At 62.7% G+C, this 57,671-nt stretch carries 51 protein-coding genes, 1 tRNA gene and 2 riboswitches (2 of these 54 only partly in view); of the genes, 30 read left to right on the forward strand and 22 right to left on the reverse strand.

Annotation, left to right across the window (positions count from 1 at the left end):
• A protein-coding gene (locus CSC67_RS12980; RefSeq protein WP_118994943.1) for a PepSY domain-containing protein crosses the window boundary here: on the forward strand, nucleotides 1-880 show its 3' portion. The gene continues 758 nt to the left of window position 1, outside the view; 880 of the gene's 1,638 nt are visible here — the last part of the coding sequence; the start codon falls outside the window, past its left edge; its stop codon occupies nucleotides 878-880.
• 42 nt (nucleotides 881-922) lie between these two features.
• Here the strand turns inward: CSC67_RS12980 and CSC67_RS12985 are convergent, their stop codons facing one another.
• Entirely contained in the window at nucleotides 923-1,540 is a 618-nt protein-coding gene (locus tag CSC67_RS12985) for a trimeric intracellular cation channel family protein (protein WP_118994944.1), read from the reverse strand.
• 231 nt (nucleotides 1,541-1,771) lie between these two features.
• Between CSC67_RS12985 and CSC67_RS12990 the strand changes: the two genes are divergently transcribed.
• The 4 genes from CSC67_RS12990 to CSC67_RS13005 all read left to right on the forward strand — a co-directional run bounded on the left by CSC67_RS12990 (nucleotide 1,772) and on the right by CSC67_RS13005 (nucleotide 10,259).
• On the forward strand, nucleotides 1,772-2,701 hold the full coding sequence (locus tag CSC67_RS12990) for a pirin family protein (RefSeq protein WP_118994945.1): 930 nt from the start codon (nucleotides 1,772-1,774) through the stop codon (nucleotides 2,699-2,701).
• Between the two features lie 116 nt (nucleotides 2,702-2,817).
• A complete protein-coding gene (locus CSC67_RS12995; protein WP_118994946.1) occupies nucleotides 2,818-9,309 on the forward strand; it encodes an autotransporter outer membrane beta-barrel domain-containing protein in 6,492 nt (2,163 codons plus the stop codon).
• Between the two features lie 356 nt (nucleotides 9,310-9,665).
• The gene (locus tag CSC67_RS13000) at nucleotides 9,666-9,899 is read left to right on the forward strand and encodes a type II toxin-antitoxin system RelE/ParE family toxin (protein WP_342447676.1); all 234 of its coding nucleotides are present in this window, start codon (nucleotides 9,666-9,668) and stop codon (nucleotides 9,897-9,899) included.
• Between the two features lie 66 nt (nucleotides 9,900-9,965).
• Nucleotides 9,966-10,259 (forward strand): addiction module antidote protein, encoded by a 294-nt coding sequence (locus CSC67_RS13005; RefSeq protein WP_118994947.1) that lies wholly within the window; start codon nucleotides 9,966-9,968, stop codon nucleotides 10,257-10,259.
• Nucleotides 10,260-10,665: 406 nt separating this feature from the next.
• On the opposite strand, the gene CSC67_RS13010 is transcribed toward CSC67_RS13005, so the two are convergent.
• Nucleotides 10,666-10,740, reverse strand: a tRNA-Arg gene (locus CSC67_RS13010).
• A gap of 281 nt (nucleotides 10,741-11,021) precedes the next feature.
• Here CSC67_RS13010 and CSC67_RS13015 point away from each other — a divergent pair.
• The gene (locus CSC67_RS13015) at nucleotides 11,022-11,990 is read left to right on the forward strand and encodes a c-type cytochrome (protein ID WP_118994948.1); all 969 of its coding nucleotides are present in this window, start codon (nucleotides 11,022-11,024) and stop codon (nucleotides 11,988-11,990) included.
• 164 nt (nucleotides 11,991-12,154) lie between these two features.
• Here CSC67_RS13015 and CSC67_RS13020 read toward each other — a convergent pair whose 3' ends face one another.
• Nucleotides 12,155-13,690 carry a 3-hydroxyacyl-CoA dehydrogenase gene (locus CSC67_RS13020; RefSeq protein ID WP_118994949.1) on the reverse strand — a complete coding sequence of 512 codons (1,536 nt, stop codon included), beginning with the start codon at nucleotides 13,688-13,690 and terminating at the stop codon, nucleotides 12,155-12,157.
• A gap of 217 nt (nucleotides 13,691-13,907) precedes the next feature.
• On the opposite strand from CSC67_RS13020, the gene CSC67_RS13025 reads away from it, so the two are divergent.
• The 20 genes from CSC67_RS13025 (at nucleotide 13,908) to CSC67_RS13120 (ending at nucleotide 34,490) form a co-directional block, all read left to right on the forward strand.
• Nucleotides 13,908-14,126 (forward strand): hypothetical protein, encoded by a 219-nt coding sequence (locus CSC67_RS13025; protein ID WP_118994950.1) that lies wholly within the window; start codon nucleotides 13,908-13,910, stop codon nucleotides 14,124-14,126.
• 183 nt (nucleotides 14,127-14,309) lie between these two features.
• Nucleotides 14,310-14,395, forward strand: a riboswitch (glycine riboswitch).
• A 16-nt stretch (nucleotides 14,396-14,411) separates the two neighbouring features.
• Nucleotides 14,412-14,509: riboswitch (glycine riboswitch) on the forward strand.
• A 16-nt stretch (nucleotides 14,510-14,525) separates the two neighbouring features.
• On the forward strand, nucleotides 14,526-15,695 hold the full coding sequence (gcvT, locus tag CSC67_RS13030) for a glycine cleavage system aminomethyltransferase GcvT (protein ID WP_245220226.1): 1,170 nt from the start codon (nucleotides 14,526-14,528) through the stop codon (nucleotides 15,693-15,695).
• Nucleotides 15,696-15,770: 75 nt separating this feature from the next.
• Nucleotides 15,771-16,151, forward strand: coding sequence for a glycine cleavage system protein GcvH (gene gcvH, locus CSC67_RS13035; RefSeq protein ID WP_118994951.1), 381 nt, complete (start codon nucleotides 15,771-15,773; stop codon nucleotides 16,149-16,151).
• Between the two features lie 36 nt (nucleotides 16,152-16,187).
• Nucleotides 16,188-19,112, forward strand: a complete 2,925-nt coding sequence (gene gcvP / locus CSC67_RS13040) for an aminomethyl-transferring glycine dehydrogenase (RefSeq protein ID WP_118994952.1) — start codon at nucleotides 16,188-16,190, stop codon at nucleotides 19,110-19,112.
• Nucleotides 19,113-20,414 carry a serine hydroxymethyltransferase gene (gene glyA / locus CSC67_RS13045; RefSeq protein WP_118994953.1) on the forward strand — a complete coding sequence of 434 codons (1,302 nt, stop codon included), beginning with the start codon at nucleotides 19,113-19,115 and terminating at the stop codon, nucleotides 20,412-20,414.
• Nucleotides 20,415-20,416: 2 nt separating this feature from the next.
• Nucleotides 20,417-21,796, forward strand: a complete 1,380-nt coding sequence (locus tag CSC67_RS13050; RefSeq protein WP_118994954.1) for an L-serine ammonia-lyase — start codon at nucleotides 20,417-20,419, stop codon at nucleotides 21,794-21,796.
• A 203-nt stretch (nucleotides 21,797-21,999) separates the two neighbouring features.
• Nucleotides 22,000-22,587, forward strand: a complete 588-nt coding sequence (locus CSC67_RS13055) for a cupin domain-containing protein (RefSeq protein ID WP_245220227.1) — start codon at nucleotides 22,000-22,002, stop codon at nucleotides 22,585-22,587.
• A 128-nt stretch (nucleotides 22,588-22,715) separates the two neighbouring features.
• Entirely contained in the window at nucleotides 22,716-23,162 is a 447-nt protein-coding gene (locus CSC67_RS13060) for an SRPBCC family protein (RefSeq protein WP_118994956.1), read from the forward strand.
• Nucleotides 23,163-23,374: 212 nt separating this feature from the next.
• On the forward strand, nucleotides 23,375-24,793 hold the full coding sequence (locus CSC67_RS13065) for a purine-cytosine permease family protein (protein ID WP_167752889.1): 1,419 nt from the start codon (nucleotides 23,375-23,377) through the stop codon (nucleotides 24,791-24,793).
• A 234-nt stretch (nucleotides 24,794-25,027) separates the two neighbouring features.
• The gene (locus tag CSC67_RS13070; RefSeq protein ID WP_118994958.1) at nucleotides 25,028-26,509 is read left to right on the forward strand and encodes a ferritin family protein; all 1,482 of its coding nucleotides are present in this window, start codon (nucleotides 25,028-25,030) and stop codon (nucleotides 26,507-26,509) included.
• Nucleotides 26,510-26,536: 27 nt separating this feature from the next.
• Nucleotides 26,537-26,812, forward strand: a complete 276-nt coding sequence (locus tag CSC67_RS13075) for a toluene-4-monooxygenase system B family protein (protein WP_118994959.1) — start codon at nucleotides 26,537-26,539, stop codon at nucleotides 26,810-26,812.
• Between the two features lie 19 nt (nucleotides 26,813-26,831).
• Complete coding sequence (locus CSC67_RS13080; protein ID WP_118994960.1) at nucleotides 26,832-27,161, forward strand: Rieske 2Fe-2S domain-containing protein; 330 nt, start codon at nucleotides 26,832-26,834, stop codon at nucleotides 27,159-27,161.
• A 33-nt stretch (nucleotides 27,162-27,194) separates the two neighbouring features.
• Nucleotides 27,195-27,491, forward strand: coding sequence for an MmoB/DmpM family protein (locus tag CSC67_RS13085; protein ID WP_118994961.1), 297 nt, complete (start codon nucleotides 27,195-27,197; stop codon nucleotides 27,489-27,491).
• Between the two features lie 9 nt (nucleotides 27,492-27,500).
• Nucleotides 27,501-28,481: a ferritin family protein gene (locus CSC67_RS13090; RefSeq protein ID WP_118994962.1), complete on the forward strand. Its 981-nt coding sequence runs from the start codon at nucleotides 27,501-27,503 to the stop codon at nucleotides 28,479-28,481.
• 26 nt (nucleotides 28,482-28,507) lie between these two features.
• On the forward strand, nucleotides 28,508-29,557 hold the full coding sequence (locus CSC67_RS13095) for a 2Fe-2S iron-sulfur cluster-binding protein (protein WP_118994963.1): 1,050 nt from the start codon (nucleotides 28,508-28,510) through the stop codon (nucleotides 29,555-29,557).
• A gap of 31 nt (nucleotides 29,558-29,588) precedes the next feature.
• Nucleotides 29,589-30,785, forward strand: coding sequence for a RidA family protein (locus tag CSC67_RS13100; RefSeq protein ID WP_118994964.1), 1,197 nt, complete (start codon nucleotides 29,589-29,591; stop codon nucleotides 30,783-30,785).
• Nucleotides 30,786-30,841: 56 nt separating this feature from the next.
• Nucleotides 30,842-31,762 (forward strand): polysaccharide deacetylase family protein, encoded by a 921-nt coding sequence (locus CSC67_RS13105; RefSeq protein ID WP_209304324.1) that lies wholly within the window; start codon nucleotides 30,842-30,844, stop codon nucleotides 31,760-31,762.
• A gap of 142 nt (nucleotides 31,763-31,904) precedes the next feature.
• Complete coding sequence (locus tag CSC67_RS13110) at nucleotides 31,905-32,135, forward strand: hypothetical protein (protein WP_135227468.1); 231 nt, start codon at nucleotides 31,905-31,907, stop codon at nucleotides 32,133-32,135.
• On the forward strand, nucleotides 32,128-33,231 hold the full coding sequence (locus CSC67_RS13115; protein ID WP_118994966.1) for a CobW family GTP-binding protein: 1,104 nt from the start codon (nucleotides 32,128-32,130) through the stop codon (nucleotides 33,229-33,231). Before CSC67_RS13110 ends, CSC67_RS13115 begins: the two co-directional genes overlap by 8 nt.
• Nucleotides 33,232-33,371: 140 nt before the next feature.
• Nucleotides 33,372-34,490, forward strand: a complete 1,119-nt coding sequence (locus CSC67_RS13120) for a M20 family metallopeptidase (RefSeq protein ID WP_209304325.1) — start codon at nucleotides 33,372-33,374, stop codon at nucleotides 34,488-34,490.
• A gap of 73 nt (nucleotides 34,491-34,563) precedes the next feature.
• Here the strand turns inward: CSC67_RS13120 and CSC67_RS13125 are convergent, their stop codons facing one another.
• From CSC67_RS13125 to CSC67_RS13190, 14 genes are all read right to left on the reverse strand, one after another.
• On the reverse strand, nucleotides 34,564-36,645 hold the full coding sequence (locus CSC67_RS13125; protein ID WP_425337651.1) for a UvrD-helicase domain-containing protein: 2,082 nt from the start codon (nucleotides 36,643-36,645) through the stop codon (nucleotides 34,564-34,566).
• Nucleotides 36,645-38,756: a primosomal protein N' gene (locus CSC67_RS13130; protein ID WP_118994968.1), complete on the reverse strand. Its 2,112-nt coding sequence runs from the start codon at nucleotides 38,754-38,756 to the stop codon at nucleotides 36,645-36,647. Before CSC67_RS13130 ends, CSC67_RS13125 begins: the two co-directional genes overlap by 1 nt.
• Nucleotides 38,757-39,074: 318 nt before the next feature.
• Entirely contained in the window at nucleotides 39,075-40,145 is a 1,071-nt protein-coding gene (gene hemE, locus CSC67_RS13135; protein WP_118994969.1) for a uroporphyrinogen decarboxylase, read from the reverse strand.
• 30 nt (nucleotides 40,146-40,175) lie between these two features.
• Nucleotides 40,176-40,991: a response regulator gene (locus CSC67_RS13140; protein ID WP_245220228.1), complete on the reverse strand. Its 816-nt coding sequence runs from the start codon at nucleotides 40,989-40,991 to the stop codon at nucleotides 40,176-40,178.
• A 262-nt stretch (nucleotides 40,992-41,253) separates the two neighbouring features.
• Nucleotides 41,254-41,676 (reverse strand): F0F1 ATP synthase subunit epsilon, encoded by a 423-nt coding sequence (locus CSC67_RS13145; protein ID WP_118994970.1) that lies wholly within the window; start codon nucleotides 41,674-41,676, stop codon nucleotides 41,254-41,256.
• Nucleotides 41,677-41,688: 12 nt separating this feature from the next.
• Nucleotides 41,689-43,107: a F0F1 ATP synthase subunit beta gene (gene atpD / locus CSC67_RS13150; RefSeq protein WP_118994971.1), complete on the reverse strand. Its 1,419-nt coding sequence runs from the start codon at nucleotides 43,105-43,107 to the stop codon at nucleotides 41,689-41,691.
• A gap of 49 nt (nucleotides 43,108-43,156) precedes the next feature.
• Nucleotides 43,157-44,068 carry a F0F1 ATP synthase subunit gamma gene (gene atpG / locus CSC67_RS13155; protein WP_118994972.1) on the reverse strand — a complete coding sequence of 304 codons (912 nt, stop codon included), beginning with the start codon at nucleotides 44,066-44,068 and terminating at the stop codon, nucleotides 43,157-43,159.
• Between the two features lie 102 nt (nucleotides 44,069-44,170).
• Complete coding sequence (gene atpA / locus CSC67_RS13160) at nucleotides 44,171-45,712, reverse strand: F0F1 ATP synthase subunit alpha (RefSeq protein WP_118994973.1); 1,542 nt, start codon at nucleotides 45,710-45,712, stop codon at nucleotides 44,171-44,173.
• Between the two features lie 35 nt (nucleotides 45,713-45,747).
• Nucleotides 45,748-46,287, reverse strand: coding sequence for a F0F1 ATP synthase subunit delta (locus CSC67_RS13165; RefSeq protein ID WP_118994974.1), 540 nt, complete (start codon nucleotides 46,285-46,287; stop codon nucleotides 45,748-45,750).
• Nucleotides 46,288-46,302: 15 nt separating this feature from the next.
• Nucleotides 46,303-46,773 carry a F0F1 ATP synthase subunit B gene (locus CSC67_RS13170; protein WP_118994975.1) on the reverse strand — a complete coding sequence of 157 codons (471 nt, stop codon included), beginning with the start codon at nucleotides 46,771-46,773 and terminating at the stop codon, nucleotides 46,303-46,305.
• A gap of 131 nt (nucleotides 46,774-46,904) precedes the next feature.
• On the reverse strand, nucleotides 46,905-47,147 hold the full coding sequence (gene atpE / locus CSC67_RS13175) for a F0F1 ATP synthase subunit C (RefSeq protein ID WP_017523626.1): 243 nt from the start codon (nucleotides 47,145-47,147) through the stop codon (nucleotides 46,905-46,907).
• A gap of 111 nt (nucleotides 47,148-47,258) precedes the next feature.
• Nucleotides 47,259-48,143, reverse strand: a complete 885-nt coding sequence (gene atpB, locus CSC67_RS13180) for a F0F1 ATP synthase subunit A (protein ID WP_118994976.1) — start codon at nucleotides 48,141-48,143, stop codon at nucleotides 47,259-47,261.
• Between the two features lie 80 nt (nucleotides 48,144-48,223).
• Nucleotides 48,224-48,691, reverse strand: coding sequence for an ATP synthase subunit I (locus CSC67_RS13185; RefSeq protein ID WP_118994977.1), 468 nt, complete (start codon nucleotides 48,689-48,691; stop codon nucleotides 48,224-48,226).
• A gap of 260 nt (nucleotides 48,692-48,951) precedes the next feature.
• Nucleotides 48,952-49,728, reverse strand: coding sequence for an enoyl-CoA hydratase (locus CSC67_RS13190; protein ID WP_118994978.1), 777 nt, complete (start codon nucleotides 49,726-49,728; stop codon nucleotides 48,952-48,954).
• A 31-nt stretch (nucleotides 49,729-49,759) separates the two neighbouring features.
• On the opposite strand from CSC67_RS13190, the gene CSC67_RS13195 reads away from it, so the two are divergent.
• Nucleotides 49,760-51,526, forward strand: a complete 1,767-nt coding sequence (locus CSC67_RS13195) for a M61 family metallopeptidase (RefSeq protein WP_118994979.1) — start codon at nucleotides 49,760-49,762, stop codon at nucleotides 51,524-51,526.
• A 198-nt stretch (nucleotides 51,527-51,724) separates the two neighbouring features.
• Complete coding sequence (locus tag CSC67_RS13200) at nucleotides 51,725-52,876, forward strand: Fic family protein (protein WP_118994980.1); 1,152 nt, start codon at nucleotides 51,725-51,727, stop codon at nucleotides 52,874-52,876.
• Nucleotides 52,877-52,929: 53 nt separating this feature from the next.
• Here the strand turns inward: CSC67_RS13200 and CSC67_RS13205 are convergent, their stop codons facing one another.
• On the reverse strand, nucleotides 52,930-53,856 hold the full coding sequence (locus CSC67_RS13205) for an NAD(P)/FAD-dependent oxidoreductase (RefSeq protein ID WP_245220229.1): 927 nt from the start codon (nucleotides 53,854-53,856) through the stop codon (nucleotides 52,930-52,932).
• 103 nt (nucleotides 53,857-53,959) lie between these two features.
• On the opposite strand from CSC67_RS13205, the gene folB reads away from it, so the two are divergent.
• Nucleotides 53,960-54,319, forward strand: coding sequence for a dihydroneopterin aldolase (gene folB / locus CSC67_RS13210; RefSeq protein WP_118995066.1), 360 nt, complete (start codon nucleotides 53,960-53,962; stop codon nucleotides 54,317-54,319).
• Nucleotides 54,320-54,363: 44 nt separating this feature from the next.
• Entirely contained in the window at nucleotides 54,364-55,413 is a 1,050-nt protein-coding gene (gene ttcA / locus CSC67_RS13215; RefSeq protein ID WP_245220230.1) for a tRNA 2-thiocytidine(32) synthetase TtcA, read from the forward strand.
• A 30-nt stretch (nucleotides 55,414-55,443) separates the two neighbouring features.
• Here the strand turns inward: ttcA and CSC67_RS13220 are convergent, their stop codons facing one another.
• The 4 genes from CSC67_RS13220 to prfA all read right to left on the reverse strand — a co-directional run.
• Nucleotides 55,444-56,025: a UbiX family flavin prenyltransferase gene (locus CSC67_RS13220; protein ID WP_118994983.1), complete on the reverse strand. Its 582-nt coding sequence runs from the start codon at nucleotides 56,023-56,025 to the stop codon at nucleotides 55,444-55,446.
• A gap of 111 nt (nucleotides 56,026-56,136) precedes the next feature.
• Entirely contained in the window at nucleotides 56,137-56,469 is a 333-nt protein-coding gene (grxD, locus tag CSC67_RS13225) for a Grx4 family monothiol glutaredoxin (protein ID WP_118994984.1), read from the reverse strand.
• 98 nt (nucleotides 56,470-56,567) lie between these two features.
• A complete protein-coding gene (gene prmC / locus CSC67_RS13230; protein ID WP_280813471.1) occupies nucleotides 56,568-57,437 on the reverse strand; it encodes a peptide chain release factor N(5)-glutamine methyltransferase in 870 nt (289 codons plus the stop codon).
• 40 nt (nucleotides 57,438-57,477) lie between these two features.
• On the reverse strand, nucleotides 57,478-57,671 hold the final stretch of the coding sequence (prfA, locus tag CSC67_RS13235; protein ID WP_118994986.1) for a peptide chain release factor 1. Its footprint extends 886 nt past the window's final position; only the last 194 of its 1,080 coding nucleotides appear in the window; its start codon lies beyond the right edge, outside the window; its stop codon occupies nucleotides 57,478-57,480.

The raw sequence follows: 57,671 nt of genomic DNA on the forward strand, positions 1-57,671 counted from the left end.
GTCGTGGACGGTCATCGTCCTGTCTCTGGTGGGCACGCTGTCCGCATTGAGCGGGGTCTGCGTCGGCATCTGGCGCTGGCGCTTCACCCGCCGATACAAATCGGGATCGCGCTCGCCCTATCGCGAACCCTGGATGAAGTGGCATCACGTGGCCGGCTTGCTGTTCGGCGGCTTCGTCTGCACCTGGATATTCAGCGGCCTGATGTCGATGAACCCCATGGAAGTCTTCTCGCCCCGACACGGCCCCGACCTGCAAGCCTATGCGGGCGATACGCACGCGCCGCCGGGGCCCCTGGCCGATCCCGCGCGCGTCATTGCAGCGCTGCAGGGCCAGGGTTTTCGTCCCGTCGAACTGGCGTGGCAGCGTCTGGACGGCCATGCCTACGTGCTGGCTTACGACAAGCTGGCCCGCACCCGCATCGTCAAGATGCTGGGCGACGACATCATGGTGCTGCGAGCCCTGACGGCCGCCGAGGTGGAGCCCGCGGCGCGCAAACTGTTTCCCGCGCCGCTGCTGCGAGCCACACTCGTCACAAAGCACGACACCTACTACTATCAGCGACACTCCGAGGCCATGAACGGCGCCCTCGTGCGCGGCCTGCCCGCCCTGCGCCTCGACTTCGACGACCCTGAGCAAACACGGGTCTACCTGGATCTGACCACCGGCCAAGTCGGCATGAGCCTGTCGCGCTCGCAGCGCATCGGCCGCTGGCTGTTCTATTTTCTGCATAGCTGGGACACGCCGGCCCTGCTGGACACGCATGCGCTGCGCGATGCGGTCCTGATCGCGCTGAGCCTGGGCGGCATCGTGGTGTCGGCCGCCGGCACGGTGCTGGGCTGGCGCCGGCTGCGGCGGCGCCAGCGGGCCGTTCCGACGTAGGCGGTGCCCCGCCGGGACGCCGCCTTTGCGGGGGCATCGACCTCAGCGCCATTCGTCCCGATAGACGAACTTGGGCATCTGCCAGCCGTAGCGCAGCGCCAGAAGACGCATGGCCAGCCCGACTATCATGGCGATGAGCATGGCGGCGTTCATGTGCATCTCCAGCGCCTGCGCGGCCATGAAGACTCCTCCGGTCAATCCCGATACGCTGGCGTAGAGCTCCTTGCGAAACAAAAGGGGGATGTCGTTGCACAGGACGTCGCGCAGTACGCCGCCGGCGCAGCCGGTGATCATGCCGCTGACGAGGACGATGGTGATGGGCAGTTGCATTTCCTGGGCGATGCGGCAGCCGATCACCGTGAACACCACCAGGCCCAGGGCGTCCAGTATCAGGAAAAGGCTATGCAGGCGGCGCATGACGGGCGCGATGAGGGCGGTCAATATCGCCGCGCCGGCGGTGATCCACAGGTATTCGGGATGCCGGACCCAGGTCAGGGGATAGTGCCCCAGCAATACGTCGCGCACCGAGCCGCCGCCCAGGGCGGTTACGCAGGCAATGATGCACACCCCCACCCAATCCATGTCGCGCCGGCCCGCCGACAGCGCGGCCGTCATCGCTTCGGCGGTGATGGCGACGAGATAAAGCGCAAGCAATATCATTGCAGCTCCGTTCGTGGTGCATGAGTCGGCGGCGCCGATAGGCCGCCCCGCCGGCCGCCTGGTCTTGCGGGATTTTACGCCAGCGGAACAAGTCATGGCGGCCTTCGGCGAACTCATTCAAGCCGAGACGACGGCCGCCGCAATCTGGCGTAATCTAGCATTGGAGCGCTATGCCGGCGCTTCGCGCCTTTCCGCGCCGTCGGGCGCGTCATCTATATCAACGAGGCCGCCATGAGCACAGACAATACACAGCCGTCTTCATCCCTGGACTGTCCACCGGGCTCCAGCGCCATCCAGCGCGTCGCCTCGCGGCCCGCCGAGGTCGGCGGCATCCCCATCCACCGCGTGCTGCCCTCGCGGCACCGGCGCACCATCGGGGCCTGGTGCTTTCTGGACCATGCCGGCCCCTCCACCTTCGCGCCCGGCCGCGGCATGCGGGTCGGGCCCCACCCCCATATCGGCCTGCAGACTTTCACCTGGATGATCGAGGGCGAAGTCCTGCACCGGGACAGCCTGGGCAACGAGCAGGTGATCCGGCCCGGCCAGGTGAACCTGATGACGGCGGGCCGCGGCATTTCGCATACCGAAGAATCGCGCGACCAGGAAGAAAAGCTGCACGCGGCCCAGTTGTGGATCGCGCTGCCGCCCGAAGCCAGCGACTGCGATCCCGCCTTCGACCATCATCCCGACCTGCCCCGCTGGAGCGAAGCGGGCTGCGAGTTCACCCTGCTGGCCGGCAGCCATCAGGGCCATACCGCGGCCGCCAGGCTGTATTCCCCGCTGGTCGGAATGGACGTGTACAGCGCGTCGGGCGGCGCCACAACCCTGTCGCTGGACCCCTCGTTCGAATATGGCGTGCTGCCTCTCGAAGGCGAAGCCCATGTCGAAGAAGAAGCATTCGCCGTCAACGAGCTGGCCTATCTTGGCCATGGGCGCCGCGAACTGCGGCTGCGCCTGGCCCCGGGCAGCCGAGCCATACTGTTGGGCGGCGAACCCTGTGACAGCGAGATTCTGATCTGGTGGAATTTCGTCGGCCACGACAAGGCTGAAATCGCCCGGGCCCAGCGCGATTGGGAGGCCGGCAACGGCCGCTTCGGCCAGGTGCACGGATTCGACGGCCCCCCGCTGACCGCGCCCCCGTTGCCCTGGCCAGGCTATTGATTCTGCAACGATTATTTTTTATCGACAGTGTGGTTTGTACGCACAGATACCCTCTGCGTCATATATTTTTACGATAATATTGTCAAATGTAATCAAAAGGCCCATGCCAATCTATCGTGAAACAGCCTGACGCAGGACAAATCAAAGAATCTCGCTACTGCGAATTTTCCCTCAACAGGCTGTCCATCGCGCTCTTGCGCAGCGTTGGCCTCACCGTCGCACTGGCCTCATTAGGCGCCGTCGCGGCGGGGCCGGCGCGGGCCGATGGCAACATCTATCAGGTCAAACGAGGGGCCGACGGCAGGGACGGCGAGACAGCATTCACCTGGAAAGCCGCCACCCGGGGCGAGAACGCCCCGCCCGTATTCTGGACCCAATATGGGTCCATTCTTAATACGACATCGTCTGCGATCGAAATCGGCTCCGTCGGCGGCGCCGGGGGCTCCGTCTACACCAAGGGCGTCTTCCATAACGAGCCGGCCAAGCGCGGCGGAAACGGAGACACCGCCTCGCTCACCGTGGCGAAGTCCGCCGACATCTCGGGAACCCTGAAGTACGCGTTGAAGCCCTCCGAGCAATCCAGCCCGCTGATCACTGTCTATTCGATCGGCGGTACAGGCGGCTTGGGCTATACCTCCTGGACCGAGAGCGAGGGCGGCATAGGCCGCGGCGGCGACGGCGGACGGGTCGTCCTGAACATCGCTTCGCGCGTCACCGCTGCAAGCGGGCCCAATCCCCGCAATGTGGCGCTGCCGGCCATCAAGGCCTTGTCCCAGGGCGGGGCGGCCGGCGTCAGCAAAGTCGACGGGCGGCAATCTAACGACGGCACGTACGAAAGCAGGGTCGACACCGACCGCGGCGGCAGCGGCGGAACAGTCAGCGTCACCTTTCAAGAAAGCGCCAACGTCAGCGTGACCGGCGCGCTGGCCCCGGCGGTATCCGCCAGCTCCCTGGGCGGGAACGGCGGTCGCGCCACCAACAGCGGCGGTTATCCCTCCAACGCCGGAGACGGCGGAGACGTCGACTTCACCAACTGGGGAACGATCACCTCGAACGGAAGCAACTCCACGGCGGTCATCGTGCAAAGCGCCGGCGGTGCGGGCGGCAACGGCGCCAACGGCGCTTTCACTTCGGGCACGCCGGGCAGCAGAGGCGGCGCGGGCGGCATTGTCCGCGCGACGAATGGCGGTACGATCGGCACGCAAGGCGCGTACAGCTTCGGCATCATGGCGCAGTCGGTCGGCGGTGTCGGCGGAAGCGGCGGCGGAGCCGCATTCGTGTCCGGCGGCGACGGCGGCGGCGCGGGCCTGGGGCGGCTGGTATCGATCACCAACTACGGAACCATTAAGACCACGGGCGCCGGCGCCAGCGCCATCATGGCGCAGAGCATCGGCGGCGGCAGCGCCCTGGACGCCTTTCACGCCGCCAAGCCGGCCGTGAGCAGCGGCGGCGGATCGGGCGGCAACAGCGGCATACTGCCCTTCACCAGCGGCGGCACCGGCGGCCTGGGCGGCGTGGGCGGCGACGTAAAAGTCGAACACCGCGGCAACATCAGCACAGCCGGCGATTCGGCCTATGGCGTACTGCTGCAAAGCATTGGCGGAGGCGGCGGCACCGGCGGCGCGGCGTCGAGCTCCACAGCCTTTCTCGCGGTGGCGCTCGGCGGAGCCGGAGGCGGCGGCGGCATCGGCGGCGAAGTGACGTTCACCAGTCAGCTGGGGCGCATCGAGACAGTGGGCAAGCAGGCGACGGCGGTGCTGGCCCAATCCATAGGCGGCGGCGGGGGAACGGGCGGCTACGCCACCTCCCGTTCGGTCAGCCCCGGCCTGTCGGCCTCGTCCGCGACAGGCGGCTCGGGCGGCAAGGGCGGCAAAGGCGGCAAGGTCAAGATCGACAACACCTCCACGATCCGGACCCAGGGCGAAGCCGCCATCGGGCTTCAGGCCTCCAGCATCGGCGGCGGCGGCGGCACGGGCGGTGGCGCCTCGGCATTCGCCGTCGCATTGCCCATTGTCACTCCGTCAGGCAAACCCCTGCCTTCCATCGCCCTCACGAACGCCATCGGCGGTTCCGGGGGTGACGGAGGCCAAGGCTCGGCGGTCGACGTCTTCAACAAGAACGCCGGCATCGAGACGTATGGCGTCGGCGCCACCGGCATCTTGTCGCAAAGCATCGGCGGCGGCGGCGGCAACGCGGGCAATGCATTCGCCTACGGCCTGGCCATCGCCGCCCCCGGCGCCTCGGCATTCAATGTCAGCAATACCATCGGCGGCAGCGGAGGGGGCGGCGGCACCAGCGAGTACGCCAAGGCCTACAACGACGGCAGCGTGCTCACCCACGGCGATGGAGCCATAGGCATACACGTCCAGAGCATCGGTGGAGGCGGCGGCGCGGCCGGTTCGGCGTCCGCATCGGCGGACGCGCTCAGCCTCTACCGGACGATCGAGTTCGGGCAGACCATAGGCGGCACCAACAGCAAGGGCGGCGGCAAGGGCGGCACGGCCCACGTCGAGAACCATGGCCTGGTCGAAACCCGGGGCACCGGCGCGACCGGCATTCTCCTTCAGAGCATCGGCGGCGGCGGAGGCAGCGGCGGCGCGGTCAACGCTTCCGCCTCCTCCGGCCTGTCGTTCGACAAGACGCTCAACAGCCTCGTCCAGAAACTGCCCCTGGCCGACTCGGTCGTCGCTGTCAATGCCCTTGGCGGCAACGGGGGCAACGGCGGCGATGGCGGCATCGTCACCGCCACGCTGGCCTCTTCCAGCTTGATACGCACCCGCGGAGCCCAGGCCGACGGCCTGCTGGCGCAGAGCATCGGCGGAGGCGGCGGCACGGGCGGCGGCGGCTCCGCCGTGGCGGACGGCACACTCGCGCTTACCTTGTCCATGGGCGGCAAGGGCGGTGCCGGCGGTTCGGGGAAAACGGTCGAAATTTCCAACGCCGGCAAGATCGAAACGTACGGCGACGCCTCCCATGGGATGTTCGCCCAATCGATCGGCGGAGGCGGCGGCAACGGCGGCAACCTGACGGCGGCAGGGGACGACGCGCCGGACACGGTGGGCGAGATCTGGGCCACCCTGAAGAAGGCGGTCGGCGTGGAGGCCTATCAGAAATGGGCAGCCGACAAGAAAAACGCCGAGACCAAAGAAAACCTCGACGCCTTCATCAAGGACATCCAGAACACCGACACCTACAAGTCGCTTGCCGATGCTTTCAAGAAGTCCGACTTCTACAAGGAGATGCAGGCTTCGGGCAAGAAGATCACCGACTATCTCGACAAGCAGTCCAAGGGCGCAGTGAAACGCCCCGACGTCTCGCTGACCGCCTCCCTGGGAGGCAACGGCGGGCAAGGCAACCAGGGCGGCGCCGTCAAGCTTTCGCATACCGGAAACATCCTGACGGCCGGACACTTCTCGCATGGGATCCTGGCCCAGTCGATCGGCGGCGGAGGCGGCCAGGGCGGCGTCGCCTATGCCTCCGGCACCAACAAGACCAACCTTAGCGCGACCCTGGGCGGCAAAGGCGGCGGCGGGAACACCGGCGGCTACGTCGAAGTCAAGCACGCCGGCACGATCCAGACCTACGGCGAGGGCTCTTACGGCGTGTTCGCCCAATCGATCGGGGGCGGCGGCGGCAACGGCGTCGGCGCGCTCAGCAGCGACAACAAGAACCTTGTCCTGAACTTCACGGCCGGCGGCAATGGGGGCACCGGCGCCGACGGTGGATACGTACAGGTATTCAGTTACGGGAAAACCCAGACGCACGGAGACGAGGCGCACGCCATCGTGGCGCAGAGCGTAGGCGCCGGCGGGGGCGCTTTCATGATGAGCTCCCCTAGCGGCAAAACAGACGCACCTCCCGCCAAGGACGAGAAAGCGGCGTCGGACGGCACGATCAAAGCGCTTCTGAAAGCGGTCGGCATCGAGAACGTTCCGGCCGCCTCACAGGAAGCGGCCGGCAAGAAGCCCTCGTCCAAATCCGGAAGCTTCACGCTTGGCGGCTCTGGCGGTGCGTCTGGCGCAGGAGGCAGGGTCGATGTCCGCCATAGCGGCGCCATCACGACGTCGGGCGTCGCCGCATTCGGCATACTCGCGCAGTCCATCGGCGGGGGCGGCGGAATCTCCAACGCGGCGGGCAGCCCCGGCGGTGTCAAATACGCGGCCTCTTATGGCGGCAAAGGCGGAGCCGCCGGCAATGGCGGCAGTATTTACGTCCACTTCAGCGACAAGGCTGCGATCAAGACATCCGGCGATCACTCGACGGCGGTGTTCGCTCAGTCGATCGGCGGCGGCGGCGGTTATGGCGGCGCTTCGGTCTTGCAGGGCTGGACCCTTCCGGTGTTCGGCGGCAGTGGCGGCTCCAGCGGCGACGGCGGCTACATCGAGATCCGCAGCACCGACGGCAGCACCACCATCGAAACAAGCGGCACCAAGGCCCATGGCGTCTTCGCCCAATCGCTGGGAGGCGGCGGCGGCACGATCAGCGATGCGCTCAAGACCGACACCACGGCCCGCGCCGCGCTCGAAAAATCGGCGTCCGTGCTAGCCGACATCATCAAGAAGACCGGCGGCTCGGGCACGGTGCTCGACAACATCGACAAGGTTCCAAGCGAACTGCAGGGCGTCGTCAGGCTGTTCGGCAACGACAAGGACACCGTCGACAGCGTCCTGACGGCGCTCAAGGACAGCCTGAACAAGCGCAGCGCCTCGCAAGGAACGGGAAGCCCCATCTGGATCCAGTTGAAGGGCGACATCAAGACGAACGGCGTCGATTCGCATGGCGTTTTCGCTCAAAGCGGCTTCCAGCAGAGCAACGGCATGCTCGACCCCGGCCGCGCCGGCGGCAACATTACCGTTGACTATTCCGGCATTCTGCAAGGCGGCTCGGGCGATGGCGCGGCCATCGTCGTCGACGGCGGCAAGTCCAACACCATCGTCATCGGCGCCGGTTCGCACGTCAGCGCCCTCTCCGGCCGCGCCGTCACCTCGACGTTCGGCGAAGAAACGCTGCGCAACTACGGAACTCTGGTGGGCGACATCGACCTGGCTCACGGGAATACGAAAGAGTGGAACGGATTCACGAACGAATTCGGAGGCACCTATATCAGCGCCGACAATGGGACGCTCAACATCAGCAACGGAGGCGGCTGGTTCTACAACGCCGGGGCGTTCGACGTCGGCGGAATAGACGCCATCTCCACCGCCACGGTCAATAAAGTCGACGTCCAGCTGAGCGGCTCGCTGCTCGTCGACGTCAACAGCGTCGCGGCCAAAGGCGCCCCCAACGCCGATCTTCTGAAGGCGTCCAAGATCACGGTCGATGGCGTGGCCATCAAGCCGCACGCCGTCGAAGGCCTGCTGCCCGGCAGCTTTACCGTGGTGTCCGCTTCGACGCTCGAGACGAAGAAAGCGGCCACCGCCGGCGCCAGCCCCGCCAGTCCCATCTCCTGGACGGCCTCCCAAAGCGGCAACAACATCTCGATTTCTCCCTCAGCGGACTTCGTCGGGAAAGCCGAGGGCGGCCTGACGGACACAGAGCGCTCTCTGCTCGACAGCCTGCAGCAGGCCTGGGATGCGGACGATACCGGCGTGGCAGGCCTTTTTGCGGATCTGGCCAACGTCGAATCGGCCGAGATGTACACCAAGGCGATCAGCAGCCTTGCCTCGACGGAAGACCTCGGCCAGTCGGCCGTGGGCCAGACACTGACGGGGCGCAGGTCCCTCAACGCCGCGCTCAGCTGCCCCTTGTTCGAGGGCGCCGGCGTCACGCTGCGCGAAAGCCAGTGCGTATGGGCGCGCGTCATCGGCTCGCGCATGACCCAGAACGGCGATACGGCCTCCGACGGCTTCACGCAGGACGGCCGAAGCTATCGCATGGGCGGACAATGGGAGGTCCGTCCGGACTGGTTCTTCGGCGCCACCGCCGCCTACAGCACCAGCAAGATGCACACCAGCGACGGCCTGACCTCGATCAAAGGCGACAGCGGCGATGTCTCGGTCTCGCTCAAGCACCAGACCGGCCCATGGCTGCTGGCGGGCGCGCTGCATGCCGGCTATGGAAGCTACGACTCCAACTCCTTGTTCATGATCGGCGAGGACTGGTGGAGCGCCGCCAACACCAACGAAGTCTGGACCGCCGGCCTGAGGCTGCGGGCGGCATACGAAGTGGCTTACCAGAACTGGTATATTCGCCCGTATGCCGACCTGGACGTCCTGCATACCTACATGCCGGGCTATACGCTGACCGGCGACGGCGCGACGCTGCAGGCCAGTTCCATGAAGGAATGGAGCGTCGCGGTCGAGCCCACCATCGAAGCCGGAACCCGCATCAACCTGGGCAAATACGGATGGCTTCGTCCCTACGCCTCGGTGGGCGCCACGTTCATCAACAACAAGGGAATGAACAGTGAGGTGACCTTCTCTGAAAATGGCGGACGCGGCATCACGTTCAGTTCCACCTCGACCCTGCCCCACCGCATGTTCAACCTGGGCGCCGGCCTGCAGCTTTACGCGCAAGACAAATACGAGCTGCGCGCCGAGTACAAGGGCCAGATGGCAAGCGGCTTCCGCAACCACGAGCTGAGCCTGCGCGCGTCCATTCCGTTCTGATGGCTGTCGGCTAAAGCAAAATGAAACTGGGCACCCATTGAGGTGCCCAGTTTCATATCTGTCGTATCTGCTGCCATATATCTTGCTGCCATATCTGATTGGCGCGCCTGACAGGAATCGGAGATAACACTCACGCGCTAGCTGCAGCAGAGAATCTACGCAAGCGTTACTCAGAGTTGGCCATGTCGTTTAGTTGGTCGCGACTGAACCCGGCAGCGACGAGCATAGCTAGCGAGATGCGACAAATAGCTGTCCTCCAGTCATTTCGACATATCGCACTCCGCGAATAAAAAGCCCGCTTATTGGCAGGTCGAAAACAGTTGCATTAGCGTATCCATTCGGATACTATTCTATTCATGAACACGATCAACCGCACTGAGACATTCACTGCTTGGTTAGCTGGCCTGAAAGACTTAAAAGCTCGAGCCAAGATCGTGATCCACATCAGGCAAGCCAGCCAAGGAAACCTCGGTGACGTGAAGCCGATCAGCGATGGCGTATGGGAAATGCGTATCCATTTCGGCTGGCTATCGGCTCTACTATGCCCGCGAGGGCCGCGTGGTCTACCTTCTACTCAATGGCGGAGATAAATCCCCCCAAAAGCAGGACATCAAGACCGCCATTGCTATGTGGAAGAAAATTCAAGAGGAACAGCTATGAGCACCATCAAAATCGCACCATTCGACGCGGCAGAGTACCTCGACAGCGAAGATGCTATCGCTGAATACCTCTCTGCCGCCCTGGAAGAGGACGATCCCGCCCTGTTCTTGGCAGCGCTTGCCGACGTGGCCAAAGCCCGCGGCATGACCAAAATGGCCAAAGACGCAGGCCTTGGCCGTGAGAGCCTATACAAGGCGCTCGCCCCCGGAGCCAAGCCTCGCTATGACACAGTGCTAAAGCTAGCTCGCGCCGCAGGTGTAAAGCTCACTGTAGAGCCTGTCCACGCTTAATAACAGCCGCTCGGGGCGACCGAACCGGCCGCCCTTCTCACTATCGACTTACAGACCGCCCTTCCCCCGCCGCCTAACCAATATTGGATGTGGTGTGGAAACCGACCCTGAAGGCCTTAGGCATGCGGCATTCGGCATTGAGATGCGGGCCAGACGCGCCACACTTTCGCCACGATATGCCTGATCGCCAGTATGAATCCCGCCTACGTGTCCAAGCAGATGGCACACGCTAATCTGAGAATGTTCTTTGAGGTCTACAGCAAGTAGTGGATCGACGGGGCCGCCAGCGATCGAGAGAAGGCCAAAATGAATGCGCTATTTGCGCGCCCCACGGCCGAGAAACAGACGACGATTTGCTGATTCTGTCACGCTGTTGTCACGCAGCATACGCAAGTGCTTGACTTAATGGCGCGCCTGACAGGAATCGAACCTGTATCAAGAGCTTCGGAGACTCTCATTCTATCCATTGAACTACAGGCGCTGCAAAGATCATTATTGTAGCGTGTTTTGAAGACAGCCTGCATTCAGCGGGCAGTCCCGGTATAATCGTACGGTTTGTGGACAACGGCCTTGCATCGCCTTTGCCGTCGGTTGCAGGCTTGGCCGCAAACCAGCGCATAAACACTCATCGGGCGGGCAGGGTTCAGGTAAAGACCCGGGCGAACGACCCGCGCTAAGACCCCATGGGGCCTCGAAACATAAAGAGCTTTGAAGACAGGGCTTAAAGGCTTTGTTCCTTTTCAGGAAACGCAGGACTCGATCATGAACAACACAGAAGACCACGTCGAAACAACCATCGAGGGGCACGAAGGCCTCATCAAGACGCCCAAGCAGTTAATCGTCACCATCGTCCTTGCTTTCATCGTTCCGGTCATCATTATCTTCCTCTTGATCAGGCTCGTAATCAGCAGCATGGTTCCCGGCGCCGGTTCCGACGCGCAAAGCCCCGAAGCCATCGCCTCCCGCATCAAGCCCGTCGCCGGCTTCGCCCTGGTCGATGCCAATGCGCCCAAGGTCTTCAAAACCGGCGAACAAGTCTTCGAATCCACCTGTAGCGCCTGCCATACGGCCGGCGTTGCGGGCGCGCCCAAGCTGGGCGACAACGCCGCCTGGGCTCCGCTGATCAAAGAAGGCTACGAAAGCATGCTGCAAATCGCCCTGCACGGCAAAGGCGCCATGCCTGCCAAGGGCGGCAATCCCACACTGAGCGACTTCGAAGTCGAGCGCGCCATGGTCTATATGGCCAACAAGTCGGGGGCCTCGTTCGACGAGCCGGCCGAGCCTGCCGCCGAAGGCGAAGAAGCCGCCGCCGGCGCCGCCCAGGCATCCGCCGAAGCGCCCGCCCAGCCCGCTCCCACGCAACAACAGCCCTCCGCCGGCGCTTCGGGCGAAGCCGCTGCCGCCCAGCAAGCCGCGCCTGCCCAGCAAGCTCCGGCCGCACCGGCGGCTGAAGCCCAGCAGGCCGCCCCCGCCGCAGAAACCGCCGCTGTCGACCCCGCCGGCGAAAAGCTCTATAAATCGGTCTGCTTCGCCTGCCATGACGCGGGCGTCGCGGGTGCGCCCAAGCTGGGCGACAAGGCGGCCTGGGACCCTCTCATCGCCACCGGCATGGACGCCATGGTCGAGATCGCCATCCACGGCAAGGGCGCCATGCCCCCGCGCGGCGGCTCTCAAGCCAGCGACGACGAAATCCGCGCCGCGGTCCAATACATGGTGAGCCAGGTCAAGTAAATATATCTAGGCTGCTCAATAAAAAACGCCCGTTCAATCATGAACGGGCGTTTTTTATTGCGGTCGGGGCTGCCTCAAGGCTCGGCGCCCCGGCAAAACGCCCTCTATGGCGCAGCAAGCAGGCGCCGGCCCGCGCGGCATGGGGCATTTTTCTGCCAGCCTGTTCAGCGCGCCACGCAGGCCGGCTCGGCCGTCAAAGGCAAGCCCAGCTGCACGCGCCGCTGCAGCCACAGGCTGGCGCGATAGCGCGCATCGCCGGTGACGCGGTGCATGTTGCGCAGGATGTCCAGGATCAACGCCGCCCCGAGCGCATCGCCCATGCTCAGGGGCCCGCCCCGGGGGTAGCCCAGGCCCAGCGATACGGCCAGGTCGATGTCGCCCGGCGTGGCGATGGTCTGCTGCGCAATGTCGCTGGCCACATTGACGATGCTGGCGACGATGCGCTGGCCCACGAAACCGGCGGAATCGTCGATGACGGAAACCGCCGTATCGTCCGAGGCGAACAAGGCGTGGGCCGCGTCGCGCCACTTGGGCAGGGTGGCGGGCGAACACATGACGACGCGCCGCTTGCCCTGCTCCAGGCCGAAGAAGGTGTCGAGCGCAACCGTGCGTTCGCCGTCGAGCTGGTACTCGGCCACGACGCTGGAGGTGTCTTCGCCGAAGGGAGTAACCACGATCAGCGCGTCGGCGGGCGGCGCGTCCGTCGAAATGACGCCCACGCCAAGCTCCTTGAGAAGGGCGGCTGCCCGCTTATGGCCGACCGGATGGTAAGGCGCCAGCCACACTTTGAACCCTTCGGGCAGCGGCGGAACGGCCGGCGCTTCGGGCAATTGCTTGGCTCCGTCGACATAGCGGTAGAAGCCCTCTTTGGTCTTGCGTCCCAACAGGCCCCCCGCCAGGCGCACCGCGGTGATCGGAGACGGACGGAAACGCGGCTCGTCGTAGAACTGCTGGTAGATGGACTCCATGACCGGATGCGAGACGTCCAGCGCGGTGAGATCCATGAGCTCGAACGGCCCCATCCTGAATCCGGCCTGCTCGCGCATGACCGCGTCCACCTGATAAAAAGGCGCCACGGCCTCTTGCGCCAGCCGCAGGCCTTCGATGTTCATGCCGCGCCCCGCATGATTGACGATGAAACCGGGCATGTCCTTGGCCCGCACGGGGGTGTGGCCCATGGCGCGCGCCAACTCCATCAGGGCGTCGCCCGCCGCCGGATCGGTGCGCAGGCCGTCTATGATCTCGACCACTTTCATCAATGGCACGGGATTGAAGAAATGATAGCCCGCGACCCGCTCCGGCTTCTTGCAGCCGGCGGCGATGGCGGTGATGGACAGCGAAGAGGTATTGGAGGCCAGGATGCAGTCTTCGGAGACAATGCCTTCCAGCTGCTGGAAGAGATCCTGCTTGACGTCCAGCCGCTCGATCACGGCCTCGACCACCAATTGTGCCGCCGACATCGCTTTGAGGTCGGAACACGGCTGGATGCGCGCCAGCGAGGCCTGTCCGGCCTCGGCCGTGATCTTGCCCTTGGCGGCAAGCTTCTCCCAGGTCTGGCCCAGGTTGTCGCGCGCCGCCGCGACGGCCTGCTCGTTAAGGTCGTACAGCAATACCTGCAGGCCCGCCTGGGCCGCGATCTGGGCAATGCCGCGCCCCATGGCGCCGGCGCCAACGATACCTATGGTGTCGATTTTCTTCATGTCATCCCACTCCGTACTGCCGATTGAAAACAAAACCTTAATCATAGAACGGATTGGCATGCTGCCTGAGCGGCTGCAGGGGCTCTGCATTGTGGCGGGTTCGAGACAAAAGCATACATTAAGGGTAAACCCTGAAAAATGTCTTGTATAAGACTAGGGTTTACCCTATAATTTCATCATCTGCTCAAGAAACGAGCCAATCAACTCCGAGAACGCCATGATCGACTATCCGAACGCTATTCTGACCGACTCCCTGGAGCGCGAGTTGCTGCGCCAGGAACTCGACTACTACAACGACGCGCCCCTGCTTTCCCTCTTCGGCTGGATCGCTTCCGGCGCCAAGGCACTGCAGAGCACGGTCGTTTCCTTCGTGGCTTCGGTTTCGTCTGACATGAACGCCGCCCGCCGGGAAGGCCATAAAGTTACCGCCGCCTGAGCTCAAGGTTCGCCGCAATCCAGTTCAGCTTGACCTTCGGCGGCTGCCAAGAAAGCAGGCTTGCCGAATGAAGACGCCGGTCCCCACAAGGGACCGGCGTTTTTGTTCAACTATAGGTAAAAACACGAATATGAGTACGAGTAAAGTAGCTTGACAGAAAAAACCAGTGCAGCTACAGTGAACCGCAATCAGCCAGGAGAGCGCGTTCGCGGGAACGCCGCCGAAGGGGAATACCCAAAACTCTCAGGCCCAAGGACTGGCTGACCCATGATCCGCAGCGGCGGACCATGCAACTCTGGAGAGCGGCTTCCATCGAGAAGCCCACCGAAGGGGCAGAGCCGCCAGGCTCGAATCTCTCAGGTATCAAGGACAGAGCGGGAAGACAAAGCGAAAGCTTTGATGACTACCGTTTCCTGGCCTGAGATCATGAACATCACCGCTCCAGCTTTACGTCAAACACCGCTTGCCTCTCGGCATCTTGCACTGGGAGCGCGCATGGTGGACTTCGGTGGATGGGAAATGCCCATCCACTATGGCTCCCAACTCGACGAGCACCACGCCGTCCGGCAAGAGGCCGGGATGTTCGACGTATCGCACATGTGCGTGGTCGACGCGCAAGGCGGCGGTGTCCGTGGATTCCTTCGGGCCGTACTTGCAAACAATGTCGACAAGCTTCAGGTTTCCGGCAAGGCGCTTTACACCTGCATGCTCAATCCCCAGGGCGGCATTCTGGACGATCTCATCGTCTATTACCTGGACGAGTCGTCTTTTCGTCTGATCGTCAACGCGGCGACGGCGCAGAAGGACCTGCAGTGGCTGGCGCAACAGATTCGGCAGCTCGGCGTCGACGTCGCGCTTACCCCCCGCCGTACGGGCGACGCCCCGGACGGCGTTGCGCCCCTGGCCATCATTGCCGTACAAGGCCCGCAGGCGCGCGCCCGAACGTGGGAGGCAATGCCCGACGCCCAGGCCGCCGCGCAGACGCTCAAGCCTTTCCATGCCATCCATCACACCGACTCGCAGTTGGGCGAAGTCATGATCGCGCGAACCGGCTACACCGGCGAAGACGGCCACGAACTCATCCTGCCGGCCGACCAGGCCGTCGCGCTTTGGAATCGCTTGCTGGACGCGGGCGTGCGTCCAGCGGGTTTGGGGGCGCGGGACACGCTGCGCCTCGAAGCCGGCATGAATCTGTACGGCCAGGACATGGACGAGCAGACGTCCCCTCTGGACTGCGGGTTGGCCTGGACGGTCGATCTGGAAGCGCCTCGCGATTTCGTAGGTAAAACGGCGCTGATGGAACAGGGCCGGAAAGCTCAATTGGTAGGGCTGGTTTCGCTGGACCGCGCGGGAATCCTGCGCTCGGGGCAGCAGGTCGACACGCCCCATGGAGAAGGGAGAGTCACCAGCGGCACATTCAGCCCCACCATGCAACAGAGCATTGCACTGGCAAGCGTCCCGCCGGGCGTGGAGGTTGGCGCCGAAGTCCATGTACAGGTTCGGGGCAAGTCGGCCCGAGCCCGTGTCGTACGCCCCCCCTTTGTGCGCAACGGCCAGATCAAAGTTTGACGTCCCCACAATTTCCGGGCGCGCATCGCGTCCGGTGCAAAAACCAAACAAACAATGGAACAGGAGAAACAGAACATGGATTTCCCCCAAGACTTGCGCTACACGGCTTCGCACGAATGGATACGGCAGGACGAAGACGGCTCCCTGGTCGTCGGCCTGACGAGCCACGCTCAAGAAGCGCTGGGCGACATCATCTTCCTCGATCTGCCCGAAGTCGGAAAGAGCTACCAGCGGGAAGAGGTCTGCGGAGTCATCGAATCGGTCAAAGCGGCGTCGGACATCTACGCGCCGGTGTCCGGCGAGATCCTTGCGGTGAACAGCGCAGCCGCCGAAGAACCGGGCCAGATCAACGAGCAGCCTTACCAAACATGGCTGTTCCGGATGAATCCCACCAGCGCCGGCGAGCTGGATACGCTGTTATCCCCCGAGGACTACGCGAGGGCGGCAGAAGAATGAGCGCGCCCTTATGACCGCGCAGCTCCGACCGAACCAATGTCGATGGCCATCATGGAAAAACACATGCACAAACCCTTCAGCGAACGCCATATCGGCCCCGACAGGGACGATAGGCAACACATGCTCGATACACTCGGCTACGGCAGCCTGGACGACTTGATAGACGACATCGTGCCGCCCCGCATTCGATTGCGGGAAGCCTTGCCGCTGGGGGAATTCACTGAGGCCCTGTCCGAGGACGAGGCGCTGGCCGAACTGCGTGCACGGGCCAGCCGCAACAAAGTCTACAAGAGCTTCATCGGGCAAGGGTACTACGGCACATCGACCCCGACGGTGATCCTGCGCAATCTGTTCGAGAATCCCGCCTGGTATACGGCCTACACTCCCTATCAGCCCGAAATATCCCAGGGACGCCTGGAAGCACTGCTCAACTTCCAGCAGATGCTCACCGACCTGACCGGCATGGACATCGCCAACGCGTCCATGCTGGACGAGGCGACCGCGGCGGCCGAGGCAATGACCCTGCTGCTGCGGACAAACCGCAAGCCGCCGGAAGGCAATGTCTTCTTTGTGGCGGACGACGTCCTACCGCAGACGCTGGAAGTGGTGCAGACCCGGGCCAAGCCGCTTGGGATCACCGTCCGTGTAGGCCCGGCCGGCGACGCGGCGCAGGCCGGGGCCTTTGGCGTGCTGCTGCAATACCCCGGCGCCGATGGCGACGTGCGCGACTATCGCAGCCTGACACAGGCCGTGCACGATAACGGCGGCCTGGTCGTCGTTGCAGCCGACCTGCTTGCACTCGCCTTGCTGGCTCCGCCGGGCGAATGGGGCGCCGACATCGTGGTGGGCAGCGCTCAGCGCTTTGGCGTGCCGCTGGGTTTCGGGGGCCCGCATGCCGGCTACATGGCCGTGCGGGACGAGTTCAAGCGCAGCATGCCCGGCAGGCTCGTGGGCGTCAGCGTCGACGCGCAGGGAAACCATACTTACCGCCTGGCTTTGCAAACGCGCGAACAGCACATTAGGCGGGAGAGAGCCACGTCCAACATCTGCACGGCCCAGGCATTGCTGGCCATCATGGCCGCGATGTATGCCGTTTACCATGGCCCGGCCGGCATCAGAAGCATTGCGCAGCGCATCCACGACCTGACGAAGACACTGGCTGCGGGGCTTGAAGAGCTGGGCTGGCAGCGAGTCAACGACAACTATTTCGATACGCTGACGCTGCGCACGGGGGCCGCCGCCAAGGCGCTCCACGACGCGGCCGCCGCCCGGGGCTTCAATTTGCGCCACGTGGACAACGAGCGGGTGGGCATCTCGCTCGACGAAACGACGACCCCGGCCGACATCGAGCAGCTCTGGGCAGTGTTCGCTCAAGAGAAACCGGTACCCGCCTATGCGTCCGTGTCCGCCCGCGCGGCCCAAGCGGACGGCCATGTCCCGCTCGCGCGCACAAGCGCTTATCTGACGCACCCGGTCTTCAACACATACCACTCCGAGCACGAAATGCTGCGCTATCTGCGCCGCCTGGCGGACAAGGATCTCGCCTTGGACCGCAGCATGATTCCTCTGGGCTCATGCACGATGAAACTCAATTCGACCAGCGAGATCATCCCGGTCTCCTGGCCCGAATTCGCACAGATCCATCCGCTGGCGCCCGACGATCAGACGCAGGGCTATCGGCAGATGATTGCCGAACTGGAAGCGATGCTGTGCGCCGTCACCGGCTATGAGGCGGTCAGTCTGCAACCCAATGCTGGCTCACAAGGCGAGTATGCGGGTTTGCAGATCATACGCGCCTACCACGACTCCCGCGGCGAAGCGCAGCGCGACGTATGCCTGATCCCGTCATCGGCGCACGGCACCAATCCCGCCTCGGCGCAGATGGCCGACATGCGGGTCGTGGTGGTGGCCTGCGACCCGCAGGGCAACGTCGACCTCGACGATCTGAGAAGCAAGGCGCAGCAGCACAGCGACAGGCTGGCGGCAATCATGATCACCTATCCGTCCACCCACGGCGTCTTCGAAGAAGGCGTTCATGAAGTTTGCGACATCGTGCACCAGCACGGGGGCCAGGTCTATGTCGACGGCGCGAACATGAACGCCATGGTGGGGCTGGCGGCGCCCGGCCGCTTCGGCGGCGACGTCTCCCACTTGAACCTGCACAAGACGTTCTGCATACCGCACGGCGGCGGCGGGCCGGGCGTGGGGCCAGTGGCGGTCAGAACCCATCTGGCCCGGTTCCTGCCCAACCATCGGGCAGCGGGCTATCAGCGCTCCCCCGACGGAATCGGAGCCGTCAGCGCGGCGCCGTTCGGCTCGGCCGGCATACTGCCCATATCGTGGATGTATATCGCCATGATGGGCGCGCAGGGCCTGACCGACGCCTCGCGCAACGCCATTCTGGCCGCCAACTACATCGCTGCGCGCCTGGCGCCGCACTATCCGGTGCTCTACAGCGGCCGCAAGGGACTTGTCGCGCACGAATGCATACTGGATCTGCGGCCGCTGCAGAAGGAAACCGGCATCTCCAACGAAGACGTGGCCAAACGGCTCATGGACTATGGGTTCCATGCGCCCACAATGAGCTTCCCGGTGCCGGGGACGCTCATGATAGAACCCACAGAAAGCGAGGTGCTGCGCGAGCTGGATCGCTTCATCGATGCGATGGTTGCCATTCGCGGTGAAATCGCCAAGGTCGGTTCGGGCGAGTTCGATGCCAAGGACAATCCCCTGCGCAATGCCCCCCATACGGCAGCCATGGTCACGGCGGACGACTGGACTCACGCCTATACGCGCACACAAGCGGCGTATCCCCTGCCCGGCCTGATGCAAAGCAAGTATTGGCCGCCGGTCGGCCGGGTGGACAACAGTTATGGGGACCGCAATCTTTTCTGCTCCTGCATCCCCATGACTGATTACGCGAGCGAACAAACCGACACACAAACCACAATGGAGGCATGAATGTTCAACGATCAAATGGCCATAGAGGGCTTCGACGATGAACTGGCCCGGGCGATAGAGGGCGAGCGGCGCCGACAGGAAGCACACCTGGAACTGATCGCCTCGGAAAACTACACCAGCCCGCGCGTATTGCAGGCTCAAGGCACGGTCCTCACCAATAAATATGCCGAGGGCTATCCGGGCAAGCGCTACTACGGCGGTTGCGAGTTCGTCGATCAGGCCGAAACCCTCGCCATAGAACGGACCAAGGCGCTATTCGGCGCGTACTGGGCCAACGTTCAGCCCCACTCCGGCTCCCAAGCCAACGCCGCGGTATATATGGCGCTGCTGGCGCCGAACGACACCATACTGGGCATGAGCCTGGCCCATGGCGGCCATCTTACTCACGGCGCATCGGTCAGCTTCTCCGGCAAGCTCTATAAAGCGGTTCAGTACGGCGTCAATGACGAAGGGTTGATCGACTATGACGAAGTCGAGGCCCTGGCACTGGAATCCCGTCCCAGAATGCTGGTCGCCGGGTTCTCCGCCTATTCCCGCTTGCTCGATTTCGAGCGTTTCCGCGCCATAGCCGACAAAGTGGGCGCATATTTATTCGTGGACATGGCGCATGTGGCGGGCCTGGTCGCAGCGGGCATCTACCCGAATCCCGTGCCCTACGCCGACATCGTCACTACGACGGTGCACAAGACTCTGCGCGGTCCGCGTGGTGGATTGATCATGGGGCGCGATAACCCCGAGATTCAGAAAAAGATCAATTCCATGGTGTTCCCCGGTGCACAGGGCGGCCCGTTGATGCATGTCATCGCCGCCAAAGCGGTCGCTCTGCGCGAAGCAATGCAGCCCGACTTCGTAGACTATCAAAAACAAGTCGTAGCCAATGCCCGCGCCATGGCGGCGACATTCATAGAGCGCGGCTACCACGTCGTGTCGGGAGGCACCGACAACCATTTGTTCCTGGTCAGCCTCATCGACAAGGGCCTTACCGGCAAGGCCGCCGATGCTGCGCTCGAATCGGTCGGCATTACGGTAAACAAGAATGCAGTGCCGTCCGATCCCCAGTCTCCTTTCGTGACCAGCGGCATACGCATAGGCACCGCGGCGATGACCACAAGAGGCTTGAAGCAGGATGAAGCCATGCGGGTCGCCGGCTGGATCTGCGACATTCTGGACGACCTGTCCGATCTCGAAGTGCAGGAGCGCGTGCGCGGCCATGTCAGCGCCTTATGCGCGGAGTTTCCCGTCTATGCGAAAGCGGCACAGGCGCATGACGAGAAGCAGGTGGCCGTGGCGGGCGGAGGCTGACCATGACGATCAGCGTGTTCGATCTGTTCAAGGTCGGTATCGGCCCGTCCAGCTCTCATACCGTGGGCCCCATGCGCGCGGCGGCGGCATTTGCCCGTACGCTGCAAGCGGAAGGCCTGCTGGATCGTGTGGTACGCGTGCACGCAGAATTGTATGGATCGCTCAGCGCCACCGGGCGCGGACACGGAACAGACAAGGCCGTCCTGCTGGGCCTGGAAGGCAATGACCCGGAAAGCGTGGACGTAGACCGCATCGAGCCCGACCTCGAGCGCATTCGCAGTACAGGGCAATTGAAGCTGCTCGGGCTCAAGGCGGTCGGCTTCCACGAGCGCGAGAACCTGCTCTTCTACCGCAAGTCCCTGCCTTTCCATCCGAACGCCATGCGCCTGTCCGCATATCTGCCGGAAAGCGATTCGCCCCGCCTCGAAAGAACCTACTACTCCATCGGCGGCGGCTTTGTGCTGGATGAACGAGAGGCGCAGGCGACCACCCCGCCGCCGTCGTCCCCAGACGTGCCTCATCCCTTCGACAGCGGCGACAGCCTGCTGGCGAAATGCCGCGAGAGCGGCCTGTCCATAGCGGGCATCGCCCTGCGCAACGAGCTCACCTGGCGCACCGAGGCACAGGTGCGCGAAGGCCTGCTTTCCATCTGGAAAGTCATGCGGGAATGCGTCGAACGCGGATGTCGTACCGAAGGCGTACTGCCAGGCCCATTGGGCGTGCGCCGGCGCGCGTCCAATCTATACCGCGGGCTGATGAACAAGCCCGAATCCATGCTGAAGGACAGCTTGTCGGTCATCGACTGGATCAATCTCTATGCCCTGGCCGTGAACGAAGAGAATGCCGCGGGGGGGAGAGTCGTCACCGCGCCCACCAATGGCGCAGCGGGCATCATCCCGGCCATTCTGCATTACTACGTTCACTTTGTTCCCGGCGCCGACGACGATGGCGTGGTGGATTTTCTGCTTACCGCCGGAGCCATCGGGGCGCTGTACAAGCGCAACGCCTCCATATCGGGCGCCGAGGTGGGTTGCCAGGGCGAGGTGGGCGTGGCCTGCTCGATGGCGGCGGGCGGGTTGGCGGCCGTGCTGGGCGGCACGCCGGAACATGTGGAATACGCGGCCGAGATCGGCATGGAGCACAACCTGGGCCTGACTTGCGACCCTATCGGAGGTTTGGTGCAAGTACCTTGCATAGAGCGCAATGCGATGGGAGCCATCAAAGCGCTGAACGCCGCACGCATGGCGCTCAAAAGCGACGGATCCCATTTCGTCTCACTGGACAAAGTCATCCAGACGATGAAGCAAACGGGCGCCGACATGAAGACAAAATACAAAGAAACCGCTCGCGGCGGCCTGGCCGTCAACGTGATCGAATGTTGAACGCTTAAGCCGGACAAAGTCTTTTCCGCCATTCCGCCCATAGATATAGATGACTTGGCCATGGCGGCAGCTTCAGCTGCCGCCATGGCCAAGTTGCGCCTGTATCAGCGTGTTATCATGGAGCATGCTACTTGACTATATGACAGCAACTTTGACTGTCGGAGAGGTAGAGAACAATGCGCCTAACATCAATAACAAATGCTGTGAAGGAACCCGTGCTGGACGATTTTCACCAATTGCAACTCGGCGTAAAGCTGAAACACGCCCGCCGCCTCAGGGGGCTGCGCCTCAAAGAGCTGGCGCAGGCCGTAGGCTGCTCGGAAAGTTTTCTCTCCAAAGTCGAAAACGACAAAGTGCGCCCTTCGCTGCAAATGCTGCATGCAATCGTTTCCAGTCTCGACACGAGCATAGGCGAGCTGTTTTCTTCTTCGGCGACCGAAAAGAATCGCGTCATGCGCCTGCGCGACCGGCCGGTCATCGAAACCAGTTCTCCGCGCAAGAGTCCCGGCGTCACACTCGAAAATCTGGTGCCCAGCGCAACCCTGGATCTGCTGTACGGCTCCATCCACGTCGTTGAACCGGGCGGCTCCAGCGCGGGAATGATCGCCCATCAGGGCGAGGAACTAGGCTACATCCTTCAGGGCGAACTCGAGCTCACCATCGACGACACCACGTATCACCTGTACGAAGGCGACTCCTTCTTCTTCCAGAGCTCGCTGCCCCATGGCTACCGCAATCCCGGTGAAATCACCGCAAAAGTCATCTGGGTGAACTCGCCTCCCACCTTCTGACATCCGGTTGTGACGGCTTGAAGCAATTTTCCTCTGGGAATGGCCATTTCTTTTTTGGAAAGTTACTTGACTAACCAGTAAGTCACTTTTATCATTTTGAACTCCTACTACGAGATCAGGGGTTCTAAATGGCTTTGCTCGTCACTCACGCTTGCCCCTTGCGCTTCCCTTCCCGGGACGTATGGCGTGCAGCCGGCGCCTATGGCGCGCTTCATCACATCCACTCAGGCACCGAGAGCTGCACCCTCGAAGACGGGGGCCGCCTGCGCGTGCTCGTCACGAATGCGGGCGCAATCCTTTGGGAGCGCCTGCTGTCCTTCGACGAAGAAGGCATGATGCTGCGCTACCAGATCATCGACGCGAAGGCCCTGGAAAACTGTCCTTACGGCAGAGGCTATGTGGGCGAAGTGCGCATTGCGTCAGAAGGCGCCCACAACTCCGTATTTCATTACCAAGGAACGTTCGACCCCTTGCCGGGTTACGACGAAGAGCAATCGCGGGCGTCGGTCAAGGCTTTCGCGCAGGACTGCGCCGACGGCATCGCCAGATATCTTCATAACCGTTCCGCTGCTTGATTTGCAGTCATGTTTCGTTCTTATCAAGGCCATATAACAACAAAGGCCAAATGAGCATGAAACTTCGGTTCGTGGCGGGAAGCATGGCCGTCACGAGTAAAGGAAGGAAAAACCATTAGCGGGCCTAACGCTGTAAATCACATCCTCACAGGGGAGACAAAATGGAAGAGAGACAAGACAAAAGGGCGCCGTCCACGGCCGGCGCCGCGCTCGTGGAAAGCGCATCGGCCATGGAAAAACATGGGGTGGATTTCATACCCGAAAGCGAGCGCAGTTCGCGCCCGAGCGATCTGTTCTTCGTATTCGTGGGCTCACAGATGTGCTTCGGCATCATCGTCATCGGTTCTTTGCCTATCACCTTCGGACTCAGTTTCTGGGACGCGGTCACTTCCATAAGCGTAGGGCTGTTCTTCGGATCCATACTCTTTGGACTTCTCGCTCCTTTCGGAGCCAAAGCGGGAGCCAACGGGGCCGTCGCCAGCGGCGCGCATTTCGGCGTCAAGGGCAGGGCTATCGGCACGCTGATCGCCATTTTTACGGGCATCGGCTTCTATTCATTGACAGTATGGACTGGAGGCGAAGCCATCGCCGCCGGAGCCATCCGGCTCTTCGGTTGGGAACACTCGCCCCATCTGATGGCCCTGGGAGCCATCGTCATCGGCGCGCTGACGGTTCTGGCGGCCCTCTATGGGCACGCAATGATCGTCGCCACTGAGCGGCTCGTCAGCTACGGAGTCGCTTTCATCCTGCTGTTGATCGTCATCGTGCTCTGGGGCGATTTCGATGTCGGCTTTCAGGGAGGCGGCGAGCTGCTACTGGGCAGCCACTGGCCGACATGGTTTCTTTGCGTGACGATCTCAGCCGCGCTACCGGTGTCCTATTCCATATTCCTTAATGACTACACGCGCTATATCCCCAAAGGGCTTCCGTCGAACTCAATCGCCATCGCCGCAGGAAGTGGGATGTTCGTCGGATGCTGGGTGGCACTGGTATTCGCCGCGGGCATCACGACGATGCTCAAGTCGGTCGATGCGCCCTTCGTTCCCGGCCTGATCGATATCGTCGTGTGGTGGGGAGCCGCCCTGCTGGTCTTGGTCGGCGCCGTCGGCAGCCAACCACAAGGCAGTTTATGTCTGTATGGCGCCGGACTGGGCCTGCAAGCCATGGCCCCCAGCCTCGGACGTATTTCGGCAACGCTTTTGCTAAGCGCCGTGAGCCTGCTCGTGGTCTTTGTGGGCATCTATGTCTGGGACATGACCAACATGATCCTGGCGTTTCTGCTGATCGACCAATGTGTGCTCGCCCCGTGGCTGACAATCAATCTCGTCGGTTACTACTGCATCATGAAGGGCGAATACCGGCCCCAGGATCTATTTACCTTCATGGGCAACTCCGGCGGAGGCCGCTACTGGTACAGCGGCGGCTGGAATCGTAGCGCCCTGTTTGCCTGGATTGTCGGCGCGGCCGTGGGACTGATGTTCATTCATACAGACTATTTCTCGGGCCCGTTGGCCGAACTGTCCGGAGGCGTAGGGTTAGATTGGATTTTCGCCGGGGCGACGGCCGCGCTCGTCTATTACGTTCTGGAACGAGCCAAGCCGGCCGGGGCTCGAGCGGAGTATTCAGCCTGAGAGCCGTCATAGCCGCGCGCTAACACAGCATCGCAGCCGCAGGCTGGTGAGCCGGAAAGACACACCAGCCAGCCACTGAAATCTAGGGCAAACCCCTAGCAATAATAAGAATATTTATGTCTACCCAGTCAAGTTAATTGATTAGAATGACATTAAAGTAAAACCAACCGCATGCTGACCGGAAAACATCCTACAGCTCGGAGCGAAACCTGATGCATTAAAAGGAGATGCGACATGGAGATCAAGAACGCTGATTGGTACGACCTTCTGCAAGATACCAATTGGACCCCAAAGTACGTAACCGAGGAAGAGCTGTTTCCTCCGCAGCTCAGCGATCCCTATGGCATTCCGGTGTCGGAGTGGGAAACCTTCGATGAACCCTACAAGGTCACCTACAGGGACTATGTAAAGACCCAGCGCGAAAAAGACGTAGGCGCCTATTCGGTCAAGGCCGCGGTGTCTCGTGTGGATTTTTACAAGCAAGCCGACCCGGGCTGGAAAGCCGTGCTGCAAATGCACTTCGGAGCTGTGCCGTTCCTGGAATTCGGATCGGTTTCCGCCTTTGCACGCATCACCCGCTTCGGCAGGGGGCCGGGTATGCGCAATATGGCCAACTTCGGAACGCTCGACGAGATCCGCCATACACAGATTCAGATGTACTTCGCCTATGAGTTCCTGTCGGTCGATCGAGCCTTCGACTGGTGCCAGAAAGGCCTCAATACCGACAACTGGGTCATCATGAGCGAACGCCATTGCTTCGATGACATCGAGCATACCCGCGACGCCGTCACGTCGGCCGTCATGCTGAACTTCGCCTTCGAACAAGGCTTCACCAACCTCCAGTTCGTCGCATTGTCGGCGGACGCCAAGCGCTATGGCGACTTCAGTTTTGCCACGATGCTCCAGACGGTGCAGTCCGACGAGGCGCGGCACTCTCAGATCGGCGAGCCGCTTATCGAGATCCTGGTTCGCAATGGCCGCAAGGAAGAAGCCCAGAAGCTCGTCGATATTTCCTTCTGGAGGGTATGGAAGCAGTTTTCCGCTCTCAGCGGCATCGCCTTCGACTACTACACGCCGTTGGCGCATCGCGAGTTCAGCCTCAAAGAATTCGTACAGGAATTCGTCACCACCCAGTTCCTGCGCAACCTGAAGGCGCTCGGCCTGGACAAGCCCTGGTATTGGGACGAGTACTTCGTGCCCGACGTGGAAACCTATCACCACGCCCAGCAAATCGGCATCTACATGTATCGGGACACCGAATGGTGGGATCCCATCGCCGGCGTATCGCCCCAAGAGCGCGAATGGCTCGAGAAAAAATACCCGGGCTGGAACGACACCTACGGCAAGGTCTGGGACGTGATCACCGAGAACGCGGCCAAGGGACGCACAGAGCGTCTGACCCCCACCATCATTCCGGTCATGTGCGGAATGACCGGATTCGAGCTCACCGGCGTAGCAGGCTCGAAATGGAACGTCAAAGACTATACGCTCGACTTGGACGGGCGCCGATATCACTTCGGCTCGCCGGTCGACAAATGGATCTTCGAACAGGATCCGGCCCGCTACAAGAACTACTACGGCTTTACCGACAGGCTGGCCAACGGAATGATCCCGGCCGACGAAGGCCTTTTCGAGTACATGGGCATGTCCCCGGAAGAGCGCGGCACGTGCGGCATGGGCTTCAAATGGGCCGATCCCGTCAAGCGGGCGGCCTAAGCGGGACGAATCGACGGAGACAAGACAATGAGCGACACATTTGCACTGGGCTGCAACTATGAAGGCGACTATGGGCTGAAGATGCTGTACGTCAGCCCCGACAGCACCATGAAGGAAGTAGCCGATATCGCAAGGCAACACATCGCCGGCGTGTTCGTGGCCGAGCCGAAGCCGGGCGTCGTGCTGCGCGTGCGGCGCCATGGCGAAGAGGAGTTCCTGCCCGAGAGCCTGAAAGTCTCGGAAGCGGGTTTCATTCAGATGGATACCGTGGACATCATCCACGTTCCCGCCGCGCAGGCTTGATCACAGCAAGGGGCAGCACATGGTATTTAAAGCTATTTGTTCGGCTGACGACATATGGGAAGGAGAGTTCCAGGACTTCGAGGTCGATGAGCGTGAAGTCATTGTCGTTCATGCCGAAGACAACGGCTTCCGGGTGTTCGACGCCAAATGTCCTCACCAGGATCAATCGTTGGCCGAAGCGTCGCTGGAAGGCAATGTACTGACCTGCCCGGCGCATCTTTGGCAATTCGACGTCGCCACGGGCGACGGCGTCAATCCCACTGGCTGCAAGCTCACCAGCTACCCATGCAAGGTCGTCGACGGGCAGGTCATGGCCGATCTCGAAGCCGCCACGGAAGCCTCGCAATAAGCCGCGATAAACCATAAGAATCAGGAGAAAGAAATGTCGGAAGTTGACCAGGACGATTTCGTGGGTCCCATCATAGGCCTGGGCGAAATCGCGGATGCGGCCATGGAAGCCGTATATATCGACAACCCGGGGCGCGAGATCAAGATCGAGCAGAACTCGGGCTATGTGCGCGTACAGGTCAAAGGAGAATGCGTGCTGACAGTGGACACGATGTCCGATGTATTGGGACGCCAGTTCCGCATGGGCGATCTGGAAGGCTCCATGCCCGGTTTCGCCGGCTTCATCAGGACAAGCGACGAAGCAATACGTTTCATCGCTTCCAACAAATAGGAGTAGACAATGGGTCTCCAAAAAGGTGGTTTGAAAACATGGAGCGCGCTGGCAGGAAACAAGAAGCGCCCCAGCGAATATGAAATCGTGACCTACAAGCTGCTGTACCGTAATCGCAAGCCCGACGCGGCCTACGAGCAAAGCCCGGACAGCATGATGAACCAGTGGTACCAGAAGCACGTGCGCGACAGCCCATTGCAGCATCCGGACTGGGACAGCTTTCGCGACCCCGACCAGGTCACGTATCGTTCCTATACGACCATGCAGGACGCGCACGAAGAGTACGTCGATGGACTGATACGGGACCACGCGGCCAACGAACACGACGCCCAGCTGTCCGAAGAGTGGCTGCGCAAATTGGCATTGCTCTATACACCGCAACGCTACCTGTTTGCGGCAAGCCAGATGGCCGCTGCCTATGTGGTGCAGATGGCGCCGGCCAGCACCATCGTCAACTGTGCCGCCTTCCAGGAGGCGGACGCTTTTCGATGGATGTCGCGCGTAGCGTTTCGCACGCACCAGCTGTCGGTCCAGCATCCCGATTACGGCTTCCGCAAAGACGAACGCAAGCACTGGGAAGAAGCACCCGCGTGGCAGGGCATGCGCGAGCTCATGGAGAAAACGCTTGCCACCTATGACTGGGCCGAGAACATGTTTGCGCTCAATGTGGTGGCGGCGCGCGCCATCGACGAAATACTGCGGCAGCTCGCGCGCGCCGCTCGCGGCAATGGCGACACGCTTACCGCCATGCTCTGCGACGCCCAACAGCGCGATGCGGAAAGGTCACGCCGCTGGACCTCTCAATGGCTGAAGCTGGCGCGCGAGAGTGAACTCAACGACGCAGTGTTGCGCCGGTGGTCCGAGAAGTGGAACCCTCTGGCGGAACGCGCGATCGAGAACTATTGCACAGCCTTGGAAGTCGACGATGCCGCCGCATCGGCCATGCAAAGGCTGCGCGAGTATCAGGCCTCAGTTGGCATCGCAGCCTGACCCCAGGGGACGGAGACAGGAATCCTATGCAAGCGGAACAATCGAGCAGTGCATTGCTTGACCTCGCGGTGCACGCAATCACTCGCAAGGAGGGCGGGTCTTTTCCTTGCGAGCAGGGCGACACGATTCTATCCGGAGCGCTGCGGGCCGGCGTGGGCATGGCCTATGAATGCAACGCCGGCGAGTGCGGCAGCTGCAAGGTCACCCTTGTTTCAGGCGAGGTGCATGACCTCAAGCCCGAGGCCGGCGGCCTCCGTCCGCGCGAACGGGAGCGCGGCAAGATATTGGCCTGCCAGTGTGTTCCCCAGGGGCCCTGCACGGTGTCCTTTCGCGAGGATGCCGAAGCTGTGCCTCGAATTTCCCCGGCGATCAGGCAGGCCTGGTTCGTGCGGTCGGAGCCGATCACCCACGACATCTGGGAGTTCACTTTCCAGACGTCCGGCTCGGCGGAATTCCTGCCGGGCCAGTACGCTTTGTTGAAATTGCCGGGAATGTCCGAACGGCGCTCCTACTCCATGTCCAACCTGCCGAACTCCGACGGCATATGGCAGTTCCAGATCCGTCGCGTCCCGGGCGGGGCCGCTACGGGGATTCTCTTTGAACGCATGGCGGAAGGCGACGTCTGCACGCTCGACGGCCCCTACAGCAACGCATACTTGCGCGACGCGACGCGCGGCATCGTATGCATCGCCGGGGGATCCGGCCTGGCTCCCATGCTGTCCATCGTGCGGGGCGCACTGGCCCAGCCCGCACTCAAAGACGTGGACATCCATCTTTTCTATGGAGGCCGGCAGCCGCGCGATTTATTCACGCTGGATAGATTCGTCGACCTGGCGCCCCATGCACGACGCCTCAATTTCATACCCGCGGTGTCATGTGAAGACGATGCACTCGACGGATGGTCCGGCGAGCGCGGATATATCCACGACTGCGTGGGAAGGCTGATGGGCGACCGCTTCCAGAACAGCGAGTTCTACATGGCCGGGCCTCCGCCCATGGTAGAGGCTGTGCGCCGCCTGCTTATCCTGGAAAAGGGAGTAGCAACGGAACGTATTCACTACGACCGCTTTTTCTGACTGACAACAATACTCGATAGAGAGACGCCTCATGACTTCAGCAACCGTACCCAATGCCTCGAAATCCACCCAGGCATGGCCTTTTCCCCAATCGCGACGAGTCGGCTCCACCGTCTACGTCGGGCTGCAGACCACCACGCAGCCGGCCAGGCTCGAGGCGGGAAAGATCCACGACCAGACCCACCACGCCTTCAGCGCGCTGGTCGGCGAACTGGAAAAGCACGGCGCCAGCATGAAAGAGCTGACCAAGCTGCACACCTACTACGTCTATCAGGGCGAAGGCAGGGACGTGACGGATTACTGGGAAGACATGACCAGCGTGCGGCTGAAGTATCTGGCCGACCCGGGACCGGCGGCCACGGCGCTGCGTACGAAAGGGGTATGGTCGGACGGAGCGCTCATCGGAGTCGACGGCATTGCCGAGCTGGAAGGGCAACGTATCCGCATCATGCCGGAACATGCATGGGACTGGAGCATACCCACCCCGTTTTCGCAAGGCTGGCTGGTCGGCGACAGGGTATATGTGGGCGGGCAGATCTCTGCGGACCGAGCCGGCAAGGCGGTCGCACCCGGCGAGGTCGGGCCGCAAACCGTCAACACCATGGCCTATATCCACAGCGTTCTCAAGGATGCCGGCGCTGATTGGGCCGACGTATTGACGCTGAAGGTGGCCTATCAGCACAGCGGCGACGAAGAGCAAGCCAAGCAGACACTGGACGCCATCCTAGCCGAAGTGAACCAGATTTTCCCCGAACACCGGCCGGTGCTGGTCGCTTTCGGCGTGGACCTGCTGTACGAGGGACTGCTTCTGGAAATCGACGCCACAGCCATCAAGGGCGGACAGCGGCAGCCCTTGCGGCCCGCCGACTACCAAAACTGGGCGGATGCGCGCAGCGGCTTCACTCCCGGCTGGAAAACAGGAAACGACATCTTCATCGGCGGATTGTCGGCGCCCGGAGCCGCTTCGCTCGAGGCGCAGACCGAAGCCACCATGAGCCGCGTCAGCCAGGTCCTGGCGGCCGGCGGCGGCGACTACTCCGACCTCGTCAAGCTCAATGTCTATGTCTCGACGGACGACGCGGCTCAGCTTCGGCAGGTCGCCTCGATCCTGGACGGCTTTCTGACGCCCGGAAAAACCGTGGTCAGCATCCTGCGTGTAGCCGGCCTGCCGTGGCCCGGGCAACGCATACAGATAGACGGGTTGGCGGTACTGAACCAGCCGAACTGAACCCCATCGACGGCAAACCGGCCGAACACAATAAATACTTTGTAGGAGAAGAGCTCATGATGATCAGGAACCCTGTACCTTGGCCCAATGGGGCGCGCTGCGCTGTCGTGTTTACCTGGGACATGGACGCCGACAGTATTTTGCATCTGGCGCATCCCAACGACGCCGATACCAGGCTGTCCACCCACTCCATGCTGCGCTACGGGCCGGAAGTGGGCGTACCTCGCATCATCGACGTGTGCAAGCAATTCGGCATCAAGAATACGTTCTTCGTGCCCGGGTGGTGCGCCGAGCAGCATCCCCGCGCCGTGGAACTGATGGTCGAGAATGGCCACGAAGTGGCCACGCACGGCTATCTGCACGAATATCCGAATCAGCTGTCCCGTGAAGAAGAGCACTTCTGGACAAACAAGGCAACTGAGGCGATAACGCGCATTTCAGGAAAACGGCCCGTCGGTTATCGGTCGCCGTGGTATCGATACTCTAAACACACCACCGATATCCTGGTCGAAGAAGGCTACACCTGGGACACCTCCCTCATGGGCGACGACGTGCCTTACATCATCCAGTCGCAGAAAGGGCAATTGGTCGAGGTGCCTTCGCGCTGGCAGCTCGACGACTGGCCTCAGTTCGTGCACAACCACGACCTGGACTTCATGATGCCCATTGCGTCGCCCGCGTATGCAATGGACGTCTACATGGCCGAGTTCTATGCCATGTGGGAGCACGGCGGCGTATGGATCAACTGTTTCCATCCGTTCTGCACCGGGCAAGTCGCCCGCATGATGATGCTGTCCGAGATGATCGGCAAGATGCAAGCAAAGGGCGACGTCTGGTTCGCCACCGGCGAAGAAGTGGCAAACCACCTGAACGAGCTGATCCGTCAAGGCAAGTACGAGCCGCGGGTGGACAAACTGCCCTACTGCGAGGGGCGTCTGCCCGAGCTGGCCGAAGACTATTTCACCAAATCCCGCTGATGAAGCCCAGTCAGGAACGATAAAGATGTGTGGATTGTGTGCGGCGTTGAATGGGGGGCGAGCCTGGACCGATGCGGCGGGCCGCCCGCAGTTTTCCAGAGCGGGCAGCCCGATTCGCGCTTCGGACGAACGCGATCGTCTCGTGCGTCTTGCCAATGGCGTATTGCAGCATTACGGGCTGACAGTCAGCGACTGGGGAGGCGGTTCGTACATGGTGGCCAATCCGGCGGGGCAGAATGAAAACGTCTATGCGCTGGCCGGCATCTGGGAAAGCGTGGACGCGCTGCTGAACGGTCAAACCGCCGATCCGCTGGATGAAGCCCTGATCGAAAGCCTGGAAGGCCTGGTTTCGGCAAGGAGAACCAATGCGTGAAGCCACCATACTGACGGGCTTTCTCGGCAGCGGCAAGACGACGCTGTTGAACCGCCTGCTCACCCAGCAAGGCTTTCCGTCCTCCGCGGTACTGGTCAACGAGTTCGGCGAAGTGGGCATAGACAATGCCTTGCTGCGCTTCAGCACCGAGCGTGTAGCGGTGTTGGCGAATGGCTGCATCTGCTGCGCCGTGCGCGAAGACGTCGAAGAAGCGGTCCGCCTGCTGGTCGAGCAAGAGACGAGCGGCGAAGCGCCTCCGTTCGAACATCTGTTCATCGAGACCAGCGGCCTGGCGGACCCTGCGCGTCTGATCCAGACTTTCTCGGCCTCGCCGGTCCTTCGATCGAGATTCAAATTGCGCAGCGTCGTCGCCACGGTGGACGCCACACTGGGAGCAGCAACCCTGAACCGCTTTGCCGAGGCCGCGCGTCAGGTAGCGTTGGCGGATACCGTCATCCTGACCAAGACCGACCTGCTCGAGGCAGGCACGTCAATGGATCCGCTCTTGCATCAGATACAGGCGGTGAACCCAGGCGTACGCACAACGATGGCGCAGCATCATGTCCCGGTCGACATGCAGCACTTTCTGAACGAGTCCGGAACCGCAACCCGGGACACGGCATTTCGCTTCCTTCGCGGCAGCAGCGCCCAGGGAAGGATGAAGGTGACGCACCTGCTCGATACCGGCATATCCAGCTTCTGCCTGACATTGTCCGAAGCCATCGACTGGACGGCTTTCGGCATATGGCTCACTTGGCTGCTGCATCGGCACGGGTCTTCGGTGCTGCGGGTGAAAGGCCTGCTGAAAGTGGCTCAATGCGACGGGCCGGTCGTCTTCCACGCGGTCCAGCACATGGTTTATCCGCCGGAACATCTGGACCGGTGGCCTACCGAGGACGAAACCTCGCGCTTGGTCTTTATTGTCAAGGATCTGGACAGTGCGCTGGTCGAGCGGTCGCTGCGGGCCTTCAACAGCCTAACGACCGTCGAGGCCTCATACGCGCGCGAATGGTCGCGCCACAAGGATATCGGCGCCGGCTCGACGGTAAGGGGCCGGCCGGTGCGCCGGCCCAGCACGCCGCGCTGGATGAGATAGCGGAACAGGAACAACCTATGAGCGCATGCCGCGTGCCTGAGCATATAGGCGGGACTTTTTAAAGAAGCCGGGATCTTTATGACCCGCAATTGGGGAAGACTATGGATGTGGCAGTCAGAAAGGCGAATTTTGCTGTTGAAGTGGACGCGATCGAACTTACCAAGGAACTGATCCGCATTCCTTCTGTAAACCCGCCGGGCGACGAAACCGCCTGCGCCAACTATCTGGCCGGCGTGCTCGATCGCCTGGGCTTCGCAACACAGCTGCACAGCTTCGGCCCGGGACGCTTCAATCTGGTTGCGCAACTGGCGGGCAACGGAGCCGGCCGGCCCATTGGCTTTACCGGACATCTCGATACCGTCCCGCTGGGCGCCGCTCCCTGGTCCTTCGACCCTTTCGCGGCAGAAGAGCACGACGGAAAACTGTATGGCCGTGGCACCAGCGACATGAAAGCGGGCATCGCGTGCTTCATCGCCGCATGCTCACGTATGCTGGGCGAGCTCAAATCGGGTGGCGGCGTGCAACTGCTGCTTACCGGCGGCGAGGAAACGGGCTGCGACGGCGCCAGGGCCTTGGCGGAAGCGCGCCCTGAACTGTTCACGGAACTTGCATTGCTGATTGTAGGCGAGCCCACATCGAACTATCCCTATGTGGGACACAAGGGTGCATTATGGATGCGGGGCACCGCGGCGGGCAAGACGGCGCACGGCTCCATGCCCGAGCATGGCGACAATGCCATTTATAAGGCGACACGAGCGATCGACAGGCTACGCGGCTTCGATCTGGACGGCAATGAGCATCCATTGATGGGCCGCTCGACCATGAACGTCGGCACCTTCCGCGCCGGCTTGAACATCAACTCCGTGCCCGACAAGGCCGAATTCGAGTTCGATATAAGAACGGTGCCGGGCATGGACCATCGATGCTTGTGCACGCAACTGAAAAGCGTCTTTGCGGGTGAAATCGATCTGGATCCCATTGTCGACGTCCCCCCCTTGTACTCGGAAGTGAATCACCCCGTCATCCAACGCATTCTTTCGGTATGCAGCGACTTCCACGGCGAGCCCATCACGCCCCGCGCGGTCTCGTACTTTACGGATGGCAGCGTCCTGCTTCCGCCCACCGGCCATCCGCCCACAATCATATTGGGTCCCGGAGAACCCCAGATGGCGCATCAAACAGACGAATACTGCTATACCGCGCGCATCCAAGAGGGCGTAAACCTGTATCAGGCTCTGCTCGAACAAGGCTTTGAGTAAGTAAACCGCGGGGCGGGCGCATCGCGCTTTCTCGCATGGAAGGCGGCGCATCAAGTATTGATGGCGCCGCCTATCAACTCTTTTTGCCCAACAGATCTTTCAACATGCCCAGGCGCTGCTTGGGGCTTAGCGCCTGCAGCTCGGGATCTTCGCGCAGCTTCACCGCCGACAGGCCCATTTCGTCGATGAATCGCGAGGGCTCGCACACCACGTCCTCGCGCGCGCGACGGCGCTTTTTGCACCAGGTCAGATGCAAGGTCCGCTGGGCCCGCGTAATGCCGACATACATCAGCCGCCGTTCTTCCTGTATGCGCGTTTCGAGCGACTCGGCGGCCTTGGCCGGATCGCCGTCCTCTTCGTCGCGGCCCATATGGGGCAGCAAGCCCTCTTCCACCCCGACAAGGTATACATGCGGATACTCCAGGCCTTTGGAGGCGTGCAGCGTCGACAGCTTGACGGCGTCGGGGTCTTCTTCTTCGCCCCGCTCGAGCATGGTGACCAGGGCAACGTGCTGGACAAGCTCGAAAAGGTCCAGCTCGTCTTCCTCGGCCTTGCGCTTGAGCCAGCCGACGAGTTCCTGCACGTTCTGCCAGCGGGTCTGGGCGGCGCGTTCGTCAAGGGTGTCGTAGAGATGGCGCTCGTACTGGATGGCGCCCAGCAGTTCGTCCAGCAGCGGGCCGGCCGGCTCGGCGCCCGGCGAAACGCGATCGCCTCCCTTTCGGCCCGCCCGCTGCTGGATCTGCTGGATGAAGGCGGCGAAGGCCTGCAGCGGCTCGAGTTGGCGGGCGGCCAGGCGCTCGGCCTGGCCTATCTCGAATACCGCCGCAAACAATGAAAGCTGCTTCTGGGCGGCAAATTCGCCCAGTGTCTGCAGCGTGGCCTGGCCTATGCCCCGCCGGGGGGTGGTGACGGCCCGGATGAAGGCCGGGTCGTCGTCATCGTTGGCGATCAGCCGCAAGTACGCCAGCACGTCGCGTATCTCGGCCTTGTCGAAAAAGCTCTGTCCGCCCGACACGGTGTAGGGAATGCGCAGGTTGCGCAGCGCCTGCTCCACCACCCTCGCCTGCTGGTTGCTGCGATACAGAATGGCGAAGTCGCGCCACTCGGCCCGGCGCTCGAAGCGCTCGGCCGAAATGCGCAGGGCGACGGACTCGGCCTCGATCATGTCGGTATCCATGGCCGTGACCTGTATGGCCTCGCCCGCGCCCAGGTCCGACCACAGCTTCTTGTCGAACAGATTGGGGTTGTGGCTGATGACCTGGTTGGCCGCCGACAAGATGCGCTGCACCGAGCGGTAGTTCTGCTCGAGCTTGATGAGCTTCAGCTGGGGATAGTCGGTGGTGAGCTTGGCCAGGTTCTCGACCGTGGCGCCCCGCCATGCGTAGATGGCCTGGTCGTCGTCGCCCACCGCCGTGAACATGGCGCGCCGCCCCGTCAGAAGCTGCACCAGGCGATACTGGCATTCGTTGGTGTCCTGGTATTCGTCGACCAGCAGATACTGCACCCTCGCCTGCCAGCGTTCGCGCACCGCCTCGTTGCTTTGCATCAGCACGGTGGGCAGTCGGATCAGGTCGTCGAAATCCACCGACTGATAGGCCGCCAGCGTGGCGTCGTAGCTGCGATAGACGCGGACCGCCTCGGCTTCGTTGGCCGTGGCGGCGGCCCTCTCGGCCGCGTCCGGGTCCATCAGCGCATTCTTCCATAGCGATATCGCCTGCTGCACGCCGCGCAAACGCGCCTTGTCGGTGGTGGCCAGAAGTTCCTGGATGATGCCCATGGCATCGGTGGAGTCCAGAATGGAGAACTCCGGCTTCAGGCCCGCATGCCGCGCCTCTTCGCGTAGAAAACGTACGCCCAGCGAATGAAAGGTGCTGATGGTGAGCCCCTTGGTCAGACGCGAATCGACCAGGGTCTTGACGCGCTCGCTCATCTCGCGCGCCGCCTTGTTGGTGAAGGTCAGGGCCACGACGTGGCGACCCATGTAGCCGCATTCGCGCAACAGGTAGGCGATTTTCTGTGTGATGACCCGGGTCTTGCCGCTGCCGGCGCCCGCCAGCACCAGGCAGGGGCCGTCCAGATACAGGGCGGCGACCCGCTGCGGAGTGTTCAAGTCGCTGGCCAGCGTATGGCCGGGAGCGGGCATGGCTTGCGTCATCAGATTTCCAGGGGATCGACTTCGAGCTGCCAGCGTACACGCTTCTCGGCGGCCGCGTGCGGCAAGGCCCAGACCCATGCGGCCAGGAAGGCCTGCAGGGCCGGCCGGCTGGCGCTTTCCACCAGCAGCTGCGCGCGTTCTATGTTGGCGACGCGCACCACGCGCAAAGGCACGGGGTCGTACAGGGTGATGGCGTCGGCCATGGAAAACCGTTCCGGCTCGCCTTGCGGCAGGTCGCGCGCCAGGCCGAGAAAGTCGAGCGCCACGCGCAGTTCGCGCGACTCGGCGGTAAGCAGGGCCTGGTACGCGTAGGGCGGCAGCCCCACGGCCTGGCGTTCGGCCAGCGCATATTCGGCGAAGCCGGCATAGTCGTGGCGGGTAATGGCCTGATAGACCGGCTGCTCGGGGTAGTCGGTCTGGATGATGACCTGGCCGCCCTTGACGTGTCGTCCGGCCCGGCCGGCCACTTGCATCAGCTGTGCAAAAAGGCGCTCGGGCGCGCGAAAGTCTTGTGCGAACAGCATGGCGTCGGCGTTCAGAACGCCCACCAGGCCCAGGTTGGCGAAATCGTGGCCCTTGGCCACCATCTGGGTGCCCACCAGAATGTCGACCTCGCCGGCGTGCACCTTGGCGAACAAGGCTTCGGCGCTGCCCTTGAGCCGGGTGCTGTCGGCATCGATGCGCGCGATGCGGGCCTGCGGGAAATGCTCTGCCAGGTGCTCTTCGACGCGCTGCGTGCCCCGGCCCATGGGGCGCAGGTCCTGGTCGCCGCAATCTGGGCAGGCGCGCGGCACCTGTGCGCGGTAGCCGCAGTGATGGCAATGTAGGGCGTTGCGCCCGCCCCTGCCCCGATGCAACACCGTATAAGCGGTGCAGCGCGTGCACTGGCTGACCCAGCCGCAGGACGAACATGCCAGCACGGGCGCATAACCGCGGCGATTCAGGAACACCAGGCACTGTTCGCCGCGTTCGAGGCGCTCTTGCATGGCCGTGATCAGATGCGGCGAGAAGCCCTGCTGCATGGCCAGCCTGCGCGTATCGACCAGCCGCACCGAAGGCAGTTCGGCATCGCGCGCCCTGTGCGTGAGCGACAGCTTGAGGTAATGCCCGTTCTGCGCGTGATGCCAGCTTTCCAGCGACGGCGTGGCCGAGCCCAGCACCACCGGAATGCGCAGGTCGTGCGCGCGCCACACGGCCAGATCGCGCGCCGAGTAGCGCAAGCCCTCTTGCTGCTTGTAGGATGCGTCATGCTCTTCGTCGACGATGATCAGGCCGAGCTCGGGCATGGGGGTGAAGATGGCCAGCCTGGTGCCCAGCAGGATGCGCGCTTCGCCTCGCTGGGCGCGCAGCCAGGCGCGCAGCCGTTCGCCTTCGGCCAGCCCGCTGTGCAGCACGGCCAGGGCGTGGGGTTCGGCGATGGCCGCCAGGCGCGAACGCAAAGACCGTTCGAGCTGGGGGGTAAGATTGATTTCAGGGACCAGGAACAGCACCTGCCGGCCTTGGGCCAGCGCCTGCTGGGCGGCACGCAGGTAGACCTCGGTCTTGCCGCTGCCCGTAATGCCGTGCAGCAACACGGTTTTGTGGCCTTCGAGGCCACAGATGGCCTGGGCGGCGGCCTCTTGGGCCGCGTTCAGCACCGGCACCGCCGCCGGCTCGACCGCTGTGGGTTTGGCGCCCTGCCGGGCATCGCTGCGCTTTACCGGCCCGCCCGCCGAGCGCTTGCCCTGATACGCGCTCACCTTGCGCAAGCTCGAAGGCAGGGTGGGAAGCATGACTTCGCCCAGAGGCCGCTGATAGTACTGCGCGGCGAAACGGGCCAGTCGCAGCCAGTCGCCGGGCATCGGCGGAAGATCGTCCAGCACTTGCTCGATGGGTTTGACCAGACGCGGCTCGACGGCCGGCACGGCCGGAGCCTCGACGACGATGCCGACGAGCTTGCGGCGCCCGAACGGGACGATGACCCGTGTGCCGGCCGGCACCTGCCGGTCGGCGCGATAGTCGAACAGTCCCTGCAATGGAACGTCCAGCGCCACCCGGAGCCAGTGCGCAGCCGCGTCCGCCGACGGTACGGGGACATGATCGCAAGGCTCGACGGACGACGAAAAGCTCATTGACACTTAAAGTAAATTCTTATGAAGCGCACGCAAATGATGAGGGGACCGGACATTGCCAAGCTTATTCAAACGGCCTGTGGATAACTTTGGGGAGAAGCGCAATGACAACTCGGGAAAAGTCAATGGCGTTTCCGGTAATATGCCGGCCACACCAGTAAAAATTCTCTAATAATCCTTTAAATTCAATACCATATAAAAGATTAGGAGAATGTATCTCAACACCCTGCGGCTATGCTGCAAAGCGATATAACTTGTGTACAACTTGCGGAAAGAGCCCGCGGCGACGGGCCCTTATGGTTTGTTCAATGCAATAGATCAGCGTTTGGTACGACTGTAGCTGTGGACTTCGTCGACCAGGGTGGCGACGGCTTCGGGCGGGGTGAAACGGGAGATTCCGTGCCCCAGGTTGAACACGTGCCCGCCCTCGCCCACCGGGCCGAAGTCGTCGATGACCCGGCGCGCTTCGTTGCGTATGGCCTGCTCGCCGCCAAACAGGGCCATGGGGTCGATATTGCCTTGCAGCGCCACCTTGTCCTGCGTGCGGCGGCGGGCCTGCGAGAGGTTGACTGTCCAGTCGAGACCCACGGCGTCGCAGCCCGACGCGGCAATGTCTTCGAGCCACAGGCCACCGCCCTTGGTGAATACGATGACCGGCACGCGCCGCCCTTCGCGTTCGCGTGTCAGGCCCTGCACCACCTGGCGGGTATAGGCCAGCGAGAATTCCTGGAACAGGCCGTCGGCCAGCACGCCGCCCCAGCTGTCGAAGATCATGACGGCCTGCGCGCCGGCCTGTATCTGGGCGTTGAGATACTGGCTGGTGGCCTGGGCATTGACGTTCAGCATGCGATGCAGCAGATCGGGCCGCGCGTACAGCATGCTTTTGATCAGGCGGTAGTCGTCGGAGCCTTGCCCCTCGACCATATAGCAGCCGATGGTCCAGGGACTGCCCGCGAAACCGATGAGAGGCACTTTGCCGTCGAGCTCCTTGCGGATGACCGACACCGCGTCGAACACATACTGAAGCCGCGCCATGTCGGGCACCGCCAGCCTGGCCACGTCTTCTTCGTTGCGCACCGGCTTTGCGAAGCGCGGGCCTTCGCCGGCGACAAAGTCGAGCCCCAGGCCCATGGCGTGGGGTATGGTGAGGATGTCGGAGAACAAAATGGCGGCGTCGAGATCGAAGCGCTGCAAGGGTTGCAGGGTGACATCGCAGGCGTAATCCGGATTCTGGGCCAGGCCCAGAAAGGAACCGGCGCGCGCGCGCGTCTGGTTGTATTCGGGCAGATAGCGGCCGGCCTGGCGCATGAGCCAAAGAGGCGTGTAGGGGACGGGCTCGCGCATCAGCGCGCGCAGGAAGACATCGTTTTTCAGTGTGGGGGAGGACACGGCTATCCTTGAAAAAATACGCGGGTCATTTTACCCGTCGGCAAAAGGTTTGGGGGGCGACTCCGACCGATAGGGAGCGGCGTCGATGTCGTACTTGCGCATGAGCGCCCAGAACGCGCGGCGGTGCTTCTGGGCCGCGCGCGCGGCCATGGCGATGTTGCCGGAATGCCGGCCCAGCGCGGCCTTGATGTAGGCGGTTTCGAAGCGTTCTATGATTTTGCTTTTTGCGGCCCGGAAAGATTCGCGCGAGGTGGCGCTGCGCGATGCGCTGGCCGCCGCGTAGGCGTCGAGCTCGAGGCCGGTACGCTCAAGTATAGTCGAGCACAGCAAGGTCTCGTCGGCCGCCACGCCCGGACCGGCGTCCCGGTAGGGTTCGACGGACTCTTTGACGCCGAGCGCCGCGGGCACGGGCAGCGAGGGCCATGCCTGGACAGGAAGCCTCTTTTCGTCGAGCAGCCTTTCGATGCGCACACGCAGTTCTTCGGGGCATAGCGGCGCCCGCACGAAATCGTGCAGGCCCAGTTCGTAGAGATCGTTCAGGGCGGCCGCCTTGAGCTGGCCTATGAGGGCAAGCACGGGCGTTGCAAGGCGCCCGCGCGCGGCAAGCAGGCTGGTGCGCGCCCATGCCAGGTTGTGCGCGCTGACGGGTATCAGGCACACGTCGAAGCGGCGCAGCAGCATGGCCCCGCCTGCCAGACAACCGGAAGCGCCTTCGTGGCCGATGTCGATGCTGGGCAGCGGAGTATGAAAGTACAAACGGGCGCCCCAATGCCTGCCCGCCCAGGGACGTATCCAGTCGGCGGTGCAGGCTGTGCCGATCAAGGCGCAATCGAGTCTTTCCCTCATGGTCACCCTCCGTGTGGTGCGCGGCCCAGCCGCTCAGAATGAGCCAAGCTTAGTCAGACCACCAGAGCGCCACAATGGGCATTACCATTGACTCGGAAACTACCTACACACGGCTGGACAACACCTGCGGATTGTGCTGCGCCGGCGCAGCCTCGGTCGAATCCCAAGGGGGGAACGCGCAGGGCCGCAAACAGACAAGCCTCTCCGGAACGCCGGAGAGGCTTGTGTTGAACGGGCGGGCGAACCGCCGGGCACGCAGGACCTAGCGGCGCATCTTGGACAGCTTGCGCGCCGCCGCGACCTGCGCCGCCAGCATGGCAAGCTCGGCCTCGACCACGGCGATGTCCTCTTTGTCCTTGGCGTTGCGCAGGGCCTCTTCGGCGCGCTCGCGCGCCTGGATGGCCTTGGCTTCGTCCAGGTCTTCGGCACGGATGGCGGTATCGGACAGTACCGTGACCCCGCCGGGCTGCACTTCGAGAATGCCTCCGGCGACGAATACGCTGACTTCCTCGCCGCTATCGGCCAGCACGATCTTGACGGTACCCGGCCGTATGCGTGAAATCAACGGCGTGTGTCCGGGCATGATGCCCAGTTCGCCCGACTCGCCAGGCAGCACCACGAATTTCGCCTCGCCGGCGAAAATCGATTCTTCTGCGCTGACGACGTCGACATGCAGGTTGGCCATAACTGATCCCTATTAAAGTGCCTTGGCTTTCTCGAAGGCTTCGTCGATGGAGCCCACCATGTAGAAGGCCTGCTCGGGCAGCGCATCGCACTCGCCCTCGACGATCATCTTGAAGCCGCGCAGCGTTTCGGACAGCGGCACGTACTTGCCGGGCGAACCGGTAAACACTTCGGCCACGTGGAAAGGCTGGGACAGGAAGCGCTGGATCTTGCGGGCGCGGGCCACGGCCTGCTTGTCTTCGGGCGAGAGTTCGTCCATGCCCAGAATGGCGATGATGTCGCGCAGTTCTTTGTAGCGCTGCAGCGTCTGCTGCACGCCACGGGCTACGGCGTAGTGCTCTTCGCCCACGATCTGCGGGTCGAGCTGGCGGCTGGTGGAGTCGAGCGGATCGACGGCGGGGTAGATACCCAGGGCGGCGATGTCACGCGACAGCACGACGGTGGAGTCCAAGTGCTGGAAGGTGGTGGCGGGCGAGGGGTCGGTCAGGTCGTCGGCGGGAACGTACACGGCCTGGATCGAGGTGATCGAACCCGTCTTGGTCGAGGTGATGCGCTCTTGCAGCTTGCCCATTTCTTCGGCCAGCGTGGGCTGATAACCCACGGCGGAAGGCATACGGCCCAGCAGAGCGGACACTTCGGTACCGGCCAGGGTGTAACGGTAGATGTTGTCGACGAAGAACAGGATGTCGCGGCCTTCGTCGCGGAACTTCTCGGCCATGGTCAGGCCGGACAGCGCCACGCGCAGACGGTTGCCGGGAGGCTCGTTCATCTGGCCGAACACCATGGCCACCTTCGACTCGGACAGGTTGTCGAGCTTGATGACGCCGGCTTCGGCCATTTCGTGGTAGAAGTCGTTGCCTTCACGGGTACGCTCGCCCACGCCTGCAAACACCGACAGACCGCTGTGGGCCTTGGCGATGTTGTTGATCAGTTCGAGCATGTTCACGGTCTTGCCCACGCCGGCGCCGCCGAACAGGCCCACCTTGCCGCCCTTGGCGAAGGGGCAGACCAGATCGATAACCTTGATGCCGGTCTCGAGCAGCTCGACCGAAGGCGAGAGCTCGTCGAACTGGGGAGCGTCCTGGTGGATGGCGCGCACTTCGTCGCTTTGGATCGGACCGCGCTCATCGATGGGGCGGCCCAGGACGTCCATGATGCGTCCCAGCGTGCCTTGGCCGACGGGCACCGAGATGGGCGCGCCGGTGTTGGCCACGGCCATGCCGCGGCGCAGGCCGTCGGAGGAACCCATGGCGATGGTACGGACGATGCCGTCGCCGAGCTGCTGCTGAACCTCGAACGTGATGCCCGCTTCGGCGAACTTCGAGCTGTCGTCGACGAGCTTGAGCGCGTCGTAGATGTTGGGAATGCTGTCGCGGGGGAACTGAATATCCACCACGGCGCCGATGCACTGAACGATGGTACCGTTGCTCATGTTTAGTCCTTGCTAAATATCTTTGACGGGATGCCTTGTTTGCCTATCGCTAGACAGCGGCAGCGCCCCCGACGATTTCTGAAATTTCTTTCGTGATGGCAGCCTGACGGGTCTTGTTGTAGACCAGCTCGAGATCGCCGATGATCTTCTTGGCGTTGTCCGACGCCGCCTTCATGGCGACCATGCGGGCCGATTGCTCGGACGCCATGTTTTCAGCCACGGCCTGATACACCAGGCCTTCGACGTACCGGAGCAGCAGGTCGTCGATGACGGATTTCGCATCGGGCTCGTAGATGTAGTCCCAGCCGTATTGCGACTTGACCTGGGCGTTTTCCTGCGCCTGATCCGCGTCTTTGGACTGGAAGGGATCTTGCAGGCCGCTGGGCAGGGGCAGCAGGCGGATGAAGCTGGGGTCCTGCTTCATGGTATTGACGAAGCGGTTGGTCGCCAGGTACACGGCATCGATCTTGCCGTCGACGAAGTCGTCGAGCTGCACCTTGATGGCGCCGATGAGACGCTCGAGGTTGGGCGTGTCGCCCAGCTGCACTTCCTGGGAAACCAGGTTTGCGCCGATGCGGGTCAGAAAGCCCAGGCCCTTGTTGCCCAACGCCGTGGCCTGCACCTTGATACCCTTCTGCTCGAACTCTTTCAAGCGGGACAGCGCCAGGCGGGTGATGTTGGTGTTGAGACCGCCGCACAGGCCCTTGTCGGTGGTAACCAGCACGACGCCGACCGCTTTGACATCCTTGCGTTCAACCATGTACGCATGATGGTAGTCGGGATGCGCCTGCATCAGGTGTGCCGCGATTTCGCGCACCTTGGTTGCATAGGGACGGCCGGCCCGCATCCTGTCCTGCGCCTTGCGCATCTTGGATGCCGCCACCATCTCCATGGCTTTGGTGATCTTCCGCGTGTTTTGCACGCTTTTGATCTTGGTTCGAATTTCCTTAATTCCGGCCATCGCACTTCCTGTCAGGGCGTTGTCGCGGGTCGGTGTCGGAACCGGCCCGCATTACGTTCGGACTACCGGGGCACGGGCCCGGGCAGTCCTCGCCAATCAAACTTAAAAAGCACCGTGCTTCTTGAATTCCTCAATGGCAGCGGCAAGCTCGGCCTCGTCTTCCTTGGACAGCTCCTTCTTGTCTTCGATACGCTGCACCAGGGCTTCGTTCTTGGACTTCAGGGAGTCTTTCAGCGCTTTCTCGAAGGGCAGGATCTGCTCGACGTCGAGGTCGTCCAGATAGCCCTTGGTGACGCTGAACAGCGAGACGGCCAGTTCCCAGACCTGCAAAGGCTGATACTGGGGCTGCTTGAGCAGTTCGACCACGCGCTTGCCGCGCTCGAGCTGGCGCCGGGTGGCGTCGTCGAGGTCGGAGGCAAACTGGGCGAAGGCGGCCAATTCGCGATACTGGGCCAGGTCGGTACGGATACCGCCGGACAGCTTCTTGACGACCTTGGTCTGGGCGGAACCGCCCACACGCGACACCGAGATACCGGCGTTGATGGCGGGACGCACACCCGCGTTGAACAGGTCGGTTTCCAGGAAGATCTGGCCGTCGGTAATGGAGATGACGTTGGTCGGAACGAAGGCGGACACGTCGCCGGCCTGGGTTTCGATGATGGGCAGCGCGGTCAGCGAACCGGTCTTGCCCTTGACGGCGCCCTGGGTGAACTGCTCGACGTAGTCGGCGTTGACGCGGGCCGCGCGCTCGAGCAGGCGGGAGTGCAGGTAGAACACGTCGCCGGGGTAGGCTTCACGGCCGGGAGGGCGGCGCAGCAGCAGCGACACCTGGCGATAGGCCCAGGCCTGCTTGGTCAGGTCGTCGTACACGATGAGGGCGTCTTCGCCGCGATCGCGGAAGTACTCGCCCATGGTGCAGCCCGAGTAGGCGGCCAGGTATTGCATGGCGGCCGAATCGGAGGCGGCTGCCGCCACGACGATGGTGTATTCCATGGCGCCGTGTTCTTCGAGCTTGCGCACCACGTTGTTGATGGTGGACGCCTTCTGGCCGATGGCCACGTACACGCAGGTGACGTTCTTGCCCTTCTGGCTGATGATGGTGTCGACGGCGACGGCGGTTTTACCGGTTTGGCGGTCGCCGATGATGAGCTCACGCTGGCCGCGGCCGATAGGCACCATCGAATCGATGGCCTTGATGCCGGTCTGAAGCGGCTGGTCGACCGACTGGCGGGCGATCACGCCGGGCGCGACCTTTTCGATGATGTCGGTCGCTTTGGCGTTGATCGGGCCCTTGCCGTCGATGGGCGCGCCCAGGGCGTCGACCACGCGGCCGCGCAGCTCGGGGCCGACGGGCACTTCGAGAATGCGGCCGGTGGTCTTGACCGTGTCGCCTTCGGAGACACCGGTGTAGTCGCCCAGAATCACGGCGCCCACGGAGTCGCGCTCGAGGTTGAGCGCAAGGCCGTATACATTGTTGGGGAATTCGAGCATTTCGCCCTGCATCACGTCGGACAGGCCGTGGATGCGGGTAATGCCGTCGGTCACGGAAACGACCGTGCCTTGCGTACGTACGTCGGTGGACGCGCCCAAGCCTTCGATGCGGCTCTTGAGCAGCTCGCTGATCTCTGACGGGTTAAGTTGCATGTTCAGACTCCTGGAATCCTGTTGACCGGCTCGCCCTAGGCGGCCAGCGTATCGCGCATGCGGACCAACTGGGCCCGCACAGAAGTATCGAGTACTTGGTCGCCAACCACCACGCGCACGCCGCCGATGAGATCGGCATCGACGGTGACGGCCGGCTTGAGTTTGAGGCCGAATTTCTTTTCGAGAGCAGCGACGAGATCCTGCACTTGAGCGTCGGACAGCGCGAAGGCGCTGGTGATCTCGGCCAGCGCGGTACCTTCGAACCGGTTCTTCAGCAGGTCGAACTGCTCGGCGATTTCGGGCAGGACCAGCATGCGGTCGTTGCCGACCAGCAATTCGATGAAGTTGCGAGCCGTTGCCGAAACGGGTAATTTGACCAGGCCTGTAAACAACTCGACGCGCTGGGCGTCGTTCAGGCGCGGGTCGGTGAGCGCTTCTCGTACGTCTTCGAGCTTCGCCAGCCCGGCGAGCTCGTTGAGCAGCCCCGACCAGGACTCCAGATTGGCGCTTTCGTTCTGAGCCGCCTGGAATAGCGCTTCGGCGTAGGGTCTTGCGATAGTCGATAGTTCAGCCATTGCCTGCCCTGATGATTACAATTGTGCCTTGAGCTGGTTCAGCAGCTCGGCGTGTGCCTGTGCATCGACCTCGCGCTGGAGGATCTGCTCTGCACCCTTGACCGCCAGAACCGCCACGTCGGCGCGCAGACCGTCGCGAGCACGCTGGACCTCTTGGGCGGCGTCCTGCTTGGCTTGCGCGAGGATTCGGGCCTTCTCGGCCTCGGCTTCGCGGCGGGCCTCGTCGATGATGCTGGCCGCCTGCTTCTCAGCCTCGAGCATGCGAGCATGATTTTCAGTCTTGGCCGCAGCTTCGATCACGTTGATGCGCGCTTGCGCCTGGGCGAGGTCGGCCTTGCCCTTTTCGGCGGCCGCAAGGCCGTCGGCGATCTTCTGACGGCGATCGTCCATTGCCTTCGTGAGGGGCGGCCATACGAATTTCATCGTAAACCAGCCCAACACGAAAAACACGATCATCTGAAAAAAGAGAGTCGCGTTTAAATTCACGGTCGTTTCCCTTTAATACCACTTGTGCCAGACAGCCCCGCTGCATGACACCATGTCCAAGCCGTCGGCGGCGCCCCGTGTGCGAAGCGCGCCAAACGGCTGCTTACCCGCATGGATGCGGGCTTGGTCGCTTAGCCGACGAACGGGTTGGCGAAGGCGAACAGCATGGCAATACCAACACCGATCAGGAACGCCGCGTCGATCAGACCAGCCAGCAGGAACATCTTGGTTTGCAGGGCGTTCATCAGCTCGGGCTGACGTGCCGAGGCTTCGAGGTACTTGCCACCCATCAAAGCAATACCGATACTGGCGCCGAATGCACCCAGTCCAACAATAAGACCGCAAGCCAGAGCAACGAGAGCAACGTTGGTCATAACAACTCCTTGGTTAAAAACCTGGTAATCAAAAAGTCAAAAAAGAAAACTTCTTTGCAAGAACACCTTGCGCCCCGGCCGAGACGAATGCCACCCCGGACCGGAATTCGATCAATGGTCTTCGTGAGCTAACCCTACATAGACGAGGGACAGCATCATGAAAATATAGGCCTGGAGCAGGACGATGAGGATGTGGAAGATCGCCCACACCGACCCTGCGAGAACATGACCGATACCCAAGCCGATGCTTGCACCATTAAATCCGGCCCATGCACCGCCCAGCAGGGCGATAAGCATGAATAGCAATTCGCCGGCAAACATGTTGCCGAACAACCGCATTCCCAGCGACACCGTTTTGGCGGCGTACTCCATGAGGTTCAAAAGCAGATTGAAGGGAACCAGTAGCAGGCCGACGACGCCATGGCCGTGGAAAGGCGCGGTGAACAGGCCCTTGACGAAGCCGCCGCCGCCTTTGATCTTGATGCCGTACCAAAGGGTAAGCACCAGCACGCCCAGCGACATGCCCATGGGCACGTTCAGGTCGGCCGTCGGAAGAATGCGGTGATAATAAAGAGGATCGTGATGCTCGACCGCCAGGCCCAGCTTGATGAAGATCCAGCCCAGCAGGTCGACCGGCACCAGGTCGAGGGTATTCATGAGAATGACCCACAGGAATACGGTAAGGGCCAGTGGCGCCACGAAGCGGCGGGAGGTTTCGTTGGGGATGATGGACTTGGCTTCGTCGGCCACCATGCCGACCAGCATCTCGACCCCCATCTGGAAGCGCCCGGGCACCCCGGCGGTGGCCGATTTGGCCGCGCGCCATAGCACGAAAATGACAATGGCGCCCATGAAGATGGACCAGAAAAGCGAGTCGTAGTTGACAACGCTGAAATCAGCGATGGCGGTCTGCTTTTCACCCAGACTGTTCAAGTGAACCAGGTGATGCTGAATGTAATCAGACTGTGGCGACGACGCGTTGCTAGCAGCAGCCATTGGAACCCTACCCTGTAAACTGATGACAAGGACGCGCCATTCGCCAGAACGCCACGCCCGAAAACTTTGTATCCAACCGGCTATGGCAGCCGGCGAAACACCAGCAAAAGCACATAACCCTTTAACACGCACACCAGCCCGAACAGCAAAGCCGGCCACACCAACCAGCCCTGGCCCAGATAAGCAGCCAGCGCCAGAAGCAATACCGCGGAACCCAGCTTGACGAGCTCACCCATGAAGAAGGTAAGCGGGCTGGCCTGCCGAGAGCTCATCAACCCCATGAGCAATCGCATTGCAAAAAGCGCATTGGGTATGAAATAGGCGCCGGCCCCGATGAGTGCCGATGCACCCGCCGCCGCCCCTGCCACGAGCCACGAGATGAGACCCGCCGCCAGCCCCATGACGGCCTGAGCCGCCAGAGCGCGAAGCAGGCCTCGCCCCGCCTTGTATCTGAGCCGTTCGCGGTCGGCATCGCTAAGCACGATGGCGGCAACCGGATCTTGCCGGCCGGCGCCGGATTCTTGCGCGCCGCCACCGCTGTTTTGCATGCTTTCCCCGCGTCTCGCTCTTGGGTTCTGCTCATGGGTTTTGGTCATGGCATGGCCCATCTTCGTACCGCTCGCTGTCTTGGCCCAGCGTGTTGCGTCAAACTCGTAGAGTATAACTTTATTTTTTGGCGGTAAGCAAATTGTCAGCTTGTAAAACAACAGTTTCCCGGCATCGCGCGATGATGCGGATATAGGTTAGAAAGAACCGATGAAGGGGCCCGCGACCGAAGCGCACAGCCACCTTCTCAGGTTCGTATGGATCAGCGGTGCTTGAAGTCCGGCTCGCGCTTTTCAACGAAAGCCGCCATGCCCTCTTTCTGATCGTCGGTCGAGAACAGCGCGTGGAAATTGCGGCGCTCGGCCAGCATGCCTTCGTTCAGAGGCATTTCGTACGCCCGGTTGATGCATTCCTTGGCCATCATGACCGAAACCAGTGACTTGGAGGCGATGACGCGCGCGGCTTCCAGCGCTTCGTCGAGCAGCTTTTCGGCCGGCACCACCCTGGCCACCAGGCCGGCGCGCTCGGCTTCTTCGGCATTGATCATGCGCGCCGTCAGCACCATGTCCATGGCCTTGGCCTTGCCCACGGCGCGGGGCAGGCGCTGCGTGCCGCCGAAGCCGGGAATGATGCCCAGGTTGATTTCCGGCTGGCCGAAGCGCGCATTGTCGGCGGCGATGATGAAATCGCACTGCATGGCCAGCTCGCAGCCGCCGCCCAGCGCATAGCCCGATACCGCGGCGATGATGGGCTTGCGGATCCGGCGCAGCGACTCCCAGTTGTGTCCGAGATAATCCTGCTTGTAGACGTCGGCGTAGGACCAGTCCTTCATGGCGGCAATGTCGGCGCCCGCGGCAAAGGCCTTCTCGCTGCCGGTCAGCACGATGGCCCCGATACCGTCGTCGGCATCGAATGCCCGCAGGGCTTCGGCCAGTTCGTCGACCACCTGGTTGTTCAACGCATTCAATACCTTGGGACGGTTCAAGGTAAGCAGTCCGACCCTGCCACGGGTCTCGATCTTTACCAGCGCTTCGGTCATGCCCTTTCCTCTTGCACAGTAATATAGTGGGATGAAAATAGAACCCATACTTTACAGCCTAACGCCCTTCGATCCCGCCGGACACCGTTTTCGCATCGAGCTGCGGGTGCCGCGCCCCCATGCGCGCGGCCAGCAATTGAATTTACCCGCCTGGATTCCGGGCAGCTACCTGGTGCGCGACTTCTCGCGCCAGATCGAGACCATCCGCGCACGCAGCGGCGGCAAGCCGGTCGCCGTGCGCAAGACCGGCAACCACAGCTGGCAGTGCGAGCCCTGCCGCGGTCCGCTGCATGTGGAGTACATCGTCTATGCCTGGGACCTTTCCGTGCGCGGCGCCCATCTGGACGAAACCCACGCCTTCTTCAACGGCACCAGCGTCTTTCTTTCGCCCGCGGGCCACGAGCGAGCGCCCTGCCTGCTTCATCTGCATCCGCCCACGCACGCCCGCAACTGGAAGGTCTACACCAGCCTGCCGCCGGCGAACGGACGCGCGGCGGCGGCCAAGCGGCATGGCTTCGGGCTTTATGCCGCGCCCGACTATGACGCCCTCATCGATCATCCCGTCGAAATGGGCACGCCCCAGGTGGCGCGCTTCATGGCCCATGGTGCGGAGCACGAACTGGTCTTCACCGGTGTCCTGCCCAACCTCGATCTCAAGCGCATCGCCGCCGACGTCAAGAAGATCTGCGAAGCGCAGATCGCCCTGTTCGAGCCCGAATCGCTGCGCGCGCCCTTCCTGGATTCCGCAGACCGATACGTATTCATGACCATGGTGGTGGGCGATGGCTACGGCGGGCTGGAGCATCGCGCCTCCACCGCGCTGATGGCTTCGCGCCGCGACCTGCCCACCCTGGGCCGGCCCGACGCGGGAGAAGGCTACGAGAACTTCCTGGGCCTGGTCAGCCACGAGTATTTCCATACCTGGAACGTCAAGCGCATCAAGCCGGCGGCCTTTGCGCCCTACGACCTTGCGCGCGAGAACCATACCCAACTGCTCTGGGTGTCCGAAGGCTTCACCTCGTACTATGACGACCTGATGCTGATGCGCTCCGGCGTCATCGACCACAAGGCCTATCTGGCCCGCCTCGCCAAGACCATCTCGGCCGTACGGCGCGGGCCGGGACGGCACAAGCAGTCGGTCGCCGAGAGCTCTTTCGACGCCTGGACGCGCTACTACAAGCAGGACGAAAACTCTCCCAACGCGCTGGTCAGCTACTACACCAAGGGTTCGCTGGTGGCGGCGGGGCTGGACATGCTCGTCCGCCGCGAAACCCGGGGCGCCAAATCGCTGGACGACGTGATGCGGCTGATGTGGCGGCGCTACGGCAGGCGCTTCTACCAGGGCCAAGGCAAGGGCGTGCCCGAAGACGCCATGGCCGGCCTGGTGCAAGAGGCCACCGGGGTGGACGCCTCGGACTTCATTGCCCGCTACGCCTACGGCCGCGAAGACGTGCCGCTGGAGTCGCTGCTGGCCGGCCAGGGCATCGCCCTGAGCTGGAAAACCTCCTCGACCACGCCCTCCCTCGACATCCGCACCCGCCTCAGCCATGACGAAGTGCAGATCGCCACGGTCTACGAGGGCGGCGCGGCGCATCAGGGCGGGCTCTCGGCCGGCGACGCGCTGGTGGCCGTGGACGGCCTGCGCGTCACCCGCGACGGCGGGCTCGAGCGTTTGCTGTCGGCCTATCAGGCGGGACAGACGGTGACCATACATGTATTCCGCAGGGACGAGCTGCGGGCCTTCACGATAGTGCTGTCACAGCCCGAGCCGGGCGAGTGCGTGTTGGCGGCAGAGTGACCTCAACGCCTGGACTCAATCCGGGCCTGGATCGCCTTGGCCGCCGTGACACCGTCGGCCATGGCCGGCCACTGGCTCCTGACATACTGGTAGCGGCACGTCAAAAACCCCCCATCGTTTTGATATAGGAAACTTGCCCTGGTCCCGCGAGCTGACATACGATTGCTGTTAAATCAGAACACAATAGGTTTTTGACATATGAACCTTGTCGATTTCGATGCCGGCCGCTATGAGCAACGCTATGAATACAAGGCCTTCCTCCCGAAGCCAGTGTGCCACCCATGGATCATTGCTGATCCAGAGTTGATGGATTTGCTGGGGCGTGCCGACCGCGCCCTCGGCGAACTCAACGCCTTCAGTCAATTGATTCCCGACATCGACTTTTTTATCCGGATGTATGTGGCCAAAGAAGCGACTCAATCCAGCCGCATCGAGGGAACCCAAACCAATATCGACGACGCTTTCAAGAACGTAGACGACTTGAAGCCAGAGGAACGGAACGATTGGTCCGAGGTTCAAAACTACATTCGAGCCATCAGATTTGCGATCGATTCGCTGGACACGCTTCCGCTGTCAGTGCGCCTGTTGAAACAAACACATGCCGTATTGATGCAGGGCGTGCGCGGCGAGCACAAGCTTCCGGGAGAGTTTCGCACCAGCCAGAACTGGATCGGCGTCAGCCTCAGACACGCCGCGTTCGTGCCACCGCACCACGAACACGTGCCCGGACTGATGGGTGATCTGGAGAAATTTCTACATACAGAGGATTTCTTCGTACATCCGCTGGTGCGTATCGCAATAGCACACTATCAGTTCGAGACCATTCATCCCTTTCTGGACGGCAATGGTCGCCTGGGACGCTTGCTGATTTCGCTTTATCTGGCCTCCGAAGGCTTGCTTCACAAACCGGCGCTGTACCTGTCGGACTACTTTGAGCGCAATAAAACAGCTTATGTGGATCATTTGATGGCAGTACGCCACGGCAACCACGTGCGCGAATGGCTGATCTTTTTCTTGTTCGGCGTAGAAGAAACCGCAGGCGCCTCGGCCTCTGTATTCCGGGCCATCATCGACTTGAAACAGCGTATTGAGCGCGACGTTTTACCTCGCTTGAGCGCTCGCCGTCAGGACAATGCCCACACCCTGATGCGTCATCTATATGCCCAGCCGGTCATCGACGTGAAATGGGCGACCAGCACCCTGGGCACAGCCACCAATACCGCGGCCGCGTTGATCGCCGATATGGTCGCCTTCGGTGTGCTGGTGGAAATCACCGGGCAGCGCCGCAATCGACTGTTTATCTTCGAAGATTATTTGAAGCTGTTCAGATCGCCATCGGCCGCCGGTTGAAATTTTCAGCATAATGCAGCGCTGCTTCCTTATCGGACGCCGCCATTTTCGCCTCAACGCCCGGACTCAATCCGGGCCTGGATCGCCTTGGCCGCCGTGACACCGTCGGCCATGGCCGTCACCACGCAGGGATGGAAGCGCTGCGCCACCTCGCCGATGGCGTAAACACCCTCGCAATTCGTCTCGGCCGTGGCCATGTCGGTCTGGACGAAACCCCGACCGGACCGCGCCAGCCCCAGGCTCTCGGCGAAACCCACGCAAGGCTCCCAGCCGTAGAACACCATGATGAGGTCGTAGGAACGGCCATTGATGGTGCGCGTATGCGGATCCACCTGGTACTCGCCCCGCATCACCCGGCTTGAGGGCAGGCGCCGCACGAATTGGTGCTGCGCCCGCACCGTGCGGGCATAGACGTGGACTTCTTCGGCGCCGTGGTCCATGGCGTACAGCGCGTTCTCGAAGCCGTTGTCGCCGCCGCCCAGCACCGCCACCCGGCGCCCCTGGAAATTCTCGGCCACGATATGGTCGCCGGGGCCCACCAGCACACCGGGAAAAGGCCGCGCCCTGTCGAGGGCCGGCGCGGCGTCGGCCGAAGGCAGGCCGCGCGCCCGGGTGCCGGTCGCCAGCACCAGATGGCGGCCGCGCAGCACATTCCCTTCGCGGGTGGTCACCGCAAAGCCGGCGTCCACCGCCTCGACCGCCGTGACGGGCTGCGACAGCAGCAAGGGCACTTGCGCCCGCTGCAGGCTGATTGCGAAATTTTCGGCTACTTCGGGGCCCGTGTGCCCGGGCAGGGACGCGTTCCAATCATCTAGAAAGGGATGGGCCAGGCACAAGCCGCCCACCTGCGCGCCCGCCTCGACGAGCAGCGGCGCAAAGCCCAGCCGCGCAAGCCATAGCGCGCATGACGCCCCGCCGGCGCCGGCGCCGATGATGATGGCGTCGTATATCTGTTCGTCGTGCATCAGTCTTTTGTTCATTTCGTCCGCGCCGCATGCTGCCTGTACGGGCGAGGCAAAGGGTGAGGCCAATGATATATCATCCAACAACGCCCATTATTCCGCCACAGCCCACAAGGCCATCATGCCCACACGACGCATATTCTTTACCCAACTGGCGCTGGACGCCCGCATCGGCATTCTGGAGCACGAGCTTCGCGCCACCCAGCCGCTGCACATCGACGCCGAACTCGATGTCGATGTGAGCCAGCCGGTGCACGACCAGAACATCCAGACCGTCCTGGACTACCGCCTGCTGCGCAACACCATCGTGGACGAATGCACGCGCGCGCACGTCAATTTGCTGGAAACCCTGATCGAACGGGTGGTCGAGCGGCTGCTTCGGGAATTCCCGGAAGTGCAACGGGTTAAAATCCGCATCAGCAAACCCAGCGCGTTTTCCGACTGCGCCGCGGTGGGCATCGAGCTGGAACGCAGCCGATAGCCGACGCGGCCCCACTGCCCGGCGCCTTGCGCCGCCCTGAAGCCATGGACACCTCCAACCTCACCTCGCCGGCCTCCGCCCGGGACGATGCCGGCACGCATGCCGACGATGCGGCTGCGCGCCCCGTTCGCGACCGCCGCCAACGCACCCACGACAACAAGCTCACCAAGCGCCTGATGCGCGAAACCGGCCGCGCCATCGCCGACTTCAACATGATCGAGGAAGGCGACAAAGTCATGGTCTGCCTGTCGGGCGGCAAGGACTCCTACAGCCTGCTCGACATCCTGTTGACGCATCAGTCGCGTGCGCCGTTCAAGTTCGACATCGTGGCGGTGAACCTGGACCAGAAGCAGCCGGGCTTTCCGGACCATGTGCTGCCCGAGTATCTGGAGTCGCTGGGCGTGCCCTTCCATATCGAGACCCAGGATACTTATTCGGTGGTCACGCGCGTCATCCCCGAGGGCAAGACCATGTGCTCGCTGTGCTCGCGCATGCGCCGGGCGATTCTATATCGTGTGGCCGCCGAGCTCGGCGCCACCAAGATCGCGCTGGGCCATCACCGCGACGACATCCTGGCCACCTTCTTCCTGAACCTGTTCTACGGCGGGCGCATGAAGGCCATGCCGCCCAAGCTGATGTCGGACGACGGCAGGAACATCGTCATCCGGCCCCTGGCCTACGTGCCCGAAAAAGACCTGATCGCCTACGCCAAGCTCAAGGAATTTCCCATCATTCCCTGCAACCTGTGCGGCTCGCAAGAGAATCTCAAGCGCCAGGAAATGAACCGCATGATTGCGGAATGGGACAGGAAAATGCCCGGCCGCTCGTGGAATGTATTCGGCGCGCTGAACCGTGTGGTGCCTTCGCACCTGATGGACAACACGCTGTTCGATTTCGCCGGACTGAAAGCCACGGGCGTCGCCGACGAGGACGGCGACATGGCCTTCGACGCCGAAGACTTCGATGCTCCGATCGGAGGTTTCGAACACGAAGACGGCGGCGACGGCAGCGATGCAGACCGGGAAGCGCAACCCGCCGGCGCAAAGCGGCCGGTCGTCTTCATGACTGACTTGCGCGCAGAACGCAACGGCTGAACCACGGCGGCACATCGCCGCCGGCAACGATCAGCGCGGCTCGTCCATGCCCTCCCAGCGGGGGCCTTCTATGTGGATGTCGAACAGATCGAGGACGCGGGCGATCGTGTGATCGACCATCTCTTCGATGGTGGCGGGATGATGGTAGAAGGCGGGCAGGGGCGGAAACACGATGCCGCCCATCTCCGTCACCGCCGTCATATTGCGCAAATGGGCCAGGTTGAAAGGCGTCTCGCGCACCATCATGACGAGGCGGCGGCGCTCTTTCAGCGTAACGTCGGCCGCGCGGGTGATGAGATTGTCGGACAGGCCGTGCGCCACCGCCGACAGTGTGCGCATCGAGCAAGGCACGACGACCATGCCCATGGTGGCAAAGCCGCCGCTGGCCAGCGCGGAGCCCACGTCGCGAAAGCTGTAGACATGGTCGGCCATGTCGTACACCTGCTGGCGCTGCAGGCCGAGCTCGTACTTGACGTTCAGCACGCCCGGCGGCGACACCACCAGATGGGTCTCGATGCCGCCCACGCCGCGCACCGCCTGCAGCATGCGGGTGGCATAGACGGCGCCCGTTGCGCCGGTGACGCCCACGACAAGCCGGCGCTTTGCACTCATGCGAAAAGCGCCGCGCCGGAGCGGGCTTGGGCGTGGGCGTGGGCCACAGCCTGGACGGCGGAGCCGGAGAAGGCCCGAACCAAGGACTTGCTACAGGCGAGCGCGCTGCGCTTACTCATCGCCGAGCGCGCCGGCCTCTTTGAGCACGTCTACCAGTTCGCCGCTTTCGTGCATCTCGGCAATGATGTCCGAGCCGCCCAGGAACTCGCCAGCGACGTAGAGCTGGGGAATCGTGGGCCAGTTGGCATACTCTTTGATGCCCTGGCGCACTTCCTCGTCTTCGAGCACGTTGACCGTAACCAGCTTGGTGACGCCCGACGCCTTGAGGATCTGGATGGCGCGGCCAGAGAAGCCGCATTGCGGGAATTGCGCGGTGCCCTTCATGAAGAGCACGACGGGATGGGTGGTGACCGTCTCGCGAATGAAATCTTGGACTTCGCTCATGATGTTCAGTATCTCCAGGAAATATGCTTCATTATAGGTTGCCGCCGGAAATCCGTTCTAGTCCGGCTGGGATGTCGGCTTGCCGCAGGAAAGCCGGGTTATCCATCGTTCAGCGTCCCGCCGGAAATCCTTTCGATCCCGGCCAGGTCGCGCAGGCTGTCCACCCGCCCGAAGCCGGCCTTGAGCAGGAATCGGCGCACGTCGGCCGCCTGGTCATAGCCGTGCTCCATCCACAAGCCGCCCCCCGGCGCAAGCCAATGCGGCGCCTGCGCGGCAATGTGCGCCAGCGCGGCCAGGCCGTCGGCGCCGTCCGTCAGCGCGCCCGGGGGCTCGAAACGCAAATCGCCCTGGGCAAGGTGGGGGTCGCCGTCTCGAATGTACGGGGGGTTGGATACGATCAGGTCGAAAGGCCGCTGCCCTTCCAGGGCCTGAAACCAGCTTCCGGGCAAAAACTCGACCCGCGCCCCCAGCGCCCGGGCATTGCGCCGCGCCACGCCCAGCGCCGCCTCGCTCAGGTCGGTGGCCACCACTTCGGCATCCGGCCGCGCCAGCGCCACGGAGACCGCGATGGCCCCGCTGCCCGTACCCAGATCGAGCACACGCGGGCGCTCCGCACCCTGCCGCGCCAGCTCGCCAAGCGCGGTTTCGACCAGCAGTTCGGTCTCGGGCCGCGGAATCAGCACACCCGGCTCGACGACGAAACTGTGGCCCATGAACTCGCGCCGGCCGGTGAGATAGGCCATGGGTTCGCCTGCGAGGCGCCTGGCACATAGCGCCTCGAATTCACGCACATGCGCCTTATCGAGCGGGTCGGTGTCGTGCGCAATGAGCCAGGCGCGCGACACTCCCAGCACGTGCTGCAGCAGCATCTGTGTTTCGAGCCGGGGCAAAGGCGTGCCGCCGAGCAGGCTGCGGACACTCGCCGGCGTTTCTTCCCGGCTGCCGCCGGAGCTAGGATGATCACCCATCGACGTATCCATGCAGCTGCCCCATCGACGCCCGCTGGCCCTAGGCCTCTCCCATGGCGGCCAGCTGTTCGGCCTGATGCTCGGCGCGCAGGGCGCCGGTCAGCTCTTCCAGGTCGCCTTCCATGATGGCCTGCAGCTTGTACAAGGTAAGGTTGATGCGATGGTCGGTGACCCGCCCCTGCGGGTAGTTGTAGGTGCGGATGCGCTCGGAACGGTCGCCCGAGCCCACCAGGC

Origin of the sequence: Pusillimonas caeni (assembly GCF_003545815.1) — a bacterium.
Taxonomy (GTDB): Bacteria; Pseudomonadota; Gammaproteobacteria; order Burkholderiales; family Burkholderiaceae_B; genus Pusillimonas; species Pusillimonas caeni.

Coding starts and splice junctions, on each gene's coding strand:
- CSC67_RS12985 (WP_118994944.1), bottom strand. CDS start 1,540: ATGATATTGCTTGCGCTTTATCTCGTCGCCATCACCGCCGAAGCGATG.
- CSC67_RS12990 (WP_118994945.1), top strand. CDS start 1,772: ATGAGCACAGACAATACACAGCCGTCTTCATCCCTGGACTGTCCACCG.
- CSC67_RS13000 (WP_342447676.1), top strand. CDS start 9,666: ATGAACACGATCAACCGCACTGAGACATTCACTGCTTGGTTAGCTGGC.
- CSC67_RS13005 (WP_118994947.1), top strand. CDS start 9,966: ATGAGCACCATCAAAATCGCACCATTCGACGCGGCAGAGTACCTCGAC.
- CSC67_RS13015 (WP_118994948.1), top strand. CDS start 11,022: ATGAACAACACAGAAGACCACGTCGAAACAACCATCGAGGGGCACGAA.
- CSC67_RS13020 (WP_118994949.1), bottom strand. CDS start 13,690: ATGAAGAAAATCGACACCATAGGTATCGTTGGCGCCGGCGCCATGGGG.
- CSC67_RS13025 (WP_118994950.1), top strand. CDS start 13,908: ATGATCGACTATCCGAACGCTATTCTGACCGACTCCCTGGAGCGCGAG.
- gcvT (WP_245220226.1), top strand. CDS start 14,526: ATGACTACCGTTTCCTGGCCTGAGATCATGAACATCACCGCTCCAGCT.
- gcvH (WP_118994951.1), top strand. CDS start 15,771: ATGGATTTCCCCCAAGACTTGCGCTACACGGCTTCGCACGAATGGATA.
- gcvP (WP_118994952.1), top strand. CDS start 16,188: ATGTCGATGGCCATCATGGAAAAACACATGCACAAACCCTTCAGCGAA.
- glyA (WP_118994953.1), top strand. CDS start 19,113: ATGTTCAACGATCAAATGGCCATAGAGGGCTTCGACGATGAACTGGCC.
- CSC67_RS13050 (WP_118994954.1), top strand. CDS start 20,417: ATGACGATCAGCGTGTTCGATCTGTTCAAGGTCGGTATCGGCCCGTCC.
- CSC67_RS13060 (WP_118994956.1), top strand. CDS start 22,716: ATGGCTTTGCTCGTCACTCACGCTTGCCCCTTGCGCTTCCCTTCCCGG.
- CSC67_RS13070 (WP_118994958.1), top strand. CDS start 25,028: ATGGAGATCAAGAACGCTGATTGGTACGACCTTCTGCAAGATACCAAT.
- CSC67_RS13075 (WP_118994959.1), top strand. CDS start 26,537: ATGAGCGACACATTTGCACTGGGCTGCAACTATGAAGGCGACTATGGG.
- CSC67_RS13080 (WP_118994960.1), top strand. CDS start 26,832: ATGGTATTTAAAGCTATTTGTTCGGCTGACGACATATGGGAAGGAGAG.
- CSC67_RS13085 (WP_118994961.1), top strand. CDS start 27,195: ATGTCGGAAGTTGACCAGGACGATTTCGTGGGTCCCATCATAGGCCTG.
- CSC67_RS13090 (WP_118994962.1), top strand. CDS start 27,501: ATGGGTCTCCAAAAAGGTGGTTTGAAAACATGGAGCGCGCTGGCAGGA.
- CSC67_RS13095 (WP_118994963.1), top strand. CDS start 28,508: ATGCAAGCGGAACAATCGAGCAGTGCATTGCTTGACCTCGCGGTGCAC.
- CSC67_RS13100 (WP_118994964.1), top strand. CDS start 29,589: ATGACTTCAGCAACCGTACCCAATGCCTCGAAATCCACCCAGGCATGG.
- CSC67_RS13105 (WP_209304324.1), top strand. CDS start 30,842: ATGATGATCAGGAACCCTGTACCTTGGCCCAATGGGGCGCGCTGCGCT.
- CSC67_RS13115 (WP_118994966.1), top strand. CDS start 32,128: ATGCGTGAAGCCACCATACTGACGGGCTTTCTCGGCAGCGGCAAGACG.
- CSC67_RS13125 (WP_425337651.1), bottom strand. CDS start 36,645: ATGACGCAAGCCATGCCCGCTCCCGGCCATACGCTGGCCAGCGACTTG.
- CSC67_RS13130 (WP_118994968.1), bottom strand. CDS start 38,756: ATGAGCTTTTCGTCGTCCGTCGAGCCTTGCGATCATGTCCCCGTACCG.
- CSC67_RS13140 (WP_245220228.1), bottom strand. CDS start 40,991: ATGAGGGAAAGACTCGATTGCGCCTTGATCGGCACAGCCTGCACCGCC.
- CSC67_RS13145 (WP_118994970.1), bottom strand. CDS start 41,676: ATGGCCAACCTGCATGTCGACGTCGTCAGCGCAGAAGAATCGATTTTC.
- atpD (WP_118994971.1), bottom strand. CDS start 43,107: ATGAGCAACGGTACCATCGTTCAGTGCATCGGCGCCGTGGTGGATATT.
- atpG (WP_118994972.1), bottom strand. CDS start 44,068: ATGGCCGGAATTAAGGAAATTCGAACCAAGATCAAAAGCGTGCAAAAC.
- atpA (WP_118994973.1), bottom strand. CDS start 45,712: ATGCAACTTAACCCGTCAGAGATCAGCGAGCTGCTCAAGAGCCGCATC.
- CSC67_RS13165 (WP_118994974.1), bottom strand. CDS start 46,287: ATGGCTGAACTATCGACTATCGCAAGACCCTACGCCGAAGCGCTATTC.
- atpE (WP_017523626.1), bottom strand. CDS start 47,147: ATGACCAACGTTGCTCTCGTTGCTCTGGCTTGCGGTCTTATTGTTGGA.
- atpB (WP_118994976.1), bottom strand. CDS start 48,143: ATGGCTGCTGCTAGCAACGCGTCGTCGCCACAGTCTGATTACATTCAG.
- CSC67_RS13185 (WP_118994977.1), bottom strand. CDS start 48,691: ATGCAAAACAGCGGTGGCGGCGCGCAAGAATCCGGCGCCGGCCGGCAA.
- CSC67_RS13190 (WP_118994978.1), bottom strand. CDS start 49,728: ATGACCGAAGCGCTGGTAAAGATCGAGACCCGTGGCAGGGTCGGACTG.
- CSC67_RS13195 (WP_118994979.1), top strand. CDS start 49,760: ATGAAAATAGAACCCATACTTTACAGCCTAACGCCCTTCGATCCCGCC.
- CSC67_RS13200 (WP_118994980.1), top strand. CDS start 51,725: ATGAACCTTGTCGATTTCGATGCCGGCCGCTATGAGCAACGCTATGAA.
- CSC67_RS13205 (WP_245220229.1), bottom strand. CDS start 53,856: ATGAACAAAAGACTGATGCACGACGAACAGATATACGACGCCATCATC.
- folB (WP_118995066.1), top strand. CDS start 53,960: ATGCCCACACGACGCATATTCTTTACCCAACTGGCGCTGGACGCCCGC.
- ttcA (WP_245220230.1), top strand. CDS start 54,364: ATGGACACCTCCAACCTCACCTCGCCGGCCTCCGCCCGGGACGATGCC.
- CSC67_RS13220 (WP_118994983.1), bottom strand. CDS start 56,025: ATGAGTGCAAAGCGCCGGCTTGTCGTGGGCGTCACCGGCGCAACGGGC.
- grxD (WP_118994984.1), bottom strand. CDS start 56,469: ATGAGCGAAGTCCAAGATTTCATTCGCGAGACGGTCACCACCCATCCC.
- prmC (WP_280813471.1), bottom strand. CDS start 57,437: ATGGGTGATCATCCTAGCTCCGGCGGCAGCCGGGAAGAAACGCCGGCG.